Here is a 57,671-nt window from a genome sequence, read left to right as displayed (position 1 = left end):
CCTTGAACGAAGCCGTGATGAGTCCGGCCAAGTCGGTGAAACTCGCGCTCGAATGGCTGCTCAGGGGATCGGGACAGCTTTCGGTCGGCGCGACCGAAGCGACGCTGTTTGCGAAATCGAACCCCGCCGAGCCGGTGCCTGACATCCAGTACCAGTGCCTCAATTTTTCGACCGACGGGTTCAAGAACGGCCTGCATCGCTGGCCGGGATTTACCTTTATCTTCAGCGTCTGCCGGCCGAAGAGCCGCGGCGAAATCACGCTGCGCGATGCGGAGGGCCGCACGCCGCCGCGCATCCGCGCCAACTATATGACCGACCCTGATGATATGCGGATCATGCTGGCAGGCTTTCGCATTGCCCGGCAAATCGTCGCGACCGAGCCTTTCCGATCGCTGGTGGTCGAACAGATCAGGCCCGGTCCTGATGTCACCAACGACGAGCAGGCCGCCGATTATATCAGGAACGTCGGCTCGACCGTCTATCACCCCTGCGGCACCTGCCGGATGGGCGAGGATGACGGGGCCGTCGTCGACAGCCAACTGCGCGTTCGCGGCATCGATGGCCTGCGGGTCGTCGACGCGTCCGTCATGCCGGCGATGCCCTCGCCGAACATTCACCCGGCGACGATCATGGTCGCAGAGAAGAGCTCCGATATCATCGGCAAGGCGCTGGCCAACTGACGCTGGCGAGCTGACCGAAGCGAAAACTCGACTGCGATCAATTCGCCTGCGCCGCCGGCACCTTGATTTCCTGCGGCAGGATGATGGCGGCGACGATCACCAAAAGGCACAGTGCGCCGAACGTCTGCAGCATGGTGACAAAGCCGCCCTTTTCATACAGCCACGCCACCAGGCCAACAGAGGCGCCCGCCGCCGTAAAGCCGATGAAGTAGCGCACCGAATAGGCGCGCGAGCGCCATTCATCGGTGGTGTATTTGCCGACCATGGCGTCATTCACCGTGACCTGGCCGAACGCGCCCATCACGATGCCGATCGAGGCGATGATCAGCGGCAGGTTCGACAGCGTCGCCGCAAAATACAGGAACGGCGCCAGCAGGAACGACAGCGGCAGCATCACGGTCTTCAGTGAGTAGTGATCAATCAGCTTGCCGATGGTGTATTGCGTCATCGCGCCGAACACATAGACGCCGGCTGCGATGACGCCGAGCAGCGCCGGGCTCGCGGTCAAGTCGGCCAGCCGCTCCGCGAACAGCTTTGGCAGCGCCACGGTAACGGCGTTGAAGGTGGTCGAGATCGCGATCACGACGATCAGCAGCGCCAGGATCACCCGCCACATATCCTCTTTGGCGATGCGCGCCTGCGCTGCCGCCTGCCTGGAGCCGGTTCGATCCTCGTGCACGACCAGCATGGCGAAGGCCACGCCGATCAGCATGGTGACGACTCCCGGCACGATGAAGGCCCAGCGCCAGCCGAGATATTGCCCGATCACGCCGGTGACCAGCGCCGACGACGCCACGCCGAGATTGCCCCAGACGCCGTTCAGGCCCATCTCGCGGCCGAGCTTGTCGGCATAGGACACGATCATGGCGGTGCCGACGGGGTGATAGATCGAGGCGAACAGGCCGATTGCGAGCAGCACCGCCCCGAGCTCCAGCGGGGTCCGCACGAAGCCGACCGCGATCATCGAAGCGCCGATGCCGGCAAAGAAGATCACCATCATATGGCGGCGGCTCCAGCGGTCGCCGAGCCAGCCTGTTATCAGCGAGCCCGCGCCGAAGGCGACGAAGCCCGGGGTGGCGTAAGGCAATAGCTCCGAATAGGCCATGCCGAATGCCGGCCCCATGATGATGACCGCGGCGGCGAAGATCAGCATCGCGTAATGGTCGATGAAATGGGCGGCGTTGACGAAGCTGATCACCCGGCTGGGGCTGTTCATGGTCTGGTCCAGTCCTTGGCGCTTGTTGTGCGTTTCTTGGCGGGCGGGTCCCGGTCAGAGGCCTGGGCCCGAATCCCGCAACTTTCCAAAATAGGTTATAGGGAGTTGTCCTGACGGGATGTCGCCAATGAATATCGCCGAAAAGCCAATCGCCGCCATTATCGGGCGCCGCATCTCGACCGGCGACGGCATCCATTTGATCGCCAACAACTACAAAAAGGGCTTCCGGATCGACACCCATATGCACCGCGAGGCGCAGCTGGTTTACGCCGCCCGGGGCACCATGCAGGTCACCACCCCGAAGGGCCGCTGGCTGGTGCCGCCCGACCGCGCGGTCTGGGTGCCGGCGCGGCTGGCGCATGCCATCGACGTGCTCGCCGACATCGAAATGCGCACCCTGTATTTCGACCTCGACTGGCTGGCTCGCGAGGAGCGCAGCGAGAGCCTCAGGTCAGAATTCGTGGTGCGGGTGTCGCCGCTGTTGCATCAGGCAATTCTGGCGCTGTTCGACGAGCACACCACGGCCGAGCGCACCGGCCTGCTGGTCAAACTCGCAATGCTGGAGCTGCACCAGGCGGAAGATTCCGCGACCTTCATCCCGCTGCCGCACGAGCCGCGCTGCCGGCGCGCCGCCGACATCGTGCTGTCGGATCCGACCGGCGCCCACGAGATCGAAACGCTGGCGCGCGAGGTCGGCACCTCGGCGCGGACGCTGTCGCGGCTGTTCTCGGCCGAGACGCAACTCAGCTTCAAGAGCTGGTGCCAGCGCGCCCGCGTCGCAGCCGCGATCGAAAAGCTCTCCACCGACGCCAACGTCTCGGTCAAGCAGCTGGCTTCCGACCTCGGCTATGCCAGCGTACCGGCGTTTTCCCACGCCTTCCGGCAGGTCACCGGCAAGACGCCGACCGAATTTGCGGAAAAGGGTTAAACGGGACTTGTCATACGCGGGCTTGACCCGCGTATCCATCATTCTTGAAGAAAGCCTCCTTCCAGGGAGATGGATGGCCGGGTCATAGGCGAGCGGAAGCGACGCCGTCCTTCGGACGGCTATGCCCGGCCATGACATACTGGGAGACATGACATATTTCCGTACGATCCATGCGCTTGAATAAGATCGGCCGCGCCCTAGATTCGATATAAGGTTCGGCATCACCTCCGGAATCGACTTAGCCCATGGCCAACGCCTTCTTCTCCGACCTGCTTTCGACGATTTCCGAACGCGGCCGCACGCTGCTTCGGCGCGGCGCGTCTTCAGATACCAAGGAAGACGCCTCCGAACTGCTTGAACTGTGCGAGGCGCTATTGTCGGGCCGCGGCGAGGCTTCGGGCACCGCGATGGCCCGCGAAGTGCTCGATCGCTACCATGACCTCGACACGGCCGGCCGGCTTTCGTTCTTTGCCGCCCTCGCCCGCGACTACGGTCCCGACCGCGAACGGCTGTCGCGCGCGATCGAGAGCTGGCGCGCGCAGCCGAGCGACGCCGACGCCAGCGATCTTCATTTTGCATCCGAGCCGCGGCGCCAGGAATTGGTGCGCCGGCTCAACCGCGCGCCGGGCGGCACCAGCGATCTGGTGGCGATGCGCGCCGATCTGCTTTCGCTCATGAAGGGCAACAAGGATCTGGCAGCGCTGGACCGCGACGTGGTGCATCTGCTGTCTTCTTGGTTCAACAGGGGATTTCTCGTGCTGCGCAGGATTGACTGGTCGACGCCAGCGAACATTCTGGAACAGATCATCCGCTATGAAGCAGTGCATGAAATCCACGACTGGAACGATCTGCGCCGCCGCATCGACCCGGTCGACCGCCGCTGCTACGCCTTCTTCCATCCGCAGCTGACCGACGAGCCACTGATCTTCGTCGAAGTCGCGCTGACCGAGACGATCCCGACTGCGATCGCGCCGCTGCTCGCCGCGGAACGCCAGCCGGTGGCGATCGACCGTGCCCGCACCGCCGTGTTCTATTCGATTTCGAACACCCAGAAGGGGCTTGGCGGCATCTCGTTCGGCAGCTTCCTGATCAAGCAGGTGGTCGAAGAATTGCGGCGCGAATTGCCGAAGCTCGACACTTTCGTGACGCTATCGCCGGTGCCGGGCTTCATGCAATGGCTGAAGGAAGCCGACGACGTTCCCTTGTCCGACGAGGAACGAACGCTGCTGGAAAAGCTCAACCAGCCCGACTGGTTCGAGAACGCGGAGACCACCTCGCAACTGCGCGCGGTGCTGGAGCCGCTGGCGGCGCATTATTTCCTCAAAGCCCGCACCTCAAAAGGCCGGCTGATCGATTCGGTGGCGCGCTTCCATATCGGCAACGGCGCGCGGCTGGAGCGGATCGACTGGCTCGGCGATCTCTCGCCGAAGGGCGTTCGCGAGTCCGCCGGCATCATGGTCAATTACCTCTACCGGCTCGACGACATCGAAAAGAACCACGAGGCCTACGCCAACCAGGGCGAGATCGCCGCCTCCAGCGCGGTGAAGAAACTGCTCAAGACTGAAGGCCGGCGGCTGCTGGACATGCGGCTGTCGTAAGACCGGCGAGCCATCACCCTTCCGTCATTGCGAGCGAAGCGACTTGTCCGCCGTAGCTCGACGAACGAAGGCGGAAGCAATCGATCGCCGCCACAAAGCAAGAATGGATTGCTTCGTCGCTATCGCTCCCTTGCGCAAACGCTTCGCGTTTGTCGCAGGCAATGACGTTGAGGCAGGCGGGCGCTCACCCAAAGATTTGCTTCTGCCCCGCTCAGATCTTGTATTCGTAGAGCAATCGGGCGCGGATGGTGCCTTCCAGAGCCCGGATGTCCGCCAGCACGCGCTGGCCATCGGCCGCGGAGGCGTCGGCGTCGAGCACCACATAGCCGACGTCATGATCGGTCTCGTAATATTGCGCGGCGATGTTGACGGCGTGGCGCGCGAGCACTTCGTTCAGGCGGCCGAGCATGCCCGGCAGATTGCGCTGCACCTGAATGAACCTTGTGCCCGAAGGCCGCGGCGGCAGTTGGACCTGCGGGAAATTGACGGCGCCCATGGTCGAGCCGGAATCGCTGTAATCGACCAGCTTGCGCGCCACTTCGGCACCGATGCGCTCCTGCGCCTCTTCGGTCGAACCGCCGATGTGCGGCGTCAGGATGACATTCTCCAGCCCCTGCAGCGGCGAGACGAAACGGTCCGCATTCGAGCGCGGCTCGACCGGGAAAACGTCCACCGCGGCGCCACGGAGCCTGCCTTCGCGCAGCGCGTCGGCGAGCGCGTCGAGGTCGACGACGGTGCCGCGGCTGTTGTTGATGAAATACGCGCCAGGCTTGATCGCCGCAATCTCCTCGCGCCCGATCATGCCATGCGTGGCTGACGTTTCCGGCACATGCAATGACACAACGTCGCTCTGCGTCAGGAGCTCATGCAGGCTCGCGACCGGCTCGGTGTTGCCGTGGCGAAGCCGGTCCGTGTGATCGTAGAAGATGACCTTCATGCCGAGCGCTTCGGCGAGATTGGAGAGCTGCGAGCCGATATTGCCGTAGCCGATGATGCCGAGCGTCTTGCCCCTCACCTCATAGCTGTCGTTGGCGGACTTGTCCCAGCGTCCCTGATGGGCCGCGTTGGAGCGCGCCACGATCCGGCGCAGCAGGATGACGATCTCGCCGATCACCAGTTCCGCCACGCTTCGCGTGTTGGAAAACGGGGCATTGAACACGGGAATCCCGACCCGGCGCGCGGCGTCGACATCCACCTGGTTGGTGCCGACGCTGAAGCACCCGATCGCGATCAGCCGGTCCGCGGCCTCCAGAACATCCGGGGTGATCTGCGTGCGGGAGCGGATGCCGAGCAGATGTACGCCCTTGATGGCTTCCTTGAGCGCATCGCCCTCCAGCGCCTTGGACAGGCGGGTCATGCTGGAATAGCCGGCAGACTCGATCAGCTGCACGGCGCTGTCGTTGACGCCTTCAAGCAGCAAGACCCGGATCTTGTCTTTTGCGAGCGAGAGTTGGGGGAGTTTGCTGGTCAAGATCGCGGCGTCCTTCAGCGATAGAGATGGATGATTGACCTATGCCATCATTGCGAGCGAAGCGAAGCAATCCATTCTTTCTTTTTGTGGCGCGATGGATTGCTTCGCTTCGCTCGCAATGACGAATGAGACAGGATCGCGTCAGGACGACGCCTTATCCCGAAAATACGGCTCGACCGGGCCATGAACCTTGATCGTCAAGGGATTACCGAAGCGGTCCTTGGCATTCCCCGCGGTAACGCGGATCCAGCCTTCGCTGATGCAATATTCCTCGACATTGGTCTTCTCGGCGCCTTTGAAGCGGATGCCGACGTCGCGCGACAGCAGTTCTTCGTTGTAATAAGGGCTGCTCGGATTGGTCGACAGGCGGTCGGGGAACGCGTCGGTTTCGGTTTTCTCGTTCATAGCAGTGCCTCGATTTCTCTTCTCAGTGCTTCGGGTGTCACGGTCGGGGCATGGCGTCCCACCACCTTGCCCGAACGGTCGACCACGAATTTGGTGAAATTCCATTTGATCGACGAGCCCAGCAGGCCCGATCGTTCGTTCTTCAGGTATTCATACAGCGGGTGCGCCTTGCTGCCGTTGACGTCGATCTTGGCGAACATCGGAAACGTCACCTGAAATCTGGTTTCGCAGAACGCCTCGATTTGTTTGGCGTCGCCCGGCTCCTGCGCGCCGAACTGGTTGCAGGGAAAACCGAGCACCGCAAAGCCGCGCGGCGAAAGCTCGCGATGCAAAGCTTCCAGCCCCTTGTATTGCGGCGTGAATCCGCAGGCGCTGGCGGTGTTGACGATCAGCAGCACCTGCCCCTCGAACCGCTTGAGCGGAACCTCTTCGCCGGCCAGCGACTGCGCCGTGAAATCAAAAATGCCTGACATCGAATTCCTTCGCTTTATCTCGCGGGATCGATCGCCGCCGACGGCGTTCCGCCGGCCTCGATCGCCTCGCCCGCGGCAAGGCAGAGATCCTCCCGGTAACGGCCGGAGACCAGCTGAACGCCGACCGGAATCCGTCCCACCAGTCCCGTCGAGACCGTTAGCCCGGGCAGGCCCATGAAGGGAATGGCAATCTGCGGCAATTGGGCGTGCCACACCCTCGCAAAAGACGCCTCGTCCTTGCGGTCGAGATGGTCGGGGAACGGCAATTCGCCGGATACCGGCATCAGCAGCACCGGGTATTGCTCGAAGAACTCCAGCCATTCACGGGTCAGCGTCGCACGCCGGGTCAGCGCCTTCGAGAACGCCGCGGCATCGAACGGAAACACTTTTGTCCGGTTGCCGCGCAGACAGGCCAGCGCGCCGGGATCGCCCTCACGCTCGGCGGTCTCCAGCTGCGCCTCATAGCTGTCGCCGAGCCAGAGCTTGGTCTGCAGATTGGCGGGCTCGCGCAGCGGCGGCGTATTGGCGATTTCCTCGACGATCCAGCCCGCGCGCTCCAGCCGCTTGCCGGCGTCAGCGACCGCGGCTCTCACCTCCGGTACGGGATCGAGGCCATCAGGATTGAGGCACATCGCGACGCGCTTTTGCACCGGCGGGCCTTCCAGCGGCGCCGGCACCCACCAGGGATCGCGATAATCCCGGGCCGACATCGCCGCCAGGGCAATCCGGATATCGCCGATGGTCCGCGCCAAGGGTCCGGATACCGCGCTGATCTGGGGACCGATGGTGCGCTCCGGGAGTGCGGCATTGAACGCCGGAATCCGGCCCATCGTCGGCCGCAGGCCATGGACGCCGCAGGCATAGGCCGGGTAGCGGATCGAGCCCGCGATATCGGTGCCATGCGCGATATGCCCGATGCCGGCCGCGACCGCAGCACCCGCGCCGCCCGAGGAGCCGCCCGGCGTGATGCCGGGATCGCGGGGGTTTTTAGTGTCGCCATGCACGAGATTGGTGGTGAACCAGCGATAGGAAAACGCCGGGCAGTTGGTGCGCCCCAAAATGACGGCGCCGGCCTTGTAGAGATTATCGATCACGGGGCTGTTGTCCGCCGCGATGGCCTCGCGCTGCAGCTTCAGGCCGTTGGTGGTGGCAAAGCCCTTCTGGTCGATATTGACCTTCACGGTAATGGGTACGCCGCCGAGGGGGCCTACATCTTCGCCCCGCCCAATCGCGGCATCGATCGCCGCGGCCTGCGCCAGCACTTCGGCCGGCTTGTGGTCGACCACGGCATTGATCTGGGGATTGACCGCGTCCAGCCGCGCCAATGCTGATGTGGCCGCCTCCGTTGCCGAGACCTTTTTTGTCTTGATCAGCGAGGCCAGCTCCGCGGCCGACAGGCGCCAGATTTCTTGCATGGGAAACTCCGTTTGACCGCCTTGTAGCGCCGCGCGAACGGCAACGCCAGCCGGGGCCGTGAACGAAGGTTTAGCGCAAATGGGCTATGAAATGAGCAAGATCGGCGATCTGCTCGGGCGTGATCGGGCCCATCACGTCGGCCATGCTGCCGTCATAGCCGTGGCGGCTATTGTCCTTGTATTCGCCAAGCGTCTTGGCGAGATAATCCTCGCGCTGGTTGGCGATCCGCGGCACGTTTTCCTTGCCGGAATAATCCGGGTTGTGACAGCTGTTGCAGCGGTGCTGCTGCCCCAGCACCTGGCCGCGCTGCATCCGCGCGGGATCGCCGGCCTCAGCTGGTGGTGCGGGTTTGGGTATCTTGGCAATGAAATCGGAGAAGGTGCGCAGATCGTCGTCGGTCAGCGCCTTCGCCATCTCGTTCATCGGCTCGAAGCTGCGCAGCTTCTCGCGAAACATGAACAGCTGGATCAGCGTGTAAGGCGCCTGCTGCGCGCCGAGCGAGGGCGTGTTTTCGGTCAGGGATTGTCCGCGCTCGCCGTGACAGGCCAGACACGGCGCGATGCGATCCTGGAAGGTTTCTGCGCTTGCGGTTGAGGCGATAAAGGCAAACGCCAGCGCCGTTATTATTTTACGCATTGAGCTTCCAAGATTTCCGTCATTGCCTGCGACAAACGCAAAGCGTTTGCGCAAGGACGCGAAGCGGCGAAGCAATCCATACTTGCCTTGTCGCAGCATGGATTGCTTCGCTTCGCTCGCAATGACGGACCTCAATCACTTAGCGCCGGCCACCTTCTGCTTGCCGTAGGTGATGCGATAGACGGCGCCGTTGTAGTCGTCGGAGACCAGCAGCGAGCCGTCCTTCAGCTGCAGCACATCGACCGGGCGGCCGATATACTTGTTGTCCTCGACGAACCCGGTGAGGAACGGCTCCACGGATTTGACTGACCCGTCCTTGTTCAGCCTGGCGATGAGGACGTCACCGCCAACCTTCTTGGTCCGGTTCCACGAACCATGGCGGGCGATGAAGATCGCGTTCTTGTAGGACTTCGGGAACATGTTGCCGGTGTAAAACCGCATGCCCAGCGCTGCGGAATGCGGGCCCAGCAGGCCGACCGGCGCGGTGTAGTCGCTGCAGGATTTCCCCCAGCCGAATTCGGGATCGACGATGTTGCCCTGCAGGCAGTAGGGCGCGCCGAAATGTTCGCCGACCTTGGTGATGCGATTGAGTTCGTCCTCGGGCACGTCCTCCGACATCCAGTCGCGGCCGTTGTCGGTGAAATAGAGCTGCTTGGTTTCCGGGTGCCAGTCGAATCCCACTGTCTGGCGCACGCCGCGCGCGAGCACTTCGGCGCCGGAGCCGTCGAGATTCATGCGCCTGATCTGGCCGTGGGCATCGGAATGCAGCACGTTGTTGCCGGGCTGCCCGACCGGAACGTACAGCTTGTTGTCGGGGCCGATGCCGATAAACTTCCAGCCATGGGCTTCGTCCTTCGGCAGATTGTCGTAGATCACGGTCGGCTTCGGCGGATTGTCGATGGCGTCTTCGATCTTGTCGATTTTGGAGATCTTCGACAGCTCGGCGATGTAGAGCGTGCCGTTCTTGAACGCGAGGCCGTTCGGACGATAGAGGCCGGAGGCGATCACCTTCACCGAGCGTTTGCCGTCCTTGTTGACGACCGCATAGACCTTGTCGATCAGGCGGGTGCCGGCAAACACCGTGCCCTTGTCGCCTTCGATCAGCGAGCGCGCGTTGGCCATCCCGGCAGCGTAGACTTCGATGTTGAAGCCGGCCGGCACCTTCAGCTTGGCGGTCGGCAATTTGTCGGGTGCGGCGGGGATCGGCGGCGGTGCGATCGGTGCGAGCTTGGCGGCGGCTTCATTGTCGGCAGGCCGGCCGATCAAGGGCGAGCCCGGCGGAAGCGGGGCTGCGGCTGCCGGCGCCGCACCTGCCGCAGGCGGCGTGGCGGGCTGCTGCGCTGCAGCGGACAACGTCAATGCACCGAAAAAAGCACCGGCCAGCAACAGGCTGCGCGGCGCCGACGAATAGCTCATCATGGCATTCTCCCTGGCGGAAGCCTTATCCTCGCGCGGACAAGCATGTCAGCGCCGGTGGCTTTCCCGGGCGGCACTCTCTAATATTTGTCCGTACATTTGCAATCGGAAAACATCGGTGGCGATTGGTCACTCACCGTCATTCCGGGGCGATGCGCAGCATCGAACCCGGAATCTCGAGATTCCCTGGTGCGCAATTGCGCACCTGAGGTTCGCGCTATCGCGCGCCCCGGAATGACGGTGGCTGAATCAATGCCGGGTGATGGAGCGATCCGGCGTGTCGAGAATGGCCTCCGTGAACGGAAACTCGAGCACGATCTCGCCCTCGTCGTCGGTGACCTCGATGGTCGCGTTCAGCAGCGCGCCGTCAGTGCCTTCGGTCTTGAGCAGTTCCCGGATCATGGCGCGCGCCATTTCCCAGGCGCGGTCGGGATCCCGCAGCACTTCGCCATCGGGATCGGAAATCAGCTCATCGCCGATACGGGTGTTGAAAAAATAGCGTGGCATCGGCGGTAACCTACTCCATGGTTGCCCCGCAGCCGGAGGCCAGCCCATTTTTCACAAGTTCTTTATCTGAAGCCGGCAGCGCTCCGTCGAACGGAAAATCAGCATTCGCGGCGCTGCGATCAACCCGGAAACGCTTGATCCCACGCCATTTTGACCGCGGGCCTCCGCACAAAAACGTGAATTATCTCGCGATGCAACATGAAACCACGCAGGGCATACGGCAAAAAGATTTCACTGGCGAACTTTCTGATCCGCAGTACCTTATCTCCGAGGGCGGAGTTCGTCTGGTATCAAAAGGAGCGCTTAATGGCCTGGAAAGCACCGAAAATCGTCGAAGTGCCGGTCGGCATGGAAATCAACATGTATGCGTGCGCCGCCAGGAAGTAACCGGCAGCGATCGCAAAGGCTTTAGCGAGGTGGATCTTTGGGCTTGACACGTTCCCGAACGCGGAACTGTGTCTTTGGCCCGGATCCACCTCGTAGCGTTTTGACCTCACCGTTTGTGCCCAAGTTTTGAATTTGCCAGGAGACGGATCATGCTTCGCGTCGTCGTCCTGGGCGCCGCGGCGGGTGGCGGCGTTCCGCAGTGGAACTGCGGATGTCCGGTGTGCCGGACGGCCCGCAACGAACATCCCGAACTCCAGAGCACGCAGGCCTCGATCGCGGTCAGCGGCGACGGCGAGCACTGGTTCCTGATCAACGCCTCGCCCGATCTGCGCCAGCAATTGACCGCGACGCCGCAGCTTCATCCCAAGGCAGGCCAGCTCCGTCACAGTCCGATTGCGGGCGTCATCCTGACCAATGGCGAGATCGACGCGGTCGCAGGCCTGTTGTCGATGCGCGAGGGATCGCCCTTCACCCTGTATGCGCATGAGCGGGTGCTTGCGATCCTCAAATCCAACAGCATCTTTAATGTGCTGAGCGAAAAGAACGTGAAACGCCATCCGATCGCGGTCGACCAGGCGTTCGAACCTGCATTGCCCGATGGTTCGCCATCCGGCATCGAAATCCTCCCCTTCGAGGTTCCCGGCAAGGGCGCGTGGTATCTCGAAGGCAAGGCGCATCCGGCCGGCGGCAGTGGTGTGGGCGATACGCTCGGGCTTCGGATCCTGGACAAAGCCAGCGGCAAATATCTCTATTTCCTTGCCGCCTGCGCGCGGGTGACCGACGATCTGAAGTCGCGGCTGAACGGCGCCGCACTGGTGTTCTTTGACGGCACGGTGTGGCGCGACGACGAATTGGTTGCCGCGGGCCTCGGCAACAAGACCGGACAAAGCATGGGACACATCTCGATGTCAGGCGAGGACGGCGCGATCGCAAGCCTCAAAGGCCTCGACATCGGGCGCAAGATGTTTTTGCATATCAACAACTCCAACCCCGCCTTGCTGCACGGCTCGGACGAGCGCAAAACCGCCGAGCAGGCCGGCTGGCACATCCCCGCCGATGGAATGGAGATCACACTGTGAGCGTCGTGCCCGTCACCAGAATGACCGCGCTATCGATCGGCAAAGGCATTTCGCTCAATAACGCCGAGGAACTGGAGGCGACGCTGCGCCACATCGGCGCGACGCGCTATCACAACCTGCATCCGTTCCACCGGCTGCTGCATGGCGGCAAGCTCAACAAGGGCCAGGTGCAGGCCTGGGCGCTGAACCGCTATTTTTACCAGAGCACGATCCCGCTCAAGGATGCGATGGTGATCTCGCGGTTCCGCGACCGTGCGACCCGCGTCGAATGGCGGCACCGGATCGAGGACCACGACGGCGATTTGGGCAGCGAAGGCGGCATCGAGCGCTGGCTCAAGCTGACCGAGGGCCTCGGGCTCGACAGCGCCTATGTGGAATCGACCGAAGGCATCCTGCCCGCGACGCGCTTTGCGGTGGAGGCCTACGTGCATTTCTGCCGCGACAAGACGCCGCTCGAGGCGATCGCCTCCTCGCTGACGGAACTGTTCGCGCCGAACCTGCATGAAGAGCGCATTTCGGGCATGCTGCAGCACTATGATTTCGTCAATCCCGACATCATGAGCTATTTCAGCCGCCGCCTGCAGCAGGCGCCGCGCGACGCCGGATTCGCGCTCGACTACGTCAAGGCGCACGCCAGGACGCCGGCGGAACGCGAGGCGGTCTGCAACGCCCTGATCTTCAAGACCAATGTGCTATGGGTTCAGCTCGATGCGCTGTATCATGCCTATGTCGACGGCCACATACCGCCCGGCGCGTTCGTACCCCAAGAGGGCTGAAGCCGAAACGAATAACCAGGAATTAGCGATCGATGGCAGTAAGCCGCAACATCAGTGTCAGCGAGGCGAGCCGGCCGAAATTGCCGCGGCACGCCAGGCTGAAATTCGATGAGACGCGGCAGGTCTGGGTAATCCTGGCACCGGAGCGCGTGCTGGCGCCGGACGAGATCGCGGTCGAAGTGCTGCAGCTTTGCGACGGTGTTCGCAGCGTCTCTGATATGATCGATCAGCTGACCGCGAAATACGCCGCGCCCCGCGAGGCAATTGCAACCGACGTCATCGCGATGCTGCAGAACCTCGCCGACAAGGGCTTTCTGACCGAAGCGCGCGAGAAGACGTCATGAGCGACATTCTCACCGACGGCAAAGCGGCAACCGCGCCCCATGACGGGCTCTCGGTGCTGGAGCAGCGGCGCTCGACAGCGGAGACCTTCGGCATTCCGCTCGCAGTGCTGGCCGAGCTGACGCACCGCTGCCCGCTGCAATGCCCCTATTGTTCCAATCCGCTCGAACTCGACCGCGGTGGCACCGAGCTCACCACCGAGGAATGGAAGAAGGTTTTGACCGAGCTCGCCGAAATCGGCGTGCTGCAGATCCATTTCTCCGGCGGCGAGCCGACCGCGCGCAAGGATCTGGTCGAACTGGTCCAGCACGCCAGCGATGTCGGGCTCTACAGCAATCTCATTACTTCCGCCGTGTTGCTGACAAAACAGAAGCTGTCTGCTCTGGCCGATGCCGGGCTGTGCCACGTGCAGATCAGTTTTCAGGGCAACGAGCCCATGGTGGCCGATCGGGTCGCCGGGCTGAAAAACGCTCACGACAAGAAGATCGAAGCTGCGAAGTGGACGCGCGAACTCGACCTGCCGCTGACGGTCAACGCCGTCATGCACCGCCAGAACCTGCATCAGTTGTCCGACATCATCCAGATGGCGGTCGATCTCGACGCCGACCGGCTCGAGGTCGCCAATGTGCAGTATTACGGCTGGGCGCTGAAGAACCGCGCTGCCTTGATGCCGACCGTGGCGCAAATCGAGGAGACCAGCCGCATCGTCGAGGAAGCCGAAGTGCGGCTGAAGGGCATTCTCGCGATCGACTACGTCGTGCCGGATTATTACGCGCTGCGGCCGAAGAAATGCATGGGTGGCTGGGGCCGGCAATTCTTCAACATCTCGCCCGCGGGCAAGATCCTGCCGTGTCATGCCGCCGAGAGCATCACCGGGCTCGAATTCCTTTCGGTGCGCTCCAATCACTCGATCGCCTGGATCTGGCAGAATTCCGAAGCCTTCAACCGCTATCGCGGCACCGGCTGGATGCCCGAGCCCTGCAAGAGCTGCGAGTTCCGCGAAGTCGATTTCGGCGGTTGCCGCTGCCAGGCCTTTGCGCTGACCGGCGATGCCGGCAATACCGATCCGGCCTGCACGCTGTCGCCGATGCATGAGCAGATCTTCAAGCAGGCCGAGCAGGAAGCGGCCTCCGACAATAACCGTTTCCTCTATCGCAATTTCGCCGGCGGCACGCTGGAGACGGAAGACGAGCATGGCGCCTGACGCCGACGCCGGAAAAGCCGCCAAACGCGCCGATCCGTTTGCACCGTTGACCTCGGAGCAGCTCGATGTCGGCAATGGGCACGACATCTATGTCGAGAGCGTCGGCCGCATCGGCGGCATCCCGTCAGTCTACCTGCATGGCGGGCCCGGCAGCGGTTGCCAGCCCGATCACCGCCGGCTGTTCGATCCTGAAAGATTCCATGCCGTGCTGTTCGACCAGCGCGGCGCCGGCCGCAGCCGCCCCAAGGGCCGGCGTGACGACAATACCCTGCCGCATCTGATTGCGGACATGGAGAAAATCCGCGAGAAATTCGGCTTCGAGCGCTGGATGATCGTCGGCGGCTCCTGGGGCGCGACGCTGGCGCTGGCGTATGCGCAAGCGTATCCCGACCGTGTCACCGGCATCGTGCTGCGCGCCACCTTCCTCGGCACCCGCAAGGAGATCGAGAATGGCTTCCTCGAGGTGCTGCCGCGCTTCTTTCCAGCGCTGCATGCGGATTTCCTCGACGTGTTGCCGCCAGCGGAGCGGATGCAACCGATCGACGCTTATTTCCGCCGCATCCTTGATCCCGATACCGCCGTGCATGGCCCGGCCGCACGGGCATGGGGCGAGACCGAACGCATCCTCTCCGAGCACGCGCCGGGCCGCGCCCGGCTCGATCCGGTCAACTCGTCGCGCGCCCTGCCCGCCACGCCGTTCATGGAAGCGCATTATTTCGCCAATGACTGCTTTATGAGGCCGAACCAGCTGATTGAAGAGGTCGGCAGGCTCGCTGACATTCCCGGCATCATCGTGCAGGGCCGTTATGATTTGCTGTGCCCACCGGCGACCTCGCATGCGCTTGCCGCGGTGTGGCGCGAGGCCGAGGTTCGCCTGGTCGAAGGCGCCGGCCACACGCTGTACGATCCCGGCGTCCGCGACGCCGTGATGAAAGCGGTCGCGGACATGGCTTCCAGGATTACCAGATAGGGATTTTCGAAATGCCGATAGCCGGAAAAGGCATGCTGCTGACGTCGATGAACATCGATGCCGCCGACGAGGCTGAATTCAACCGCTGGTACGACCGCGAACATCTCGAGGAACGCGTCGCGATGCCCGGCTTCCTCGAAGCGCGGCGCTATGTCGCGCACGACGGCGACCCGAAATATCTCAGCCTTTATTCCACCGAAACCATCGAGGTGCTGGACAGCCCGACCTACCGCACCGCGCTCGCCAACCAGACCACCTGGTCGAAGGCCAACATTGCCCGCTTCAAGAACATGATCCGGGGCGTTTCGCGTATCACCATCAGCCGCGGCACCGGCCGCGGCGCCGCGCTCGGCATCATCCGGCTGCGCCCTTCGGCCGGCGGCGAGGATAAATTACGTGCCGCACTGCGGGATCAACTCGATCCCGCAAAACTCGACGGCATCATCTCCATGCACCTGCTGGAGAACAACCCGACGCTGTCCAAACCCATCACTGATGACCCCGCAGCGCCCAATCCCGGCGCCGGCGACTGGTTCGTGCTGATCGACGCCACCGATGTCAGCGCGGTCCCAGCGGCCACAGCGCGCTTCAACGACAACGCCGCGATCAAGCCGCTGGTGGTTACAAGCGGTGTTTACCGGCTGATGTGGGACCTCGCGAAGAGCGATCTGCCCCGCGCGTAACATTGGCGACAATGCGGTGCGTTCATGCTGCACCGCCGCATAATATCAGCGAGTATTAACGTTCACGCGTGCCTGCATTGAAAGCTGGCGATCGCGCAAATTTGCCTTTGTGACTCATCTGGAATGGCTCTAAGCTCCGATAAGATAAGCCTATGATCCAATTCAAAAACCACAAGAACGCCTACTGAGCGTTCAGGCAACAAGGCCGCGTTCGGATTGCTACGCGGAAAAGGTAGGAATGAAACCGACTGACATCTCGGCGCCGGACTACTTTCACAAAGTGGTTGATTGCCAATGGGCCTGCCCCGCTCACACGCCAGTTCCCGAATACATCCGTTTGATTGCCGAGGGGCGTTATAGCGACGCCTACATGATCAACTGGAAATCGAATGTGTTTCCCGGAATTCTGGGACGCACCTGCGATCGCCCATGCGAGCCGGCCTGCCGCCGCGGCCGCGTCGAGGAAACACCGGTTGCGATCTGCCGGCTGAAGCGCGTCGCCGCCGATTTCAAGGACGACGTCAAGCACCGCATGCCGAAGGTATCGGCGAAGAACGGCAAGCGCATCGCGCTGGTCGGCGGCGGTCCCGCTTCGCTTGCGGTGGCGCGCGATCTTGCGCCGCTCGGCTATCACTGCACCGTGTTCGATGCCGATCCCAAGGCGGGCGGCATGATGCGCAGCCAGATTCCAAAGTTCCGGTTGCCGGATTCGGTGATCGACGAGGAAACCGATTACATCCTCAACCTCGGCATCGAGTTCAAGGGCGGTCATCGCATCGACAGCCTGAAGACGTTGATGGCTGAAAATTATGATGCGATCTTCGTCGGCTCCGGCGCGCCGCGCGGCCGCGAGCTCGACATCCCCGGCCGCAAGGAGGCCGCCGCCAATATCCATATCGGCATCGAATGGCTGGCTTCGGTTTCGTTCGGCCATGTCGAGAAGATCGGCCGCCGCGTGATCGTGCTCGGCGGCGGCAACACCGCGATGGATTGCTGCCGCACCGCGCGCCGCCTCGGCGGCGAAGACGTCAGGGTGATCGTGCGTTCCGGCTTCGAGGAAATGAAGGCGAGCCCCTGGGAAAAGGAAGACGCCATCCACGAGGACATTCCGATCCTCAATTTCATGGTGCCGGTGGCATTCAAGCACGTAGCCGGCAAGCTCATCGGCGTCACCTTCCAGAAGGTGAAGGCGGAATACGACGCCAAGGGCCGGCGCAACCTTGTGCCCGCGGGCGAACCGAACCAGACCATTCCCTGTGACGACGTGCTGGTCGCGGTCGGACAGGAAAACGCCTTCCCCTGGATCGAGCGCGACTGCGGCATTGAGTTCGACAAGTGGAACATGCCGCAGGTCGATGCCAAGACTTTCGCTTCGACCAACCCGAAAGTGTTCTTCGGCGGCGACGCGGCGTTCGGTCCCAAGAACATCATCTGGGCGGTGGCGCACGGCCATGACGCCGCGCTGTCGATCCACAAAATGTGCTCCGGCGAAGACATCACCGAGCGCCCGCTTCCCGAAGTGAACGTCTCGTCGCAGAAGATGGGCATCCACGAGTGGAGCTACGACAACGACATCTCCGCCGACAAGCGTTACAAGGTGCCGCACCGCGACAAGGTGATCGCCCTCAAGGACATCCGCGCCGAGGTCGAGCTCGGCTACGACGTCAAGCTGGCGCTCGGCGAGGCGCAGCGCTGCCTGAACTGCGACATTCAGACGATTTTCAGCGCGCCCGCCTGCATCGAATGCGACGCCTGCGTCGACATCTGCCCGATGGACTGCATCACCTTCACGGAGAACGGCGAGGAAGAGGATCTGCGAGACCGGCTGAAAGCGCCCTCGCCGCATCACGACCAGGCGCTCTATGTCGCCGACGGGCTCAAGACCGGGCGCGTCATGGTGAAGGACGAAGACGTCTGCCTGCATTGCGGGCTCTGCGCCGAGCGTTGTCCGACCGGCGCCTGGGACATGCAGAAGTACCTCATCGATATGACTCACGCGGGATCAACATGTCAGTCCAAAGCCCGATCAGCAGCGTAAACGACTTCGTCGTCCGTTTCGCCAACGTCAACGGCTCGGGTTCGGCCAGCGCCAACGAGCTGTTCGCGCGCTCGATCCTGCGTCACGGCGTGCCGGTGAGCCCGCGCAACATCTTTCCCTCCAACATCCAGGGACTCCCGACCTGGTACGAGGTCCGGGTGACCGAGGAAGGCCATCTCGGCGCCCGCGGCGGCGTCGACATGATGGTGGCGATGAACCCGCAGACCTGGGACAAGGACGTCGCCTCGATCGAGCCTGGCGGCTATCTGTTCTACGATTCCACCAAGCCGATGCCGACGTCGAAATTCCGTGCCGACATCAACGTCATCGGCGTGCCGCTGACCGCGATCACCAACTCGACCTATACCGATCCGCGTCAGCGCCAGCTGTTCAAGAACATCATCTATCTCGGCGCGATGTGCGCCCTGCTCGACATGGACCCGAAGATCGTCGAGCAATTGATCGCCGAACAGTACAAGGGCAAGGAAAAGCTGTTGTCCTCCAACGTCCACGCGCTGCATCTCGGCCGCGACTGGGCGCTGCAAAACCTGAAATGCCCGATCGGGCTGCAGGTGAAGAAGGCCGACAAGGTCGGCGACCGCATCTTCATGGAAGGCAACAGCGCAGCCGCGCTCGGCGCCGTCTATGGCGGCGCCACCGTCTGCGCCTGGTATCCGATCACGCCGTCGTCGTCGGTGGCGGAGGCCTTCACCAGCCACTGCAAGAAGCTGCGGCACGACCCCGAAACCGGCAAGGCCAAATACGCCATCGTGCAGGGCGAGGACGAGCTTGCATCGATCGGCATGGTGATCGGCGCCTCCTGGAACGGCGCGCGCGCCTTCACCGCGACTTCCGGGCCCGGCGTCTCGCTGATGACGGAGTTCATCGGGCTTTCCTATTTTGCCGAAATTCCCGGCGTGATCATGAACATCCAGCGCGCCGGCCCCTCGACCGGCATGCCGACGCGCACCCAGCAATGCGACATCATCGCCTGCGCCTATGCTTCGCACGGCGACACCAAGCATATCCTGTTGTTCCCGGAAGACCCGGCGGAAGCGTTCGAGTTCGCAGCGCAATCATTCGATCTCGCCGAGCGGTTGCAGACCATGATCTTCCTGATGCTCGACCTCGACATCGGCATGAACCACCGGCTCTGCCGTCCCCTGAAGTGGGACGACGCCCGGCAATATGACCGCGGCAAGGTGATGACCGCAGAGATGCTCGACGAGCCCGGCCGCGATTTCGGCCGCTATCTCGACGTCGACGGCGACGGCATTCCCTACCGCACCTATCCCGGCACGCATCCGACCAAAGGCTCGTTCTTCACCCGCGGCACCTCGCGCGACCGCTATGCCCGCTATTCGGAAGAAGGCGCTGTTTACGCCGACAATATGCAGCGGCTGGTGCGCAAGTTCGAGACCGCGCAGGATATGGTGCCGCGGCCGCTGCAGGCCAACGCCGCCAAGCCGACCAAATACGGCGTGATCTATTTCGGCTCGACTGCGCCGGCGATGGACGAGGCGATCGGCCTGCTGGAGGCGCGCGGGCACCAGCTCGACCGCATGCGCATCCGCGCCTTCCCGTTCCATTCCAGCGTCGCCAGCTTCATTGCCGACCATGACTTCGTGTACGTGGTCGAGCAGAACCGCGACGCCCAGCTGCGCCAGTTGATCGTCAACGAGAACGGCATCGATCCCGTCCGGCTGGTGCCGATCCTGCACTTTGACGGCACCCCGATCACCGCGCGCTTCATCGCCAGCGCCATCGGCGACCATCAGGACCAACTGAAAGTGACTCCTCTCCGCAAGGCCGTGTCATGATCTATGTGTTGATCTCTCCGGCGTCATGCCCGGCCTTGTGCCGGCCATCCACGTCTTCCTTTTTCCCGGCCAAGACGTGGATGGCCGGGACAAGCCCGGCCATGACGAGCCGGGAGCTGCAGGTGTTGTCATGACCTACATTGCAAAACCGAAATTCCACCATCCCGGCCTGCCGAAGAACGATCTCGGCTACACCCACCGGGACTACGAGGGCAAGATTTCGACGCTGTGCGCCGGCTGCGGTCACGACTCGATCACCGCCTCGATCATCGAGGCCTGCTACGAGCTGTCGATCGAGCCGCATCGCGTCGCCAAGATCTCCGGCATCGGCTGTTCCTCGAAAACGCCGGACTATTTCCTCGGCAATTCACACGGCTTCAACTCGGTGCACGGTCGCATGCCGTCGGTCCTGACCGGCGCCAACCTCGCCAACCGCGACCTGATCTATCTCGGCGTCTCCGGCGACGGCGATTCCGCCTCGATCGGCTTCGGCCAGTTCGCCCATTCGATCCGGCGCGGCGTCAACATGACCTATATCGTCGAGAACAACGGCGTCTATGGCCTGACCAAGGGCCAGTTCTCGGCCACCGCCGACCGCGGCTCGAAATCCAAGAAGGGTGTGATGAACACCGACAACGCCATCGATCTGGTGGCGATCGCGCTGCAGCTCGGCGCCAGCTTCGTGGCGCGCAGCTTCTCCGGCGACAAGACCCAGCTGGTGCCGCTGATCGCGGCCGCCATCCGTCACAAGGGCGCGTCATTCATCGACGTGATCAGCCCCTGCATCGCCTTCAACAACCACGCCGGCTCGACCAAGAGTTTTGACTACGTCCGCGAACATAATGACGCGGTCAACCGCCTCGACGTCATCACCAGCCGTGACCCCATCACCGTCGATTATGCCCCGGGCTCGGTGCAGGTGGTGGATCAGCACGACGGCACCAGGCTGGCGCTGCGCAAGATCGACGCCGATTACGACGCCAATGACCGGCTGGCGGCGATGACCTTCCTGCAGAAGCACGCCGCCAAGGGCCAGGTGGTGACCGGCTTGCTCTATGTCGATCCCGACGCCGAAGACATGCACACCCATCTCGACACCGTCGAGACGCCGCTCAATACGCTGGAAGCCAAGGAATTGTGCCCCGGCTCGTCAGCGCTGGATAAGATCAACGCCAGCCTGCGGTAGGGCATGCAGTCGTCAGGTCGCAACGTCGATGCATCCCGCGATATGAGCTTTAGCCTCGGAAGCAGGCATTGGTTGGCGTGCCTGCTTGCGTACAAGCAGTCATCGCGACCGGGCTGCTGACAACAAGCCCGACCGGATTCGCTATCCACGGAATCCGACGGGCGTGCTATGATTGCTCGACCACGCGTCGATACACTTGTCCCCGTAATTTTTTTATCATTCATAATTGAGAAATATGATGAGGCACAAACCTGCCGCGATTGCCGCGGCCCTGGCGGCGGCGATCTTTTGGACCGTCGGCAATGCAAGCGCAGCCCCCAAAAGCAAGCCGAACCAGATCAAGTACGAATATGTGTCGCCAAAGGACCCGGCACACCTGCCGATCTACGACAAAATGAAGCAGGGTCGCGCACTCGAACACCTGCAGGAACTGCTTAGTCCACTCCGCCTTTCCTACCCGCTGACGCTGAAGGTCGCGGGTTGCGACGGCGCCGCAAACGCCTGGTACGGCGATGAAGTCATCACCGTGTGTTACGAAATGCTGGCGGACATCCTGAAGAGCGCGCCGCCGCAAGACCTTCCCGGCGGATTATCCCGGGCGGACACGGTGCTGGGCCCAATTCTCGCGGTGTTCTTGCACGAGACCGCGCATGCGGTTTTCAACATGCTGCAAATACCGGTGCTCGGCCGGGAGGAAGACGCCGCCGATCAGTTCGCCGCCTACGTGATGCTCCGACTGGGCAAGGATGAGGCCCGCAGAATGATCCTGGGCTCCGCCTATCACCATGCGATCCAGATGCCGGGACCGCAGGTCACCGTTCCGATCCGGGCGCTTTCAGGTGAGCATTCGACGCCGGCGCAGCGGACGTTCAACATTTTGTGCATCGCCTATGGTGCGGACAAGAAACTGTTCGCCGACATCGTCGAAAAGGAATTCCTCCCCAAGGACCGAGCCGAAGTCTGCGCGCGGGAGTATGATGATCTCAACTTTGCCATGACAAAGCTGATCGGTCCGCACATTGACAAGCGTCTGGCCGGGAGATTTCACGAAGTCTGGGCGCGAACCGTCAGTACCCGTCGCGCATTCCTTGCGCGCCAGTAGGATTTTCGACGTCTGAGCACAGCGGCCGGCCAGGGAATTGTGCCCCGGCTCGTCAGCGCTGGAAAAGATCAACGCCGGCCTGCGGCAGAGCGGGACGTACGAAGCAAGGGGCTGCCGAGTGCAGCCGACCTTATTGTGCGCGTCTCAATGTGGTTGCACCGGTAGCAACGGAAAACCTTGATGAGTGGTTTGGCCCCGATAGCGGGCAGCTTGCCTAACAGCCGCATTTCAGCATGGCACTTTTCGCATACTCGGATTTCCCGTATTTGCTGGCCCATCTCGATATGATGTGTACGAAACCCGTCGGAACAATGGAGTTTTGCTCCGTAAGACTACGGCAAACAAAAGCCGCCCCTTCCGAGAGGGCGGCGATTAATGGAGTCTTAGGCTGGTCGTGCCGATGATCGACCGCTTGTGAACGCTCTAGGAAGAGGTTCCGCCGTGCTCAAGGACGGCACTTATGCGGCATGGTTCAAGACCCCGGTAAGCCAGGGCACTGGCATCGTCCATGTTGCAGACGGCAGGATCTGGGGGCGCGACGGCGTCATGACCTACGAGGGCTCATGCGAAGTCGACGGAGACCGATTCACCGCGGTCGTCATCACAAGAAAACACACCGACGGGCTGCCAACTGTATTTGGCGATGATCAAGAACTCGAGCTTAAGCTGCAGGGAACATGCACCGGCAAGATAGCGACCTACATCGGAACGGCCGAACAGTTCCCAGGCCTGCTCCTGGAGGGAACGCTGATTTACAACGAGCAGGCGCGCCCCCCGGAGGCGAGCGAGCCCATACCAACATTCGATCCGCACAAGCTGCCGAAATTGCCGACGCGCGGGCGCTGATCGCTCGGATCGCGGGAACGCCGGAGTAGCTACGCCACCGCGGCCAGCCCGCGCGGGTTGGCGACATATTCCTTCAGCACCTTGCCTGTCGCGTCGACCTCGACCAGCGAGACGTTGTAGGTCCAGAGGTCGGCGAGGTGCTGCAGCACGCGCTTGGCATCGGTGTCGTTGAGCTGCGCGCCGTGCAGCACGGTATGGCGCAGCATCAAATGACGATCGCCGGCGAGATCGACATCGACGACTTCGATGTTGGCATCGATGAATCCGACGTCGTACTGCCGCGACAGCACGCGGCGCACGCGCCGATAGCCGCGCTCGTCGTGGATCGCATCGACCTTGATGCCGGCGGTCTCGGCGGGATCGTCATGCAAATGGAACATGCGGAAGTGCCGCATCAGCCGCGGTGAGAGGAACTGGCTGATGAAGCTCTCGTCGCGATAGTTGGCCCAGACATCGCGGAGCACGCCCATCGTGTCGCCCTTCCCGGCGATATCCGGGAACCATTCTCGATCCTCGTCCTCGGGATTGGTCACGATGCGCTCGATGTCCTGCATCATCGCAAAGCCAAGCGCGTAGGGGTTGAAGCCCGAGAAATACTTGCTGTCGAAATCGGGCTGGAACACGACGTTGGTGTGCGACGACAGGAACTCGAGGAAATTGCCGTCGGAGAGCTGCCCCTGCAGGTGCAGCCGGTTCATGATACGGTAATGAACATAGGTCGCGGTGCCCTCGTTCATGACCTTGGTCTGGCTCTGCGGGTAAAAATACTGTGCGATGTGCCGCACGATGCGCAGCAGCTCGCGCTGCCAGGGCGCCAGGCGCGGCGCGGTCTTTTCCAGGAAATACAGGATGTTTTCCTGCGGCAGGCCGAGCAGCGCGCGGCGGCGATCGGCGCTCAGCGTTGCCACGCTCTTGACCGGTCCGGTCGGAATGGTCCGCCACAAATCATTGAACACGCTTTCTTCGTGCTGGCGGCGGTACTGGGCCCGTTTCTCCTCGACGCGCAGGTCGGGCAGCTTCTTGCCGGGATAGCGGTTGATGCCATGCGACATCAGCGCGTGCGCCGCGTCGAGCGTCTGTTCGACCGCCAACCGGCCGTGACGCTCCTCGCACTGCGCGACGTAGGTCTTGGCGAATTCGAGATAATCGAGAATGCCGTCGGCGTCGGTCCATTGCTTGAACAGATAATTGTTCTTGAAGAAATGATTGTGGCCGAAGGCGGCGTGCGCGATCACCAGCGTCTGCATGGTCGCGGTGTTCTCCTCCATCAGATAGGAGATGCACGGCGAGGAGTTGATGACGATCTCATAGGCCAGACCCATCAAGCCCTTGCGGTAGGAAGCCTGCTGATAGGCGAAGTGCTTGCCGAACGACCAATGCTTGTAGAACAAGGGCATGCCGACCGAGCAATAGGCGTCCAGCATCTGCTCGGCCGTGATCACCTCGATCTGGTTCGGATAGACATTGAGCCCGAGTTCGGACTCCGCGATCTCCTCGCAGGCGTCATGGATCCGCTGCAGCGTCGGGAAATCCCAATCAGCACCCTGAAACAGCCGATCGCCTGTCATGGTGCCCTCTCCTGTCTTACGCGGCGCTGGAAGAGATCGTGAAACACCGGGAAGATTTCGCTGCGCTCGCAGACCTTGCGCATCGACAACGGCGCACCGGCGAGGCGCAGGCGCTCATACAGCGTCCAAAGCGACGAATCCGGCATCTCGAAGGTCAGGCCGGCATCCTGGCCGACCTCGAGATAGGCAAAGAACTGGCTGACGGGGAGAATCTTCTCGGTCAGCAGCCGGCCCGCCACCTCGCCGTCGGACGTGGAATTGTCGCCATCGGAAGCCTGTGCAGCGTAGATATTCCAGTCCGCCGGGCGGAACCGCGAACGCACGATCTCGTGCATTTCCTGCAACGCACTCGACACCAGCGTGCCGCCCGATGCCGGGCCATGGAAGAATGTATCCTCGTCGACCTCTTCGGCGCGGTCGGTATGGCGGATAAAGACGATCTCGACATGGCGATAGCGCCGCTTCAGGAAGACATAGAGCAGCGTGTAGAAGCGCTTGGCGAGGTCCTTCATGTGCTCGGTCATCGAGCCCGAGACGTCCATCAGGCAGAACATCACGGCCTGGGCAATCGGCTTCGGCGTGGTCTCGAACCGCCGGTATCGGATGTCGATCGGGTCGATGAACGGGATCCGCTTGGCCTTGGCTTTCAGGGCTTCAATCTCGGCCAGCAGTTCGGCGCGGCGCGCCTCGTCGCCGCAAATCAGCAGCTCGGCTTCAAGGGCCGCAATCTCTTCCGGCTTCGGCCGCCGCAATGCCACCCGCCGCGCCATCGCGCGGCTCACGGTACGGGGAATGGAAATATTCGCCGGCGAACCTGACGTCGCATAACCGGCCCGGCGGATTCCTTCGCTCTCCACCTCGGCAAGCTTGCGCTTGGCGAGATCAGGCAATTCGAGATCGTCCAGGAACAGGTCGACGAATTCCTCGCGGCTGAGAACGAAGCGGAAAGCGTCTTCGCTGTCGCCCTCCCCCGCGCCACCGGCCTTGCCGCCCGAGCCGCCCGAGCGCGGCAGGATGTCGCCTTCGATGAACTTCTTGTTTCCAGGAAGTATCATGTCGCGGGTACCGCCCTCACGGCGGAACCGCGGCTCGTCCATACCGTCCAGGGGGATGCTGACCTCGCCGCCTTCCAGGACATCCTTGATGTCCCGGTCGTGCGAGGTCTTCTTGACCGCCTGCTGAACCAGCGCCTTCGCCCGGCGCAGGAACCGCTGACGGTTCTCGAGACTCTTGCTGCCCGGATTCAGCCGCCGGTCAACGATGTGAATAGCAACCACTTCGCATCCGCCTCAGCCGGCTTGCTTCACGCGCATGTACCATTCGACGAGCCGGCGGACCTGGCGTTCGGTGTAACCGCGGTCCACCATCCGCGCGACGAAATCGTCGTGCTTCTTCTCGGTTTCGCCGTCCTTTTTCGAGCCGAACGAAATGACGGGCAGCAGATCTTCCACTTGCGAGAATATCCGCTTTTCGATCACCTCGCGAACCTTTTCATAGCTGGTCCAGCCCGGATTCTTGCCGCTGTTCTGGGCGCGCGACCGCAGCGAGAACTTCACGACCTCGTTACGGAAGTCCTTCGGGTTGGCGATACCCGCAGGCTTCTCGATCTTGGTCAGCTCCTGATTGAGCAACTCACGATCGAGCAATTGTCCGGTGTCGGGATCCTTGAAGTCCTGATCTTCGATCCAGGCGTCGGCGTAATCCACGTAACGGTCGAACAGGTTCTGGCCATAATCCGAATAGGATTCGAGATAGGCTTTCTGAATCTCGTTTCCGATGAACTCGGCATATCGCGGCACCAGTTCGGCCTTGATGAATTCGAGGTAACGCTTTTCGGTCTCATCAGGGAGCTGCTCGCGACGGATCGACTGTTCCAGCGCATACATCAGGTGAACGGCATCCGCGCCGACCTCCGACGTATCGTGATTGTAGGTTGCGGCGAGCACCTTGAACGCGAAGCGGGTCGAGACGCCGTCCATGCCTTCGTCGACGCCGGCGGCATCCTTGTATTCCTGGACGCTGCGGGCCTTGGGATCGGACTCTTTCAGGCTTTCGCCGTCATAAACCCGCATCTTTGCAAACACGGTGGAGTTTTCGTGACGGCGCAGCCGCGACATCACCGAGAAGCGCGCCAGCGTCTCCAGCGTCGACGGCGCGCAGGGCGCGGCGGCGAGTTCGGAGCCCTGGATCAGCTTCTCGTAGATCTTCTGTTCCTCGGTAACGCGCAGGCAATACGGCACCTTGATGACGCAGATGCGGTCGATGAAGGCTTCGTTGTTCTTGTTGGTCTTGAAGCTCTGCCATTCGGATTCGTTGGAGTGCGCAAGAATGACGCCGGTAAAGGGGATCGCACCGATATTCTCGGTTCCGATATAGTTGCCTTCCTGCGTCGCCGTCAGCAGCGGATGCAGCATCTTGATCGGCGCCTTGAACATCTCGACGAATTCGAGGATGCCCTGGTTGGCGCGGTTCAAGCCGCCGGAATAGCTGTAGGCGTCGGGGTCGTTCTGGGCAAAGGTCTCCAGCTTGCGGATATCGACCTTGCCGACCAGCGAGGAGATGTCCTGGTTGTTTTCATCACCGGGCTCGGTCTTGGCGACCGCGATCTGCCGCAGCCGCGACGGCTGGATCTTGGCGACACGGAATTGCGAGATGTCGCCGCCGAACGATTCGAGCCGCTTGTAGCACCACGGGCTCATCAGCCCGGTGAGGCGGCGGCGCGGAATGCCGTATTTTTCCTCGAGCATCGGCCCGAGTGTTTCCGGATCAAACAGGCTGAGCGGGCTTTCGAAGACGGGACTGAGCTCGTCGCCGGCCTTCAAGACATAAATGGGGTGAACTTCCATCAACGCCTTCAGGCGTTCGGCGAGCGATGACTTGCCGCCGCCGACGGGGCCGAGCAGATAGAGGATCTGCTTGCGCTCTTCGAGGCCTTGAGCGGCATGCCGGAAGAACCCGACGATGCGCTCGATCGTTTCTTCCATGCCATAGAAGCCGGCAAAGGCCGGATAGGTGCGCATGGTGCGGTTCAAAAAAATACGGCCAAGGCGTTGATCCCTGGCCGTGTCGATCATCTGAGGTGCGCCGATTGCCGCTAGCAACCGTTCGGCCGCATTCGCATATTTAAGCGGATCGCTTCGACACGATTCCAGATAATCCGCCATCGACATGTCGCTCTGACTTCTGGATTCGAAGGAGCGGGCGAAGGCGTTGAACAGAGAATCGTTGTACATAGATTCATCTCCTCATGGTTCAGCTATAACGTAGGATGCGCTGGCCAAGTTCCAAGCCCCCGGCAAGCCTCCTGCGTATCCAATCGCGAATCACCAACAGCAGATGTGATATCTGACACGCGAGTGACTCCATCACGCAATGCAATAGTCATGCTAAACGACTCGCCAGCTCAAGAATGTGCTGGAATCCACTGAATCTGTAACCGGAGTGCAACATGCGGCATCCGGAGAAGTACTGGTTTTTCAGGTAGATGAACGAACCTGCAGAATTCGCGCGGTTGAACACGCGCCGCCGCAATGCCTGTCGATTCATTAATGCACGCCGCGCGCGGCGCCCGTTCAGCGCGTTGGACCATAACGGACGATCTGAGATCCAGATCACTCCAGGCTGCGTCATCCTCGGTAGATCATCTCTCTGTTCGGTGTCGTTCGACGAATCCGAACGCGCGAATTCCGTTTCCAGGGCTTATGCCGCTCACCACGACGCGTGACGTTTGCGCTCTCGTCGGCATGAATGCCGTCTAGGCGGCGTTCATCGCGACTGTAATCAAGTCCCGAGCGCGACGGACCGATACAAGAGGCTCGCGCGCTAGTACTTTTGGATTAGTCCGGCGCAACCAAATAGCGGATCCTGAGTGCGGCGCAAAAACGAAACCCGCGCTGCGTCCAATTGGGTCAGGGGTGCTCCAGGTCATGGCCCGAATTGGACACCGGCCGGGATTTATTGTGCAAGGCACAATGCGGGCAAATCATGGGGCGCGAATGGGCGCGTCGCCCAATATTTAGGCAAGCGGCTGCCCGCAGCAAGGTTTTCCCGCCAACTCCCTGAAATTGAACGCAGCCGCTGCCACCTGCGACCAATCAACAGATCGAAGCCGCACCTTGCCTTGGCGGCGCCCGGAGCCGCACCGCTTCCGTGCGGGCGATCGGTGTGTCAGGCATTTAGAGACGATCATGAAGCGTATCTTCCTGTGTACCCTCACGCTGGCCGCGATGGCCTCGCTTGCCGGCCCCGGCCATGCCCAGGACGGTATCGACAAGGCAAAAGCTGCGGCCTTCGACAACAGGATGTTCGCCGGCCCCCTCGGTCAAAAGACCTATGCCTGCTTCGTGCGCCGCTATGACGCCAACCACCTGGCGCAGCATCCCAAGCAAAAAGTCAGCGCGATGAAGCTGCTGGTCACCGCCGAAAATCCGCCGGAAGAGAAGATCACCAATTATTCCTTCCGCATCGGCGTCAAATATCGGCATCGGCCGGGCAATTTCGACTCCAGCGGCTATTGCAACCATGTCGTCGCCGAGGACAAAGGCAACGAGATCCGCTTCGGCTGCGGCATCGATTGCGACGGCGGCGGCATCGATGTCGCAATGAAGGACGACAAATCCGCCATCATCCGGCTGGAGCGGATCAGGATCTGGGAGCGCAGCAAGCCCGACGACGATGCCAGCAATGATCTGGTAGCCGGCGCCGACGACAAGATTTTCCGGGTCGATCGCGCCGATCTGCGCGAATGTGCCGAGCTGGTGACCGACCGCAAGGAACTCGCGGCGCTCAGGCATAAGTGACAGCTTTAAGGCAATCGAGTTGGAGGACGCCATGCATCGACGCAGCATCTTGTGGGCCGCGGCGTCCGCTTTCGGCGCCGCCTTTGCCGCCTCGCGCGCCAGCGCGGCGACCGAGGCGCCGCCGACGAAAAAACTGAAAGTGGTCTATCACCTCAACGACCTCGACAAGGTCAGTTCTGTCGTCGGCAACATCCAGAACCATCTCGACGGCGTCGGCGGGCCCGACAACGTCACCATCGCTCTGGTCGTTCACGGCCAGGCGCTGCGCGCGTTCCACGCGTCCGCGGCCAATCCCGATCTGACACGGCATATCGGCCAGTTCGCCAAGGCCGGAATTGAACTCGCCGTCTGCGGCAACACCATGAAATCCCAGAAAGTCGGCCTCGCCGATCTGCTGCCGGGCTTCATTTCCGCCGACCAGGGCGGCGTGGTGCGCATCGCCGAGTTGCAATCGCAGGGCTATCTCTATTTGCGACCCTGATCGCAATCTGCGATCGTGATCGCGGCGTCCGCTTTCCCGTCACAAAATTGTGCTGGATTTCGCCGACTCCCCGGGCGCTCATCCTGGGGATCGAACGGCTGCAGGCGGCGTTATCCCACCGGATACACCCGTTCCGACCGGCAGCCACTCCATCCACTTGCCATCCACTTGCCATCCACGTGTTGACATTCCCGCCTCGCACCCGAAAGCTGCCGGGGAACCCGAAAACCGACGACCGGACAGAACAGGCATCATGAATCCCGTCAAAGCACTCGAAAACCACGGTCAGGCCGTCTGGCTGGATTTCCTCGCCCGCGGCTTCGTCGCCAAAGGCGATCTGAAGAATTTGATCGACACCGACGGCGTCAAAGGCGTGACCTCGAACCCCGCGATCTTCGAGAAGGCCATCGGCAGTTCGGACGAATATGACGGCGCGATCGGCCAGGCGCTGAAAAAGGGCGACCGCCCGGTCGCCGACCTGTTCGAACATGTCGCCATTGAAGACATCCAGAACGCCGCTGACGTGTTGCGGCCTGTCTACGACCAGCTGAAGGGCGAGGACGGTTTCGTCAGCCTCGAGGTCTCGCCCTATCTGGCGATGGACACCAAAGGCACCATCGCCGAGGCCGAGCGGCTGTGGAAGGACGTCAAGCGCAAGAATTTGATGGTGAAGGTGCCGGCGACGCCGGAAGGCCTGCCTGCGATCGAACATCTGATCGGCGAAGGCATCAGCATCAACATCACGCTATTGTTCTCGCAAGAGGTCTATCGCCAGGTGGCGGAAGCCTATCTCGACGGGCTGGAGAAACTCGTCGCTGGGGGTGGCGATCCCTCGGGTGTGGCCAGTGTCGCCAGCTTCTTCGTCAGCCGGATCGACAGCGCCGTCGACAAGCAGCTCGACGACAAGATCGCAAAGGCCAACGACCCCAGCGAAAAGGAACGCCTGAGCGCGCTCAAGGGCAAGATCGCGATCGCGAACGCCAAGATGGCCTATCAGGACTACAAGGGGCTGTTTTCGGGCGCACGCTGGGACAAGCTCAAGGCCAAAGGCGCAAAGCCGCAGCGGCTGTTGTGGGCTTCGACCGGCACCAAGAACAAGGACTATAGCGACGTGCTCTATGTCGAGGAACTGATCGGCCCCAACACCATCAACACGGTGCCGCCGGCGACGCTCGACGCGTTCCGCGATCACGGCACGTCGCGCGACAGCCTCGAGGAAAATATCGAGGACGCGCGCCGCGTGCTGGAAGAGCTGGAAAAATCCGGCATCTCGCTCGATGCGATCACCACCGAACTGGTCAAGGACGGCGTCAAGCAATTCGCCGACGCCGCCGACAAGCTCTACGGCGCCGTCGCGCACAAGCGCGCGGCTTCGCTTGGCGGCGGAATCGACAAGCAGCACCTCGTGCTCGGCGACGGCATCAAGAAGGCCGTGGAGAAGGGCACCGAGGACTGGCGGGCGTCAGCAAAAATCCGACGGCTCTGGCACAAGGACAAATCGGTCTGGAGCAATGACGACGAGAATAAGTGGCTGGGCTGGTTGAACAGCCCGGCTGCCGCCGATGTCGCCGATTACGAGGATTTTGCCAGGCGCGTGAAGGGGCAGAACTTTTCGGACGCTGTGGTGCTCGGCATGGGCGGATCGAGCCTTGGTCCGGAAGTGCTGGCGGAAACCTTCCCGAAGAAATCGGGCTTCCCGAAACTGCACGTGCTCGACTCCACCGACCCCGCGCAGGTGCGCGCGATGGAGAAGAAGGTCGACCTGGCAAAAACCCTGTTCATCGTCTCCAGCAAATCCGGCGGCACCACCGAGCCGAATGCGATGAAGGATTATTTCTTCGATCGCGTTTCCAGGACCATCGGCGCTGACAAGGCGGGCCATCGCTTCATCGCGGTGACCGACCCCGGCTCGTCGCTGGAGAAGGTCGCGACCAAGCAGGGTTTCGCGCGCATTTTCTACGGCGATCCATCGATCGGCGGACGTTACTCGGTGCTGTCTCCGTTCGGGCTGGTGCCGGCGGCGGCCGCCGGCATCGATGTCAAAAGCCTGATCAAGCACACGCTGGCGATGGTGCGCTCCTGCGGCGCCGACGTGCCGCCGCACGAAAACCCCGGCGTACAGCTTGGACTTGCGCTCGGGTTAGCCGGGCTCGAAGGCCGCGACAAGGTGACGATATCCTCGTCGAAGAAGATCGCCGATTTCGGCGCCTGGGCCGAGCAATTGATCGCGGAGTCCACCGGCAAGGACGGCAAGGGCCTGATCCCGATCGACGGCGAACCGCTCGCCGATCCCGCGATCTACGGCGACGACCGCTTCTTCATCGATATCCGAACCGAGGGCGAAGCCGATTCGGCGCACGACGACAAGCTTGCCGCCCTCGAGGCCGCCGGACATCCGGTGGTGCGCATCGTCATGAAATCGATCGACCATATCGGCCAGGAGTTCTTCCGTTTCGAGATGGCCACGGCCGTCGCCGGCTCCATCCTCGGCATCAACCCGTTCAACCAGCCTGATGTCGAGGCGGCCAAGATCAAGACGCGCGAACTGACCGCGGCGTTCGAGAAAACCGGCGCACTGCCGGCCGAGCAGCCGGTGGTCGCGACAGCCGAGGCCGACATCTACACCGACGAAGCCAATGCGGACGCGCTGCGCAAGGCCGGCGCCAATGGCACTTTGGAATCCTGGATCAAGGCACATCTCTCGCGTCCGGGCAGCGGCGACTATTTTGCGCTGCTGGCCTATATCGCGCGCGACGGTGGCTCGATCGACACGCTGCAGAAGATGCGGCTGGCGGTGCGTGACGTCAGGCATGTGGCGACCTGCGCCGAATTCGGACCGCGCTTCCTGCATTCGACCGGCCAGGCCTATAAGGGCGGGCCCGACAGCGGCGTGTTCCTGCAGATCACCGCCGACGACGCCAAGGACCTGGCCGTGCCCGGCCAGAAGGCGAGTTTTGGCGTCGTCAAGGCGGCCCAGGCGCGCGGCGATTTCGACGTCCTGACTGAACGCGGCCGGCGCGCATTGCGGGTTCATCTCAAGGGCGACCTCAAGCCGGCGCTTGCCGCGCTGGATGCCGCGATATCAGAAGCGCTCAATTAGGGAAGTATTGGCATGCAGCTTGGCATGATCGGCCTCGGCCGGATGGGCGGCAACATCGTGCGGCGGCTGATGAGGAACGGCCACACATCAGTGGTCTACGACAAGGACGCCAAGGCCGTTGCGGCGCTGGCGGCCGAAGGCGCTGCCGGCGCCGACACCCTCGAAGCTTTCGTGGCGAAACTGGAGAAGCCGCGTACCGCCTGGGTGATGCTGCCGGCCGGCAAGATCACCGAGGCCACCATCGAAGCACTCGCAAAACTGATGGAGCCCGGTGACGTCATCATCGACGGCGGCAACACGTTCTGGCAGGACGACGTCCGCCGCGGCAAGACGCTGAAAGAGCGCGGGCTGCATTATGTCGACGTCGGCACCAGCGGCGGCGTCTGGGGCATCGAGCGCGGCTATTGCATGATGATCGGCGGCGACAAGGCCGTGGTCGACCGGCTCGATCCGATCTTCAAGACGCTGGCGCCGGGGATCGGCGACATTCCGCGCACCGGCGGCCGCGACGGCCGCGATCCCCGCATCGAGCAGGGCTATATCCATGCCGGCCCCAGCGGCGCCGGGCATTTCGTCAAGATGATCCATAACGGCATCGAGTACGGCCTGATGCAGGCCTATGCCGAGGGTTTTGATATCCTGAAGAACGCCAATATCGAGGCGCTGCCGGCGGAGCATCGGTTTGATCTCGACATCGCCGATATCGCCGAGGTGTGGCGGCGCGGCAGCGTGATTCCTTCCTGGCTGCTCGATCTCACCGCCTCCGCGCTCGCCGAGAACCAGACGCTGGATAATTATTCCGGCTTTGTCGAAGATTCCGGCGAAGGCCGCTGGACCGTCAATGCCGCGATCGACGAGGCGGTGCCTGCCGAAGTGCTGACGGCAGCGCTCTATGCACGCTTCCGCTCGCGCAAGGACCATACATTCGCGGAGAAGATCCTTTCCGCGATGCGCGCCGGCTTCGGCGGCCACAAGGAGCCGCCGAAGAAGCCGGGCTCGAAGGCTTAACGCCCATGGCGGTCGGTAAATTGGCGCAAAAGAAACCCGATCCCTGCTCCTTCGTCATCTTTGGCGTCACCGGCGATCTCGCGCATCGGCTGGTGATCCCGGCCCTCTACAATCTGGCGGCAGCCGATCTGCTGCCGGAAAAATTCTGCGTCGTCGGCATTGCCCGCAAGGGCATGACCAGCGACCAGTTGCGCGACAGCCTGATGAAGGGCCTGCATCAATTCGCCACGCGCCAGGTGGACGATGAGATCGCGATGCGCCTGCTCGCATGCGTCACCTCGATCGAGGCTGACCCGCGGGATCCCGCCTCATTCGACGCCATGAGCGAGCAGCTCGACAAATTGGAAGCCGCGCGAAACACCCAGGGCAATCGCCTGTTCTATCTCGCGACGCCGCCGAGCGCCTTCCTGCCGATCAGCCGCGAACTCGGCCGCACCGGCATGCTGGTCGAGAACGGCACATGGCGGCGGCTGGTGGTCGAAAAGCCGTTCGGTACCGATCTGGCGTCGGCGAGAGAGCTCAACAGCGAACTCCTGAAGCTAGTCGAAGAGCATCAGATCTACCGGATCGATCATTATCTCGGCAAGGAGACCGTCCAGAACATCCTGGTGCTGCGTTTCGCCAACGGCATGTTCGAGCCGATCTGGAACCGCAATCATATCGACCACATCCAGATTACGGTCGATGAAAAGCTCGGCGTCGGCCATCGCGGCAGCTTCTATGACGCCACCGGCGCGTTGCGCGACATGGTGCCGAACCATCTGTTTCAACTGCTGTCGTTGGTCGCGATGGAGCCGCCATCGAAATTCGATGCGCATTCGGTTCGCTCGGAGAAGGCCGACGTGCTGGCCGCGATCCAGACCCAGAGCGAGCCGGAGGCGCTGCACAATTCGGTGCGCGGGCAATACCGCGCCGGCATGGTCGGCGACACCGAGATCGAGGACTATCGCAGGACCGCCGACATCAAACCCGCCAGCACCACGGAAACCTATGCCGCGCTGAAACTGACCATCGACAATTGGCGCTGGGCCGGCGTTCCCTTTTATCTGCGCACCGGCAAGGCGCTCGGCATCAAGCGCACCGAGATCGCCATCAAGTTCAAGCAGGCGCCGTTCGCGATGTTCCGCGACACGCCGGTGGACCGGCTCTCGCAGAATTACCTGATCATCTCGACCGAACCGACCGAAGGCATCGCACTGCAGTTCAACACCAAGGTGCCGGGCCCGACCATCAATATCGACGGCGTCGAGATGAAGTTTCGCTACAAGGATTATTTCAAGGCCGAGCCATCGACCGGCTATGAGACCCTGATCTACGACTGTATGATCGGCGACAACATCCTGTTTCAGCGCGCCGACAGCGTCGAGGCGGGCTGGCGGGCGGTGCAGCCATTTCTCGACGCCTGGAAGAACGCCGGTGGCAAGGGGCTCAAGGTCTATGAGCCCGGCAGCGAGGGCCCGGAGGAAGCCAACGACCTGCTGGAGCGGGACGGCCGCAGCTGGCGCAAGCTCAGTTAGAGATGATGTCGAACGACAATCGCCATGTAACGTCAGTTGCCGATCCAGCGGCGATGGCCGAGGCCGCCGCCGAGCGCGTCATCGCGCGGATATCGGAAAACCCCGGCCGCGTCGCGATCTGCCTGACCGGCGGATCGAGCCCGAAACAGCTCTATCAATTGCTCGGCACTGACCCCTGGCGAAGCCGGATTCCGTGGCAACGCGTGCACTGGTTCATCGGCGACGAGCGTTTCGTGCCCGCGGATGATCCCCTCAACAACATGCGCGTGGCACGGAAAGCCTTTCTGGACCGATGCGCGCCGGCATCCAACATCCATCCAATCCCGACGAGTACGGCCGATCCCACCGATCCCGATCGCGGTGCGGCGCTTTACGAGGGCGAACTGAAAGCGTTCTATGGCGCAGATGACCTCGATCCTGACCGGCCGCTGTTCGATCTCGTGCTGATGGGCGTCGGGCCCGACGGCCATACCGCGTCGCTGTTTCCCGGCGATCCCTTGCTCGACGAGACCCGGCGTTGGGTGGTCGGCGTACCCAAAGCCAATGTCGAACCGTTCGTCCCGCGCATCACGCTCACGCTGCCGACGCTGGCTTGCTGCCGCGAAATGCTGTTCGAGATCGCAGGCGCCGACAAACGCGCGATCTTGACGCGCGTGTTCGCAGGCGAGAACCTGCCGGCGAACCGCGCGCGATCCAGCGGCGAGACGATCTGGCTGGTGGATCAGGCGGCATTGCCGGAGAATTTTCGTGCGTGATGCGGCAAGCCCCTGCGCGCTGGTGGTGATGGGCGTCTCCGGCTCGGGCAAGAGCACCATCGCGGACCGGCTGGCCGCGCGGCTGGGCTGGCGCTACGAGGATGCGGACAAATTTCACCCGCCCGCCAATGTCGCGAAGATGAGCGCGGGCCAGCCGCTGACGGATGAAGACCGCTGGCCCTGGCTGCAGGCGGTTGCCGACGAGATCGACCGCCTCTCGGCGGCCGGACAACGCGCTGTTGTCGCCTGTTCGGCGCTCAAGCGCAGCTATCGCGACATTCTCGTGCATGGACGCGGTGATATCCGCATCGTCTTCCTGAACGGGACGCAGGACCTGATCGCGGACCGGTTAGCTGCCCGCAAGGGGCATTTCATGCCGCCGGGGCTGCTCGCCAGCCAGTTCAAGACGCTGGAGCCGCCGCAGCCAGGCGAACGTCCCATTACGGTGTCGATTGCCGCGCCGATTGAGACCATCGTCGACGACATTATCCGTCAATTGAAAGTGCCCACATGAGCCGCATTGCGCTTGTCGTTTCCGATGTCGATGGCACGCTGTTGACCAAGGACAAGATCCTCACCGACGACGCAAAGAACGCCGTGCGGGCGCTGCACGCCGCAGGCATCGGCTTCACCATCGTCTCCAGCCGCCCGACCATCGGCATGGGCTTTCTGATCGAACCGCTTGCGATCACGCTTCCGGTCGGCGCCTTCAACGGCAGTTCGATCGTCAATGCGAAGTTGCAGCCGATTGAACAGCATCTGATCGCGCCCGCGGTGGCGCAACGCAGCCTCGATGTGCTCAATGAATTCGGCGTCGATATCTGGCTGTTCAGCAACGAGCGCTGGTATACCCGCAATCCCGACGGCGAATACGTTCCGCACGAGAAGCGGGCGATCAAGGCCGATCCGACCATCATCGCGGATTTCACGCCGCATTTGTCCGAAGCCTGCAAGATCGTCGGCGCCAGTTCCGACGCGGCGCTGCTCGCGCGCTGCGAAGCCGCGATGCAGCAGGCGGTGGGCGCGGAGGCCACCGCGGTTCGATCGCAAACCTATTACCTCGACGTCACCCCCGCGGGCCACGACAAGGGCACGTTCGTCGAGAACATCGCCAAACGGCTCGGCGTTGCGACCGACGCCGTCGCCACCATCGGCGACATGCAGAACGACCTGCCGATGTTTGCCAGAAGCGGCATGTCGTTCGCGATGGGCAACGCGGCCGATGACATCAAGCAGCACGCGACGCATGTGACCGATACGAACGAACGTGACGGCTTTGCGCGCGCGATGGAGACGGTTTTGAAGCTCGGCTAGATCGAACCGAGGCTATTTCGACCGCTGCATCGCCGGCTTCTCGGTGGTTTGCTTCGCCGCACTGAGGTTATGCGCGGTATTGATCAGCGCGATATGCGTCAACGCCTGCGGGAAGTTACCGGTCTGGCGGTTTGCGCCGGTGTCGAACTCCTCGGCCAACAGGCCGACATCATTGGCAATCGCGACCACGCGCTCGAACAACGCCCGCGCCTTGTCGAGTTCTCCCGTCAGCACATAGGCATCGGCGAGCCAGAGGCTGCAGGCCAGGAATGCGCCTTCCGCCGGCTGCTGCTCGACTTCACGGGGGTCATGCCGCAACACGAAGCCGTCCCGCATCAGGTATCTCTCGATTGCGACCAGCGTGCCGCGCACGCGGGGATCCGTTGGTTCCAGGAACCCGACCGAGGGCAACAACAGGATGCTGGCATCCAGCATTTTCGAACCGTAGGATTCGACGAACGCGTTCAGCTCGCGATCAAAACCTTTTTCGCAGACGTCGCGATGGATGGTGTCGCGCAGCGTCCGCCACTTTTCCAGTGGCGCCTTGAAGCCGAATTTTTCGACGCTCTTGATGCCACGGTCGAAGGCGACCCAGGTCATCACCTTGGACGAGACATAGTGCTTGCCGTCGCCGCGGCGCTCCCAGATGCCGTGATCCGGCTGATCCCATTGTTTGGCGAGATGCTCCAGCACCGTGCATTCCAGCGCCCAGCTTCCTTCATAGAGTTCGAGCTTGGCCATTCGCCACTGATGGAAGGCGTCGATCAGCTCGCCATAAACGTCGAGTTGCAGCTGCGCATGCGCGGCGTTGCCGACCCGGACCGGCTGCGCGCCCTCATAGCCCGGGAGCCAGCCCGCCTCCCATTCCAGCAGCCGCCGCTCCCCCATGATGCCGTACATGATCTGCATGTTGGCCGGCGATCCCGCCACCGCCCGCAGCAGCCAATTGTGCCAGGCGAGGGCTTCCTCGGTATAGCCCGAGTTCATCAGCGCCAGCAGCGTAAAGGTGGCATCGCGCAGCCAGCAGAAGCGATAGTCCCAGTTGCGTGCGCCGCCGAGCTTTTCCGGCAGCGAGGTGGTGGGCGCTGCGACAATGCCGCCGGTCGGCGCATAGGTCAGCGCTTTGAGCGTGATCAGCGAGCGCATCACGAGATCGCGATGTTCGCCTTCGTAGCTGCAGCGGGCGCTCCATTCGCTCCAGAACGCCTCGGTTTCCTGCAAAGCGACCGCGGGATCGATCGGCGCGGGCACCGCCACATGCGAGGGCCCGTAGGTGAGGACAAAGGGCACGGTATCGCCCTCGCCTACCTCAAACTCCGCCACGGTGGTCAGATCCTCGCCGCGGGTCTCGACCGGTGTTCGCAGCACGGTCATGTCAGGCCCGCAGATCGCGAGCAGACCCGAGCCGTCTTCGGTTTTCCTGACCCAGGGAATATCGATGCCAAAGCCAAAGCGGATCACCAGTTGCATCCGCAGCTTGACCCGGCCGCTGACCCCGCGCACCAGCCGCACCACATCGGAAGCATTGCCGCGCGGCGGCATGAAATCGATCAGCTCGACCACGCCATTGGCGGTTTCAAACCGCGTCTCCAGGATCAGCGTGTTGCCCCGGTAGCGGCGTGACGTCTTGGTGATCTCTTCTGCGGGCGCGATCAGCCAGCGGCCATGCTTATGGGTGCCGAGCAGCGCGGCAAAGCAGGCGTCGGAATCGAACGCCGGCCAGCACAGCCAGTCGATCGAGCCGTCACGACCGACCAGCGCCGCGGTCTCGCAATCGCCGATCAATCCGTAGTCTTCTATCCTGCACGACAAGGCTTGCTACCACCTGGATCGGACCTATCCGCGCGACCGCTCGCGTGTCGCGGCCTTCAGCGCGGCAACGTCGATCGTGGATGCGATCTGCTCGAGCGGCACCGGCAGCCGGCGGCGCCAGTTCGGGTGTTCGTCGACCGTGCCGGGAATATTGGGCTGGTCCACCAGACCCAAAAAATCCTCCAGCGCGATCGCGAGCAGCCGTGACGGGGTGCGCGCGAGGAAATTTGTCACGGAATAGAGATCGTTTTTGTCGATGCCGTTACCGCGCAGCAAGTCGTCCAGCATCGCCAGCGCGTGCCAGCGCGCATCATCGCTTTCGCCGGGGTCGATACCGAGCGCGCGTTTGGTCTTGAGGTCGCCAAACGATCGCCAGCCGGCATAGGTCGAGAGATCGTGGGTGTTGAAGGTGACAAGTGCGTTGGCGAGGTAATGATCGAGGCTTTTGAACGGACCGTGGTCCTCGCGCTCGAACATCATCACCAGATAGGACCAGATGCCCCAGCTGGCGATCTGGTCGCGGAATCCCTCCGGCACCGTGCCGAGGTCCTCGCCGATCACGACGCAGCGGCTGGCGACACTCTCGTGCGCGGTCGCCGCCAGCAGCGCCTCGAACGGCATCGGCACATAGACACCGTCGGCGGCGCTGAAGCCTTGCGGCACCAGATAAAGCCGCTTCAAACCCAGCACGTGGTCGAGCCGGATCGCGCCGGCGTGCCGCATCGAGGCGCGCAGCATTTCGCGATAGGGCTCGAAGGATTTTTGCTCCAGCCCGGTCGCGTTGAATCCGGCAAGACCCCAGCTTTGGCCCGCGGTGTTGAGCGGGTCAGGCGGCGCGCCGACGCCGAGGTGCCTGGAGATCGCAACCTGCTCGTTCCAGGCGTCGAAACCATCGGACTGAACGCCGACGGCAACGTCGAGATAAAGCCCGACCTTCATGCCGAGGAGGTGAGCACGATCCTTCGCGGCAGCCAATTGCCGGTCAGCGGTCCATTGCACGAATTCGACGAAGCCGATTTCGGCCGCGTCGGCGCCATGGTGCAATTCGGCGCACATCGCATCGTCCGGCTGCCGCCACGGCTCCGGCCATTCCCACCAGGGCTTGTTGAATCTGTGCCGGAGGACTTCGAAGCAGGCGAACCGCGACAGCAGGGCGGCGCGCTCGGCCCGGAATATTTCCAGGTCCTGCCGGCGACTTTCTGTCGCACCGGCCGTAAACTGGTCAAACGCCGCCCGTAGCGCCCGCCACTTTAGACTGGCAATGCCGACATAATCGATCATTTCGCCGGTCTTGACGCCCGGTAGCGCGCCTCTCATCTCATCGTCGATGCGGAATTCAGGGATCTTCTCGACGTCAATATAGAGCGCGTTGAGAAACAGCCGGCTGTTCGGCGAATAGGGGCTGCAATCGCCGGGCCGGTCGTCGAACAGGGCATGCAGCGGATTGAGGCCGACGCCATCGGCGCCGAGATGATGTGCGAGCTCAATAAGGCTTTGGAGGTCCGTAAAATCGCCCATCCCCCAGTTGCGCTCGGACCTGACGCTGTAGAGCTGAACCGCCAGCAGCCAGACACGATCGAAATCCCCGCCAAAGGCCCTTGGCGGCGCCGATATCAGCGGTACGTCCTCTGTAACCACCCCCGCATCGGTCAATTGCAGCCGATGGATGCCCAACGGCAGCCGTTCGGGCCATGCAATGCCCCGTTCGTTTGCCTCGCCCTCCGCTACAACCTCCGCCCCCGCAACGATTTTCCATCGCACCGGAAGTTTTGCGGTAACCGCGAGTTCGGTGTGGGCAACCTGCCCTGACCGGACCACGACCGGGGCGCCAATCAACGGGCCCGGAGCCTGCGGCGGCAAGGCATCGAGGATAATTTTGAGGGCGGCCGCGTCCGTCACACGGCGGTGACCCTGACCGTCCACGAATTCGGTCTGGATTCCCTGGCTGTTAGCTTGAGCGAAAAGATCCATTCGGCACGCGGTTTGCACGCAAACGTCTCAGAGGCGTCGCGAAATTGTCCAAATACAGGAAGGGGATAGACGGTGTCTAACGCTCAGCCCCTTAATCGGTTCCAGGGAACCAAAGTCGGCCGAGCGGCTTTTTACTTATGTCCGGAACGTCTCCTTTCTCGCAAGTGAAACGGGGGCGTCGTTTCCATGGCTATGGCATCACCGTGAACAAAAAAGTCCAAACCGGCGAAAGCTCCAAGGCCGGCGTCTCCTTCCGATTCGATACCGCCGATCCGCTGAATGACGGCGGCAGCTTTGCGATCGATGCAAGCGAGGTGCCAGCCGTCGAGTCTAGCGACGATGAGCTTTGGTACAAGGATGCCATCATCTATCAGCTCCACGTCAAGGCCTTTGCCGACAGCAACAATGACGGCATCGGCGATTTCGCAGGACTGACGGAGAAGCTGGGTTACCTGCAGGACCTCGGCGTCACCACGCTGTGGCTGTTGCCGTTCTACCCCTCACCCGGGCGTGATGACGGCTACGACATCGCCGACTATGGCGACATCAATCCCGATTTCGGGACGATGAAGGATTTCAGGCGCTTCATCCAGGAGGCCAAGCGGCGCGGCCTGCGCGTCATCACCGAGCTCGTCGTCAATCACACCTCCGACCAGCACGACTGGTTCAAGCGCGCCCGGCGCAGCGGCCCGGATTCGAGCGCGCGCAACTGGTATGTCTGGAGCGATACCGACCAGAAATACCAGGGCACGCGGATCATCTTCACCGATACCGAGAAGTCGAACTGGACCTGGGACCCGGAAGCCGGCCAGTTCTACTGGCATCGCTTCTTCGCGCATCAGCCGGATCTCAATTTCGACAATCCGCGCGTGGTCAGCGCGCTGGTGAAGGTGATGAAGCGCTGGCTCGATACCGGCGTCGACGGCTTCCGTCTCGATGCCATTCCCTATCTGTGCGAGCGCGACGGCACCAACAACGAGAACCTGCCCGAGACCCACGCCATCATCAAGCGGCTGCGCATCGAGCTCGACGCCTATGCCAAAGGCAAGGTGTTGCTGGCGGAGGCCAACCAATGGCCCGAGGACGTACAGGAATATTTCGGCCGCAGCGATGAATGCCACATGGCCTATCACTTCCCGCTGATGCCGCGCATCTACATGGCGATCGCCCAGGAAGACCGCTTTCCGATCACCGACATCCTGCGGCAGACGCCTGACATTCCGAGCAATTGCCAATGGGCGCTGTTCCTGCGCAACCATGACGAGCTGACGCTGGAAATGGTCACCGACGTCGAGCGCGATTACCTGTGGTCGACCTACGCCAACGACCCCCGCGCCCGCATCAATGTCGGCATCCGCCGGCGCCTGGCGCCGCTGATGGACAATGACCGGCGCAAGATCGAGCTGATGAACTCGCTGCTGCTGTCGTTCCCGGGCACGCCGATCATCTATTACGGCGACGAAATCGGCATGGGCGACAACATCTATCTCGGCGACCGCAACGGCGTGCGCACGCCGATGCAATGGACGCCGGACCGCAACGGCGGGTTCTCGCGCGCCGATCCGGCGCGGCTTTATGCGCCCACCATCATGGATCCCGTCTACGGCTATGAATCCGTCAACGTCGAGGCGCAGTCGCGCAGCCTGTCGTCGCTGCTCAGCGCCACCAAACGGCTGATCGCGGTCCGCAAATCGACGCTGGCTTTCGGCCGCGGCACCATGACGTTCATCCGCCCGGAAAACCGCTCGGTGCTGTGCTATGTGCGCCAGTACGAGGACGAGGCCATTCTCTGCGTCGCCAATCTGTCGCGCTCCGCACAGGCCACCGAACTCGATCTCTCCCCGTGGAAGGACCGGATTCCCCTGGAGATGCTCGGCCGCACGCGTTTCCCCGCGATCGGCGAACTGCCCTACATGATCACGCTGGCGCCGTACGGCTTCTACTGGTTCGAGTTGCAGGAACGCGACAAGTCCGAGCCGGTGGTGCAGCGGGCGGTGCCCGAATTCGAGACGCTGGTGGTGCCGCTGGGCGCGACCTGGGTGTCGCTGGCGCGCACCCGCGGCGTGTTCGAGCGCGACGTCCTGCCCGGGCATCTGGCGCGAACGCGCTGGTACCCGGAGCGATCGGCCAAGGCCATTCAGCCGACGCTGATTTCGGCGATCCCGTTCTGCGATATCGGTGACAACCGGCCGTGGCTCGCCTTCTTCAAGTCGACGCAACGCGGCGTCACTACGCGCTACGTGCTGCCGTTGCAGATCGAATGGGTGCGGTTCGACCGCGAGCGCTATAACCCGCGCGCCTTGGCGGCCGTGCGTCAGGGCGCCCGCGAAGGAACGTTGCTCGACGTCGCCAACGATCAGATTTTCATCGCGATCTTGCTGCGAAACCTCAAGGAGTCGCTGATCGTCGACGAAAGCGAGCAGGGTCTGAAGCTGGAATTCCGGCCGACCAGCCGTTTCTCCGACAAGGCGATCAAGCAGCCCGAACACATCCGCACGATCGAGACCGAGCGGGTCGACAGTACCGCGCAGGTGGATGACGATTATGTCGTCAAGATCTACCGCACGCTGCAGGCCGGCATCAGTCCCGAGATCGAGATGGGCCGCTTTCTGACCGAGATCGCCGGCTTTGCCAACACGCCGGCGCTGCTCGGCAGCGTCGAACTGATTGATGGCGACGAACGAAACGCTATCGGCGTCCTGCATGCTTTCGTCGCCAACCAGGGCGACGCCTGGGCCGTGACCGCGGCCTATCTCGACCGCTTCGTCGACGAGCAGCGCCTGCTGGCGGCAAGCGAGCGTGTCAGGGAAAGCGAGGATCAGGTCTCTTTTCTGCGCTACATGTCGCAAGCCGGCCGGCGCGTCGCCGAGATGCATGTCGCACTGGCCAGCAACAATGAGCTCCCCGACTTCGTGCCGGAGCCCATCAAGCACGAGGATGTCCAGCGCTGGTTCGGCGACACCCTGGCCCGCGTCGAGCGCGTCTTCGACACGCTGAAGCAGCGACGCGATACGCTGAAAGAGGCGGATCGTCCGCTGGTCGATCAGCTATTGGCCCAGCAATCCGGCCTGCCTGATCGGCTGAAGGCGCTGTTGCCGCAAGAAAACGCCGGGCTCAATATCCGCCATCACGGCGACTTCCATCTTGGCCGGCTGCTGATCGTCAAGGACGACATCTTCATCGTCGATTTCGACGGCGATCCGCGGCGCTCCATCGCCGAGCGTCGGCGCAAGGCGCCCGCGGCGCGCGACGTCGCCAGCATGATCCGTTCGATCGATTATTCGACGACTGCAGCCCTTGAGCGGGCGCTCAAGGTAGCCCACGATGAAAACGGCAGGCTCGGGGCTGCGCTCGCCGAGTGGCGCAATCGGGCGACCGCCGCGTTCCTGGGCGCCTATCGCGAAGCGATGGTTAACAAGCGCCTTTGGCCAGCCGACCCTGAAGCTGCCGATTCGATGCTCAACTTCTTCCTGCTGGAGAAGGCATGCTACGAGATCGAATATGAACTATCCTACCGGCCGGATTGGCTACGAACGGCCTTGACCGGAATGCTCCGTATTTTGCCGCAACAGTCGCTTGAGGCCTTATGACCAAGCTACCCGCCGAGGCCTATGCGATCATCCAGGGCAATCACACCGACCCCTTCCATTATCTCGGCCTCCATACCGAGGGCGACCGCAAGATCGTGCGTGCGTTCCTGCCGGAAGCCTCCAATGTCGAGGCAATCGGTGAACATGGTGAACGGGCGCCGCTGGCGCGGATCCATGATGCCGGGCTATTTGCCGGCGCGCTGCCGAACGGCTCTACGCGCTATCAATTGCGCGCCCAGTTCGGCGACAAACTGGTCGAACTCGACGACCCCTACCGCTTTCCGCCCGTCCTGAGCGACTTCGACCTTTATCTGCTCGGCGAAGGCACCCATCAGCGCATCTACGACAAGCTCGGCGCCCATCCGATGACGCTGGAAGGCGTCGAGGGCGTGGCCTTCGTCGTGCTGGCGCCGAACGCCCGCGGCGTCAGCGTGGTCGGCGATTTCAATTACTGGAATCCGCGCCGGCACCCGATGCGGGTGCGCGGCGTCGGCTATTGGGAGCTGTTCATTCCCCACGCCAGCGTCGGCGACCACTACAAGTTCGACATCATCGAACCCAACGGACAACATTTGCCGTTGAAGTCCGATCCGGTCGCCTTTGCCGCCGAAGTGCGTCCCAAGACCGCCTCGATCGTTTTCGACCAGGCGAATCTGCCGCGTCCGCGCCCGGCACCGACGGGAATGAATGCGTTGAACGCGCCGATGTCGATTTACGAGGTTCATCTCGGCTCATGGCGGCGCAAGGGCAGCAACGAATGGCTGACCTACCGCGAGCTCGCCGAGCAGCTTCCGGCCTATGTCAGGAATCTCGGATTTACCCATGTCGAACTTCTTCCCATCAGCGAACATCCGTTCGACGGCTCGTGGGGCTATCAGCCGACCGGCATGTTCGCACCGACCAGCCGGTTCGGCACGCCGGAGGATTTTGCCGCGCTGGTCGATGCCTTCCATCGCGAGGGCATTGCCGTGCTGCTCGACTGGGTGCCCGGACACTTCCCCGACGATCCCCACGGCCTCGGCCATTTCGACGGCACCGCATTGTACGAACACGCCAACCCCTTGCAGGGCCGCCATCTCGACTGGGGCACGCTGATCTACAATTACGGCCGCACTGAAGTGGTGAATTTCCTGGTGTCGAACGCGCTGTTCTGGCTGGAACGCTACGCCATCGACGGGCTGCGCGTCGATGCGGTCGCCTCGATGCTCTATCTCGACTACTCCAGGCCCGCCGGCGAATGGATTCCGAACCAGCATGGCGGGCGGGAAAATCTCGAAGCCATCGGCTTTCTGCGCCGCTTCAACACCGAAGTGTTCGGACGCTTCCCGGACGCCACCACCGCGGCGGAAGAATCCACCGCATGGCCGCAAGTCTCCCGCCCGGTCGAATATGGCGGGCTCGGCTTCGGCTACAAGTGGAATATGGGCTGGATGCACGACACGCTGAAATACATCGGCAAGGATCCGATCCACCGCAAATTTCATCACGGCGACATCCTGTTCGGCCTGCAATATGCGTTCTCGGAAAACTTCATCCTGCCGCTGTCGCATGACGAAGTCGTGCACGGCAAACGCTCGATCCTGGGACGGATGCCCGGCGACGACTGGCAGCGTTTTGCGAATTTGCGCGCCTATTACAGCTTCATGTTCGGCCATCCCGGCAAGAAGCTGATGTTCATGGGTTGCGAATTCGGCCAGGAGCGCGAGTGGGATCACGATCACTCGCTGGATTGGCACCTGCTGCAACAACCAAGGCATGCCGGCATCCACAGCCTGGTCCGCGACCTCAACCACCTCTATCGCACGTTGCCGGCGCTGCACGAGCTGGATTGCAGCCAGCCGGGCTTCGAATGGGTCATCACCCATGATTCCGGCGGCAACGTCTTTGCCTGGGTCCGCAAGGGCCTTGATGCGCGAGCGCGCTGCCTCGTGGTCGTGAACTTCTCGCCCAACGTCTACTACGATTACCGCGTACGTGTGCCGTTTGCCGGCAAATGGAAAGAAGTGTTCAATTCGGACTCCGCGCATTATGGCGGCAGCAATGTCGGCAATATCGGCGAGGTCCGGACGCTGGAGGGCAACATCCCCGAACTCAACCTGACCATTCCGCCGCTGGCCGCGATCTTTCTCGTACCGGATAGCTGACGCATGCGCCTGACCGCGGGAACGCCCTCACGTCTTGGCGCAAGCTGGGACGGAAGAGGCACCAATTTTGCGCTGTTCTCGGCCAACGCAGAGAAGGTCGAACTCTGCCTGTTCGATGGCCAGGGCCGCCGCGAACTCGAGCGCATCGAATTGCCCGAGCGTACCGAGGATGTCTGGCACGGCTATCTCAACGACGTCTCGCCCGGGCAGCTCTACGGCTATCGGGTCCACGGGCCCTACCATCCCGAGCACGGGCACCGCTTCAACGCCAACAAGCTGCTGCTCGATCCCTATGCAAGGCGGCTGGCCGGCCGGCTGGTCTGGAGTGACGCGCATTTCGGCTATCGGGCCGGCAGTTCGCGCGAGGATCTCTCCTTCGACCGGCGCGACAACGCCCGCGGCATGCCCAAGGCGGTCGTGGTCGACGAGACCTTCAATTGGGGCCGCCGCGAGATGCGCCCCAACATTTCCTGGGAAGACACCATCATCTACGAGGCCCACGTCAAGGGCCTGACGCAGAAGCGCGACGACGTGCCGCCGGGCCTGCGCGGCACCTATAGCGGGCTCGCCTCGCCTGCGATGATCGATCATCTCAAGCGCCTTGGCGTCACCACCATCGAATTGCTTCCGCTCCACGGGCTGATCGACGACCGCGTGCTGGTCGAAAAGAAGCTGGTGAACTACTGGGGCTACAACACACTGGCGTTCTTCGCGCCCGAAGGGCGCTACGCGCAGGACAATCCGCTCGATGCGTTCCGCACCACGGTGGCGCGGCTGCACGATGCCGGCATCGAGGTGATGCTCGACGTCGTCTACAATCACACCGCCGAAGGCAATCATCTCGGCCCGACGCTGTCGTTTCGCGGCATCGACAATGCGTCCTATTACTGGCTCAAGCCGGACAATCGGCGCTTCTATGACGACTTCACCGGCTGCGGCAGCTCGGTCAATCTGACCCATCCGCGCGTGCTGCAAATGGTGATGGATTCACTGCGCTATTGGGTCGAGGTCTGTCACGTCGACGGCTTCCGCTTCGATCTCGCCACCACACTGGCGCGCGGGCCGAACGGTTACGACCGCAACGCCGCCTTCCTTACCGCCGTGCGACAGGATCCGGTGCTGGCAACCGTCAAACTGGTCGCCGAACCCTGGGATCTCGGTTTGGGCGGCTATCAGGTCGGCGCGTTCCCGTCACAATGGTCGGAATGGAACGACCGATACCGCAGCGCGATGCGGCGCTACTGGAGCGGCGAAGGCAGCCTGATCGGCGAAATATCGAGCCGCATGACCGCCTCCTCCGACCTGTTTCACCATGACAATCGCGCCCCGCGCGCCGGCATCAATCACATCACCGTTCATGACGGCTTCACGCTGGCGGATCTGTTCAGTTACAACGAGAAGCACAACGAGGCCAATGGCGAAGACAACCGCGACGGCTCTAGTCACAACGACAGCAACAATTGCGGGCATGAAGGCCCGACCGATGACGCTGCGATCATTGCGTTACGCCGCCAGCTCCGCAAGAACCAGCTGGCGTGCCTGATGCTCGCGCAGGGCACGCCGCTGATGTTGGCCGGCGATGAAGTCGGCAACTCGCAAAGCGGCAACAACAACGCTTATTGCCAGGACAACGAGATCGGCTGGGTTGGTTGGGAAAACCTCGGCAAGGAAGGCGAGGACCTCACCGATTTCATCGGCCATTTGACCGGCCTGCGCCGGCGGTTCGGCCAGATCCGTTGCCAGCGCTGGCTCGATGGCCGTCGCGCCGACGGCTCCTACGGTGTGTTGTGGCTGACGCCGGCCGCCGAGGAAATGAAGGAATCCGACTGGAAGTTTCCGGAAGGACGATTCCTCGCCTATGTGCTCGGACCGATGGAACAAGGACAAGCCCCGATCTTTATCGTTCTGAACGCCGCCCCCGAAGAGATCGCATTCAAATTGCCCAAGATGAGCAAATACAAGAGCTGGCAGCGGGTGCTGAATACCACCGAAATCGCACAAGCGACGGCCGACTTCGCTGCGGGCGCCGACCTGAAAGCACCGCCGCGCTCGGTGCTCGCCTTTGCGGGCTCAGCATGAATGACCGACAATTTGGCCCCAAGCTGACGAAAGACGGCACGCGCTTTCGCCTGTGGGCGCCGGCGGCCAAACGCGTCGATCTGCTGCTGCAACAACCCCATGCAATGCAGCGCGGCGACGATGGATGGTTTTCCACCAATATCCCGGGCGCGAAATCGGGCGCCCGCTACAAATTCCGCATCGATGACGAAATCGATGTCCCCGACCCCGCCGCCGATTTCCAGCCCGAAGACGTCTTCGGTCCGAGCGAGGTGATCGACCACGCCGCCTTTCGGTGGCGCGCGACGGAGTGGCGCGGGCGGCCCTGGCAGGAAGCCGTCATCATCGAGGCTCATGTCGGAACCTTCACGCAGGACGGCAGCTACCGCGCCATGATCGGGAGGCTCGATCATCTCGTGCAGACCGGCATCACCGCGCTGGAATTGCTGCCGCTGGCGGACTTCGCCGGCAGCCGCAACTGGGGGTATGACGGCGTGCTGTGGTATGCGCCCGACAGCGCCTATGGCCGGCCTGAGGATCTCAACGCGCTGATCGACGAGGCGCATCTGCGCGGCCTGATGGTGTTTCTCGACGTGGTCTATAACCATTTCGGCCCCGAGGGAAATTATCTCGGCCGTTACGCGCCGGGGTTCTTTACGGAAGCCCACACCCCGTGGGGCAGCGCGATCGATTACCACGTGCCGCAAGCGCGCGCCTTCGCGATCGAGAATGCGCTGCATTGGCTGCGCGACTACCGCTTCGACGGATTACGGCTGGATGCGGTGAACAGCATCGTCGAGCCGGGTGGGCTCTCGGTGCTGCACGATCTCAGCATGGCTGTAGGCCAGTTCGCCGCGGCAACCGGGCGTCACATTCATCTGGTGCTGGAAAACGGCGACAACCGCGCCAGCATCCTGGACGCTGCGCAGGACCCGCCGCGCGGCAAATACCGCGCGCAGTGGAACGATGATTATCATCACGCCTGGCGCGTGCTGATGACCCGCGAGAAGCAGGGTTATTATTGCGACTATCAGCGTTCGCCGCTGGACGACATCGCCAGATCGCTATCCTCAGGGTTTGTCTACCAGGGCGAAGTGTCGGAATTTCGCGGCGGCGCGCGCGGCGAACCGAGCGGAAAACTCGCGCCGACGGCTTTCATCAATTTCCTGCAGAACCACGACCAGATCGGCAACCGCGCCTTTGGCGACCGGCTCGAAGCGGTGGCGGATCCCAAAGCGATCGAAGCCGCCCTCGCCGTCATGCTGTTGGCCCCGGCGATCCCGATGCTGTTCATGGGGGAGGAATGGGGCTCGAAAACTCCCTTCCCGTTCTTCTGTGATTTCAAGGGCGGACTGGCGGACGCGGTCCGCAAGGGCCGCCGCAGCGAATACGCCTGGGCCTACGCCGAATATGGCGACGAGGTCCCCGACGCGTTGGCGCTATCCACGTTCCAATCGGCTGTCCTCGACTGGAATGAACGCGCCGAGCCGGCGGCACAACGACGGCAGTCAACCGTGCAGCAGATGCTGGCGATCCGCCGGCGGGAGATCGTGCCTCGCCTCGCAGGCGCGGCGTTCGGCGAAGCAAAGGCCGCCAGCAATGGCCTGCTGACGGCCAGTTGGCGCATGGGCGATGGCGCCACGCTTCATCTGCTCGCCAACCTGTCGGACCTGGAGATCGCCAATACTTCAGGCGAATTCAAGGGAACCCTGATCTGGGGCAGCGAGTTGGGAGAGCGCGTCCCGCCATGGTCGGTGCACTGGCGCATCGGATAGAAAAATGCCCCCGGCGATCCCGATCGCGACCTACCGCCTGCAGCTTTCGGCGGATTTCGATTTCGATGCGGCCGCTTCCGTCGTCCCGTATCTTGCGGCCCTTGGGATCACGCATCTCTACGCTTCGCCCTTCATGACGGCTCGCAAGGGCAGCACGCATGGTTACGACATCACCGATCACACCCGGTTCAATCCCGAGCTCGGCGGCGAAGCCGGCTTCGAACGGTTGAGCGCGGCGCTGCGGAAATACAATCTCGGACTGATCCTCGACTTCGTGCCCAACCATGTCGGGGTGCATTTCGCCGATAATCCATGGTGGCTGGACGTGCTGGAATGGGGTCAGACCTCGCCGCACGCGGTATCCTTCGATATCGACTGGGAGCTGTTGCCGTATCGCGCCCGTGGCGGCGTGCTGCTGCCGATCATCGGTTCATCCTACGGTCAGGCGCTGGAAAGCGGCGAGATCGAACTGCGCTATGATGCCAACGAAGGCAGCTTCTCGGCATGGTATTTCGAGCATCGGCTGCCGATCGCACCCGAGCGCTACAGCGAAATCCTGCGAACCGTCGTCAGAGAAGCAGGCGCCGAAGACAGTCCAGCCGGCAAGGACATCCTCGCCCTCGCCGCGCGCTACCACGGACTCCGCCGCCCCAACCGGAAGGAAGCCCCGGCGTTCAAGGCGGGGTTGCGGGCGATCGCTGGAAGCACCGAGGCCATCACGCACGGGATCGACGCCTATCGCGCCGGACCGGATCGTCCCGCGCAGACGCTGGCGCTGCATCACCTTCTCGAACGCCAGCATTACAAGCTCGGTCACTGGCGGCTTGCCTCCAGCGACATCAACTACCGCCGCTTCTTCGACGTCAATTCGCTCGCGGGATTGCGCGTCGAGGACGCCGGCACCTTCGAGGCCATCCATCAACTCGTCAGACGGCTGATCACGGAAGGAAAGCTGCAGGGCCTGCGGCTCGACCACATCGACGGCCTGCGCGATCCCGTCCAATACTTTCAGCGCCTGCGCCGGCTGATCCGTGGGGCGCAGGGCGCCAAACCATTTTACATGGTGATCGAGAAGATTCTCGGGGAAGGCGAACAGCTGCCTTCCTTCACCGGGGTTCACGGCACCACCGGCTACGAGTGGATGAACACGATCACGCAAGCGCTGGTCGACGGCAATGGCCTCGAACCGCTCAGCGAAATCTTTCGCCAGATCAGCAGCCAGTCGCCCAAACTCGAGCCGATCCTGAAGGAGGCCAAGCGCCGGGTGCTGGAAACCCTGCTGACCAGCGAATTCACGGTGCTGACGCGCCTCTTGGCGCGCATCGCCAGCGGACACTACTCGACACGGGATTATTCCGCCGACAGCCTGCGGCAGGCGCTGGAACTCTACGTGCTGCATTTCCCGGTCTACCGGACCTATTTGACCTCGTCGGGTCCGAACGCCCATGACCGTGCGCTGATCTCGCAAACCCTCCAGAAGGCACGCGCCGACTGGTTCGCGGCCGATGACGGCATTTTCGAATTCCTGCGCGACACCCTGACCATGGACCTGCTCAAGCCCGGCCGGCCGCCACACAGCGCGCCGCGCGTGCGCCGGTTTGCGCTGAAGGTGCAGCAATTCACCGGGCCGATGATGGCGAAATCGCTCGAGGACACCACGTTCTATCGCTACCACCGCCTGCTCGCACTCAACGAGGTCGGCGGCGACCCATCTGCCAGGGCGCTCGCTGTCGATGATTTTCATCAGGTCATGCAGACGCGGGCCCGGGAATGGCCGCATGGCATGACCGCAACTGCAACGCATGACACCAAGCGGGGCGAGGACGCCCGCGCCCGGATCATGGCGTTGTCCGAGATCCATGGCGAGTGGACCAGCGCCGTGGCGCGCTGGAAGATTCTCAACGCGCCTCATCTGGTCATCGACGGCGAGATGCGGGCGCCGTCGGCGACATTCGAATACATGCTCTATCAGGCCCTGCTGGGTGGCTGGCAGCCGGACGACGAGCCGTTCCTGGAACGGATGCAGGCCTACGCCCTGAAGGCGGCGCGCGAGGGCAAGGAGGAGACCAGCTGGCTGAATCCGCACGAGGCCTATGAGGCGGGACTGAAGACCTTCATCGCGCGCATTCTGGACCGCTCCATTTCCGCCGAGTTTTTGGACGCGCTTGATGCACTGGCGCGGCGCGTATCGCTATTAGGCGCCTTGAACTCACTGAGCCAGATCACGCTGAAGGCAACGATGCCGGGCGTACCCGATTTCTATCAGGGTACCGAGCTTTGGGATTTCTCGCTGGTCGATCCCGATAACCGGCGGCCAGTCGACTTTGCCAAACGTGCCCACCTGCTCGCTTCACTGCAGACACCGGACTGGAACCAGTTGGTGCAGGATTGGCCGAGCGGCAAGTTGAAACTGGCCTGGACGCGGCAACTCCTCAAATTACGCACTGAGCTCGCCGATGTCTTCACGAACGGCGATTATCAGTCACTGGATATCAGCGGACCGCATCGCGACCACTTTATCGCCTTTGCCCGCCGTCGTGGCCGCGAGGCCGCAATCGTCGTCGTCACGAAATCGTCCGCCGCGTTCTCCGAGAGTGGCCGGGCGTGGCCCCGTGCGGAAAGCCATGATGCCACCCTCGATGTCAGCGGCTATTCGGCGGAAGGCTTTGCCGACGCCGATGCCTCACAATTGCGGTTGTCCGACCTGTTGGCGCACCTCCCCGTGGCCGTGCTGAAGGCCAGATATCACGGCGCGGCGCAGCGTGCCCCAAAGCGCAAGCGCTTGATGCCAACGGGCTAGTTCTTCTTGGTCAGCAACAGATTGCCGCGGCTCCGGATCGCGGCCTGGGCCACTTCGGCGAAGCGCTGCAGCAGCCATGGCAACACGACCTCCACCTTCACATGATCGTCGGCGACATCGACATGCCCGGCAGCCGCCTGCCCGAGCGCGCGGACGCGAAAGACCATGCGGTTGTCTTCCCATCGCTCCTCATCGACGCTCAGCACCGGCACGCTCGACGCCGCGCGCGATAAACCTGTTTTGAGGCGGCGCATGGCTTCTTCGCGGCCGAGGCTGTGCGGAATGGAAACGACGAGCGGTGCGGACATCGCCAAAATCCTCAGGTCTGGTCTTGCTGATGTAATTCCGTTCCGCGCGAAAGGAAGAGGCAAGCTCGATATGTGCGCTGCAAAAGACGGAACTTTCACAGTTGCCATTTGTTTTTCCGGTTGAGGGCAAGGCAAACAGGCGCCCAATGCCGGGCTGAGGAGAACTACATGTCACTCGGAACAATCATCCTGATTATTCTTATCATCGCCCTTCTCGGCGGCTTCAGCGGCATCGGCGGCGGACCGTTCTACGGCACCGGCTATTACGGTGGCGGCGGCCTCGGCCTGGTGATCGTGATACTGCTGATATTGTTGTTGCTCGGGAAGCTGTAGACAATTTGGAGATCGTAGGGTGGGCAAAGGCGCGCTTGCGCCGTGCCCACCTTCTCGCCCGCAAAGGAAGATGGTGGGCTCGCTCCGCTTAGCCCACCCTACTTCCCCGCCAGCTTCTTCATCGCCGCCCTGATCGACGCCGCCGCCTCATCGTAGCCCTGCCACGCTTTGGTTTTGGCCAGCAACGCCGGCACCGTGCGCACGGTGTATTTCTTTGGATCGAGATCGCCGCGCACCTGCGCCCAGGTCAGCGGCATTGAAACCGTGGCGCCTTCGCGCGCGCGCGGCGACAGCACGGCGACCGCGGTCGACATCCGGTCGTTGCGCAGATAGTCGAGGAAGATCTTTCCCTGGCGCTGCTTCTTCGACATGTTGAGCAGATAGCGCTCGGGATCGTCGTTCGCCATCCACTGGCAAACGCCCTGCGCGAACGCCTTCGCTTCCTTCCACGTCACCCTGTCTTTGGCGCCGTGGAGCAGCGGCGTCACCACGTGCAGTCCCTTGCCGCCGGTGGTCTTGCAGAAGCTCTCGAGGCCCACGGCGGTCAGCCGCTGCCGCATCTCCTTGGCGGCCTCGATCACGTCGGCAAATTCGACATTGGGCGCGGGGTCGAGATCGAACACCAGCCGGCCCGGCACGTCGGGCGCGTCGGGCGCGCAATTCCAGGGATGCAGCTCCAGCCCGCCGCTCTGCGCGACGGCGGCCAGGCCCTCGACGCGATCGATCTGCAGGTACGGCTTGCGGTCGCCTGAGACCTTGACGAGCTCGAGCAGTTCCGACTTGCCCGGCATGCCATGACGCTGAAAGAACGTCTCTCCCTTGATGCCATCGGGCGCGCGAACCACCGAGCACGGCCGCCCCTTGAGATGGCCGATCATCCATTCGCCGACCGCCTCGAAATAGCGCGCAAGATCGAGCTTGGTCACGCCCTTGCCGTCCCCACCGTCGGGCCACAGCGCCTTGTCGGGTTTTGAGATGACGACACCCATCACCTCAGCGGATTTGCTGGCCGACGACTTGCCGGACCTGATCAAAGGTTTTGTCACCTTGGTCATGACAGGCCCCTCCGCTTCAACCTCATTCGCCGGCTTGTCCTGCCGCAGCCCCTTGAACGCCGCCTGCCTGATGTTGCCGCCGTCGGTCCACCCCGCGAACTCGATCTCGGCGACGAGTTCAGGCTTCAGCCAATGCACGTCGCGGGTCTTCTTCGGAGCGTCCTTGCCACCAAACGGGCTGTTGCTTGAACTCGCCGCCTTCAGCGCCGGCATGATGCGCCGGACCGTGTCCTGCCCAAAGCCGGTGCCCACGAGGCCGACAAAGGCGAGATGACCGTCGCGATAGATGCCGGCCATCAGCGAGCGGAATTTGCCGTTGGTGGTCTTCCAGCCGCCCAGCACGACCTCCTGTCCGGCCCTGGTCTTGGATTTGGTCCAGCTTTCGGACCGCCCGGATCGATACGGTGCATCCAGCTTCTTGGAGATGATGCCTTCAAGCGCCAATTTGTTGGCGGCCTCAAGGATGGAATCGCCGCTTTCCTCGAAATGCTCGACATACTGAATCAGGCGGCCCTTGCGCTTCCTGGCTTCCAGAAGCTGCTTCAGACGCGCCTTGCGCTCGCGGAGCGGCAGTGAACGCAGGTCTGCGCCGCCAGCAAACAACAGGTCGAATGCGAAGAAGATCAGCGCGCCGGTTTTGCCGTCGGAGATCGCGGCCTGCAGTGTCGAGAAATGCGGCACGCCATGGTGATCCAGCGCAGCGATTTCGCCGTCGATCAGCACATCCGGCAGCGATGTCGCCTCTTTGGCGATGACGCCGAACTTTTCGGTCCAGTCCAGCGCTTTACGGGTTTTCAGGACGGCGTCGCCATCCTCGACCCGCAACTGCATCCGGTAGCCGTCGAATTTGATCTCGTGGCACCAGCCGTCCGAGTTGGGCGGGCTTTCGACGGCGGCGCAAAGCTGCGGCGCGACGAAATCCGGCATCGCATCAACCTTCTTCGCCTTGGCGGCGACGGCGCGCGCCTTCGTTGGAGGCGCGGGTCGCGATATCGATGTCTTGATCGATGTTTTTCCCTGCGCCCGCGCTTCCGCCGCATCGCCGCGGTTGGAATGCCACACCGCATCGGCTTTGGTCTTGCCGCCCTTCGCCAGCATGAACGGCTTTGGCGCCCTTCCCTTGCCGTTCGCAATCTGATCCATCGAGCGGCCCGACGCGACCGATCTATCCTCGTCGAGGATGTCGTTGGCGTCCCCTTCCTTGACGAATTCGTCGCGATGCTTGATCAGCAACCAGTTGGTACGCTTGCCGCCATAGCGGTCGCCCTTCATCCGCACCAGCACCCAGCTGCCATTCAGCTTCTCGCCGCGCAGGTTGAATTTCAGGTCACCCTTCTTGAACCCGCGCTCGGGGTCGTCGGATTCCCAATAGCCGCGGTCCCAGAGCTGCACGGTACCGCCGCCATACTGGTCATCGGGAATGGTGCCTTCGAAATCGCCGTAATCGAGCGGATGGTCCTCGACCTCGACCGCGAGCCGCTTGTCGTGCGGATCGAGCGAGGGACCGCGCGTCACTGCCCACGATTTGAAGACGCCGTCGAACTCCAGCCGGAGATCGTAATGCAGCCGGGTCGCGTCATGCTTCTGGATCACGAACCGCCGCTGCTGCGACGGCGCCACCTTGACGTCGCCGGAGGGCTCGGCGGTCTTTTCGAAATCGCGCTTTTTGCGGTAGGTGGTCAGGTTTCGTAGCGACACGGTCAAGCCTCACATCCGTCCGGCGCCCTGCTGCGCGGCAGCAACAGAAAGCAAAACCCATACTAACCGTTGAAGTTCCGAAACCAAACCCCACCAGGCGTGGCCTTAGCTCCATCAGCGCGTCGTCCCGGCGAACGCCGGGACCCATACTCCGCGGCAATCATTGTTGAAGAAGGTCTCTAACGCCAGCGCTCTCATTGATGGGCCGCGGCGTATGGGTCCCGGCTCAAGGCCGGGACGACGGCGGTGTTTGTTGTTGCGCCGTTATCCAAAACACGCTCTCGCGATCTCGCGACGCATTGCGCCCGAGCTTTGCCAGAAATTTCCTTGCCCTCCAATGAGAGGGCGCAGGGAAGACCGGGTGCGCGCTGCACCCGCGGTCTCGCGTGCGGTTTGCACAAAACAA

General features: G+C 62.5%; 45 protein-coding genes (1 of these 45 running past the window's edge). 29 read left to right on the top strand and 16 right to left on the bottom strand.

Annotation, left to right across the window (positions count from 1 at the left end):
- Positions 1-680, top strand: the 3' portion of a protein-coding gene (locus JQ567_RS13785; protein ID WP_212439321.1) for a GMC family oxidoreductase. It extends 940 nt beyond the left edge of the window; the window shows 680 of its 1,620 coding nt (coding positions 941-1,620); the start codon falls outside the window, past its left edge; it ends in the stop codon at positions 678-680.
- 37 nt (positions 681-717) lie between these two features.
- Here the strand turns inward: JQ567_RS13785 and JQ567_RS13780 are convergent, their stop codons facing one another.
- Positions 718-1,896 (bottom strand): MFS transporter, encoded by a 1,179-nt coding sequence (locus tag JQ567_RS13780; protein WP_212439320.1) that lies wholly within the window; start codon positions 1,894-1,896, stop codon positions 718-720.
- Between the two features lie 127 nt (positions 1,897-2,023).
- On the opposite strand from JQ567_RS13780, the gene JQ567_RS13775 reads away from it, so the two are divergent.
- On the top strand, positions 2,024-2,824 hold the full coding sequence (locus JQ567_RS13775; RefSeq protein ID WP_249165457.1) for a helix-turn-helix transcriptional regulator: 801 nt from the start codon (positions 2,024-2,026) through the stop codon (positions 2,822-2,824).
- Between the two features lie 245 nt (positions 2,825-3,069).
- Entirely contained in the window at positions 3,070-4,422 is a 1,353-nt protein-coding gene (locus JQ567_RS13770) for a malonyl-CoA decarboxylase (RefSeq protein ID WP_212439318.1), read from the top strand.
- A gap of 211 nt (positions 4,423-4,633) precedes the next feature.
- On the opposite strand, the gene serA is transcribed toward JQ567_RS13770, so the two are convergent.
- The 7 genes from serA to JQ567_RS13735 form a co-directional block, all read right to left on the bottom strand.
- Positions 4,634-5,893 carry a phosphoglycerate dehydrogenase gene (gene serA, locus JQ567_RS13765; protein WP_212439317.1) on the bottom strand — a complete coding sequence of 420 codons (1,260 nt, stop codon included), beginning with the start codon at positions 5,891-5,893 and terminating at the stop codon, positions 4,634-4,636.
- 141 nt (positions 5,894-6,034) lie between these two features.
- Positions 6,035-6,298 (bottom strand): DUF3297 family protein, encoded by a 264-nt coding sequence (locus JQ567_RS13760; RefSeq protein ID WP_212411352.1) that lies wholly within the window; start codon positions 6,296-6,298, stop codon positions 6,035-6,037.
- Positions 6,295-6,771, bottom strand: coding sequence for a glutathione peroxidase (locus JQ567_RS13755; RefSeq protein ID WP_212439315.1), 477 nt, complete (start codon positions 6,769-6,771; stop codon positions 6,295-6,297). The genes JQ567_RS13760 and JQ567_RS13755 overlap by 4 nt, the downstream gene beginning before the upstream one ends.
- 14 nt (positions 6,772-6,785) lie before the next feature.
- On the bottom strand, positions 6,786-8,186 hold the full coding sequence (locus JQ567_RS13750; protein ID WP_212439314.1) for an amidase family protein: 1,401 nt from the start codon (positions 8,184-8,186) through the stop codon (positions 6,786-6,788).
- Positions 8,187-8,256: 70 nt separating this feature from the next.
- Complete coding sequence (locus tag JQ567_RS13745) at positions 8,257-8,823, bottom strand: c-type cytochrome (RefSeq protein ID WP_212439313.1); 567 nt, start codon at positions 8,821-8,823, stop codon at positions 8,257-8,259.
- A 135-nt stretch (positions 8,824-8,958) separates the two neighbouring features.
- The gene (locus tag JQ567_RS13740; protein WP_212439312.1) at positions 8,959-10,242 is read right to left on the bottom strand and encodes a sorbosone dehydrogenase family protein; all 1,284 of its coding nucleotides are present in this window, start codon (positions 10,240-10,242) and stop codon (positions 8,959-8,961) included.
- A gap of 246 nt (positions 10,243-10,488) precedes the next feature.
- Positions 10,489-10,746, bottom strand: coding sequence for a DUF6894 family protein (locus tag JQ567_RS13735; protein WP_192740088.1), 258 nt, complete (start codon positions 10,744-10,746; stop codon positions 10,489-10,491).
- A 306-nt stretch (positions 10,747-11,052) separates the two neighbouring features.
- Between JQ567_RS13735 and pqqA the strand changes: the two genes are divergently transcribed.
- From pqqA to JQ567_RS13675, 12 genes are all read left to right on the top strand, one after another.
- Positions 11,053-11,133 carry a pyrroloquinoline quinone precursor peptide PqqA gene (pqqA, locus tag JQ567_RS38135; RefSeq protein WP_012029362.1) on the top strand — a complete coding sequence of 27 codons (81 nt, stop codon included), beginning with the start codon at positions 11,053-11,055 and terminating at the stop codon, positions 11,131-11,133.
- Between the two features lie 149 nt (positions 11,134-11,282).
- Positions 11,283-12,212, top strand: coding sequence for a pyrroloquinoline quinone biosynthesis protein PqqB (gene pqqB, locus JQ567_RS13725; protein ID WP_212439311.1), 930 nt, complete (start codon positions 11,283-11,285; stop codon positions 12,210-12,212).
- A 20-nt stretch (positions 12,213-12,232) separates the two neighbouring features.
- A complete protein-coding gene (gene pqqC, locus JQ567_RS13720) occupies positions 12,233-12,988 on the top strand; it encodes a pyrroloquinoline-quinone synthase PqqC (RefSeq protein WP_249165466.1) in 756 nt (251 codons plus the stop codon).
- A gap of 32 nt (positions 12,989-13,020) precedes the next feature.
- Positions 13,021-13,332, top strand: a complete 312-nt coding sequence (gene pqqD, locus JQ567_RS13715) for a pyrroloquinoline quinone biosynthesis peptide chaperone PqqD (RefSeq protein WP_212439309.1) — start codon at positions 13,021-13,023, stop codon at positions 13,330-13,332.
- Complete coding sequence (gene pqqE / locus JQ567_RS13710) at positions 13,329-14,534, top strand: pyrroloquinoline quinone biosynthesis protein PqqE (protein WP_212439308.1); 1,206 nt, start codon at positions 13,329-13,331, stop codon at positions 14,532-14,534. Before pqqD ends, pqqE begins: the two co-directional genes overlap by 4 nt.
- Positions 14,524-15,504, top strand: coding sequence for a prolyl aminopeptidase (gene pip / locus JQ567_RS13705; protein WP_212439307.1), 981 nt, complete (start codon positions 14,524-14,526; stop codon positions 15,502-15,504). Before pqqE ends, pip begins: the two co-directional genes overlap by 11 nt.
- A gap of 11 nt (positions 15,505-15,515) precedes the next feature.
- Positions 15,516-16,187: a DUF4286 family protein gene (locus JQ567_RS13700; protein ID WP_212439306.1), complete on the top strand. Its 672-nt coding sequence runs from the start codon at positions 15,516-15,518 to the stop codon at positions 16,185-16,187.
- A gap of 238 nt (positions 16,188-16,425) precedes the next feature.
- Complete coding sequence (locus JQ567_RS13695; protein WP_212439304.1) at positions 16,426-18,225, top strand: FAD-dependent oxidoreductase; 1,800 nt, start codon at positions 16,426-16,428, stop codon at positions 18,223-18,225.
- Positions 18,195-20,045: a 2-oxoacid:acceptor oxidoreductase subunit alpha gene (locus JQ567_RS13690; protein WP_212439303.1), complete on the top strand. Its 1,851-nt coding sequence runs from the start codon at positions 18,195-18,197 to the stop codon at positions 20,043-20,045. The genes JQ567_RS13695 and JQ567_RS13690 overlap by 31 nt, the downstream gene beginning before the upstream one ends.
- Positions 20,046-20,175: 130 nt before the next feature.
- Positions 20,176-21,231 (top strand): 2-oxoacid:ferredoxin oxidoreductase subunit beta, encoded by a 1,056-nt coding sequence (locus JQ567_RS13685; protein ID WP_212439302.1) that lies wholly within the window; start codon positions 20,176-20,178, stop codon positions 21,229-21,231.
- A 238-nt stretch (positions 21,232-21,469) separates the two neighbouring features.
- Entirely contained in the window at positions 21,470-22,333 is an 864-nt protein-coding gene (locus JQ567_RS13680; RefSeq protein WP_249165456.1) for a DUF4344 domain-containing metallopeptidase, read from the top strand.
- A 441-nt stretch (positions 22,334-22,774) separates the two neighbouring features.
- Complete coding sequence (locus tag JQ567_RS13675; protein WP_212439300.1) at positions 22,775-23,179, top strand: hypothetical protein; 405 nt, start codon at positions 22,775-22,777, stop codon at positions 23,177-23,179.
- 29 nt (positions 23,180-23,208) lie between these two features.
- Here the strand turns inward: JQ567_RS13675 and JQ567_RS13670 are convergent, their stop codons facing one another.
- The 4 genes from JQ567_RS13670 to JQ567_RS13655 all read right to left on the bottom strand — a co-directional run bounded on the left by JQ567_RS13670 (position 23,209) and on the right by JQ567_RS13655 (position 28,377).
- Positions 23,209-24,747, bottom strand: coding sequence for a SpoVR family protein (locus JQ567_RS13670; RefSeq protein WP_212439299.1), 1,539 nt, complete (start codon positions 24,745-24,747; stop codon positions 23,209-23,211).
- Positions 24,744-26,015 (bottom strand): YeaH/YhbH family protein, encoded by a 1,272-nt coding sequence (locus JQ567_RS13665; protein WP_212439450.1) that lies wholly within the window; start codon positions 26,013-26,015, stop codon positions 24,744-24,746. Before JQ567_RS13665 ends, JQ567_RS13670 begins: the two co-directional genes overlap by 4 nt.
- 21 nt (positions 26,016-26,036) lie before the next feature.
- Positions 26,037-27,980, bottom strand: coding sequence for a PrkA family serine protein kinase (locus JQ567_RS13660; RefSeq protein WP_212439298.1), 1,944 nt, complete (start codon positions 27,978-27,980; stop codon positions 26,037-26,039).
- 148 nt (positions 27,981-28,128) lie between these two features.
- Positions 28,129-28,377, bottom strand: coding sequence for a hypothetical protein (locus JQ567_RS13655; RefSeq protein ID WP_212439297.1), 249 nt, complete (start codon positions 28,375-28,377; stop codon positions 28,129-28,131).
- Positions 28,378-28,934: 557 nt separating this feature from the next.
- On the opposite strand from JQ567_RS13655, the gene JQ567_RS13650 reads away from it, so the two are divergent.
- The 8 genes from JQ567_RS13650 to JQ567_RS13615 all read left to right on the top strand — a co-directional run bounded on the left by JQ567_RS13650 (position 28,935) and on the right by JQ567_RS13615 (position 37,721).
- Entirely contained in the window at positions 28,935-29,546 is a 612-nt protein-coding gene (locus tag JQ567_RS13650; RefSeq protein ID WP_212439296.1) for a hypothetical protein, read from the top strand.
- A 31-nt stretch (positions 29,547-29,577) separates the two neighbouring features.
- Positions 29,578-30,027 carry a DsrE family protein gene (locus JQ567_RS13645; RefSeq protein ID WP_212266937.1) on the top strand — a complete coding sequence of 150 codons (450 nt, stop codon included), beginning with the start codon at positions 29,578-29,580 and terminating at the stop codon, positions 30,025-30,027.
- A gap of 253 nt (positions 30,028-30,280) precedes the next feature.
- Positions 30,281-33,127, top strand: coding sequence for a bifunctional transaldolase/phosoglucose isomerase (locus JQ567_RS13640; RefSeq protein WP_212439295.1), 2,847 nt, complete (start codon positions 30,281-30,283; stop codon positions 33,125-33,127).
- Between the two features lie 12 nt (positions 33,128-33,139).
- Positions 33,140-34,135, top strand: coding sequence for a phosphogluconate dehydrogenase (NAD(+)-dependent, decarboxylating) (gnd, locus tag JQ567_RS13635; RefSeq protein ID WP_212439294.1), 996 nt, complete (start codon positions 33,140-33,142; stop codon positions 34,133-34,135).
- 5 nt (positions 34,136-34,140) lie between these two features.
- A complete protein-coding gene (gene zwf, locus JQ567_RS13630; protein WP_212439293.1) occupies positions 34,141-35,652 on the top strand; it encodes a glucose-6-phosphate dehydrogenase in 1,512 nt (503 codons plus the stop codon).
- Positions 35,653-35,654: 2 nt separating this feature from the next.
- Positions 35,655-36,407 carry a 6-phosphogluconolactonase gene (gene pgl, locus JQ567_RS13625; protein ID WP_212439292.1) on the top strand — a complete coding sequence of 251 codons (753 nt, stop codon included), beginning with the start codon at positions 35,655-35,657 and terminating at the stop codon, positions 36,405-36,407.
- Positions 36,408-36,435: 28 nt separating this feature from the next.
- On the top strand, positions 36,436-36,921 hold the full coding sequence (locus JQ567_RS13620) for a gluconokinase (protein ID WP_212439449.1): 486 nt from the start codon (positions 36,436-36,438) through the stop codon (positions 36,919-36,921).
- Positions 36,918-37,721: a Cof-type HAD-IIB family hydrolase gene (locus tag JQ567_RS13615; protein ID WP_212439291.1), complete on the top strand. Its 804-nt coding sequence runs from the start codon at positions 36,918-36,920 to the stop codon at positions 37,719-37,721. Before JQ567_RS13620 ends, JQ567_RS13615 begins: the two co-directional genes overlap by 4 nt.
- A 12-nt stretch (positions 37,722-37,733) precedes the next feature.
- On the opposite strand, the gene JQ567_RS13610 is transcribed toward JQ567_RS13615, so the two are convergent.
- Together JQ567_RS13610 and malQ are read right to left on the bottom strand one after the other, a co-directional pair.
- Complete coding sequence (locus tag JQ567_RS13610) at positions 37,734-39,533, bottom strand: glycoside hydrolase family 15 protein (protein ID WP_212439290.1); 1,800 nt, start codon at positions 39,531-39,533, stop codon at positions 37,734-37,736.
- 24 nt (positions 39,534-39,557) lie between these two features.
- Positions 39,558-41,504, bottom strand: a complete 1,947-nt coding sequence (malQ, locus tag JQ567_RS13605) for a 4-alpha-glucanotransferase (RefSeq protein ID WP_212439289.1) — start codon at positions 41,502-41,504, stop codon at positions 39,558-39,560.
- 299 nt (positions 41,505-41,803) lie between these two features.
- Here malQ and treS point away from each other — a divergent pair, with 299 nt between their 5' ends.
- From treS to treY, 5 genes are read left to right on the top strand one after another with little or no spacing between them, the layout of a single operon-like run.
- Positions 41,804-45,094 carry a maltose alpha-D-glucosyltransferase gene (gene treS / locus JQ567_RS13600; RefSeq protein ID WP_212439448.1) on the top strand — a complete coding sequence of 1,097 codons (3,291 nt, stop codon included), beginning with the start codon at positions 41,804-41,806 and terminating at the stop codon, positions 45,092-45,094.
- Positions 45,091-47,238 carry a 1,4-alpha-glucan branching protein GlgB gene (gene glgB, locus JQ567_RS13595; protein ID WP_212439288.1) on the top strand — a complete coding sequence of 716 codons (2,148 nt, stop codon included), beginning with the start codon at positions 45,091-45,093 and terminating at the stop codon, positions 47,236-47,238. Before treS ends, glgB begins: the two co-directional genes overlap by 4 nt.
- 3 nt (positions 47,239-47,241) lie before the next feature.
- A complete protein-coding gene (gene glgX, locus JQ567_RS13590; protein WP_212439287.1) occupies positions 47,242-49,317 on the top strand; it encodes a glycogen debranching protein GlgX in 2,076 nt (691 codons plus the stop codon).
- The gene (gene treZ, locus JQ567_RS13585; protein WP_212439286.1) at positions 49,314-51,071 is read left to right on the top strand and encodes a malto-oligosyltrehalose trehalohydrolase; all 1,758 of its coding nucleotides are present in this window, start codon (positions 49,314-49,316) and stop codon (positions 51,069-51,071) included. The genes glgX and treZ overlap by 4 nt, the downstream gene beginning before the upstream one ends.
- A gap of 4 nt (positions 51,072-51,075) precedes the next feature.
- The gene (gene treY / locus JQ567_RS13580; protein ID WP_212439285.1) at positions 51,076-53,871 is read left to right on the top strand and encodes a malto-oligosyltrehalose synthase; all 2,796 of its coding nucleotides are present in this window, start codon (positions 51,076-51,078) and stop codon (positions 53,869-53,871) included.
- On the opposite strand, the gene JQ567_RS13575 is transcribed toward treY, so the two are convergent.
- Positions 53,868-54,179, bottom strand: coding sequence for a polyhydroxyalkanoic acid system family protein (locus tag JQ567_RS13575; RefSeq protein ID WP_212411393.1), 312 nt, complete (start codon positions 54,177-54,179; stop codon positions 53,868-53,870). The two genes, treY and JQ567_RS13575, sit on opposite strands and share 4 nt — an antisense overlap.
- Positions 54,180-54,347: 168 nt before the next feature.
- On the opposite strand from JQ567_RS13575, the gene JQ567_RS13570 reads away from it, so the two are divergent.
- Complete coding sequence (locus JQ567_RS13570) at positions 54,348-54,512, top strand: DUF3309 family protein (protein WP_192740124.1); 165 nt, start codon at positions 54,348-54,350, stop codon at positions 54,510-54,512.
- A 98-nt stretch (positions 54,513-54,610) separates the two neighbouring features.
- On the opposite strand, the gene ligD is transcribed toward JQ567_RS13570, so the two are convergent.
- Complete coding sequence (ligD, locus tag JQ567_RS13565) at positions 54,611-57,265, bottom strand: DNA ligase D (RefSeq protein ID WP_212439284.1); 2,655 nt, start codon at positions 57,263-57,265, stop codon at positions 54,611-54,613.
- Positions 57,266-57,671: the final 406 nt, after the last annotated feature.

The organism is Bradyrhizobium sp. AUGA SZCCT0431, from assembly GCF_018131065.1.
Classification (GTDB): domain Bacteria; phylum Pseudomonadota; class Alphaproteobacteria; order Rhizobiales; family Xanthobacteraceae; genus Bradyrhizobium.
The sequence above is the reverse complement of the archived record's forward strand: the minus strand, read 5'-3'. Positions and strand labels throughout refer to the sequence as shown.

Excerpts from the sequence above, each read along its gene's own strand:
- JQ567_RS13780 (WP_212439320.1), bottom strand. The coding sequence starts at position 1,896 with ATGAACAGCCCCAGCCGGGTGATCAGCTTCGTCAACGCCGCCCATTTC.
- JQ567_RS13775 (WP_249165457.1), top strand. The coding sequence starts at position 2,024 with ATGAATATCGCCGAAAAGCCAATCGCCGCCATTATCGGGCGCCGCATC.
- JQ567_RS13770 (WP_212439318.1), top strand. The coding sequence starts at position 3,070 with ATGGCCAACGCCTTCTTCTCCGACCTGCTTTCGACGATTTCCGAACGC.
- JQ567_RS13760 (WP_212411352.1), bottom strand. The coding sequence starts at position 6,298 with ATGAACGAGAAAACCGAAACCGACGCGTTCCCCGACCGCCTGTCGACC.
- JQ567_RS13755 (WP_212439315.1), bottom strand. The coding sequence starts at position 6,771 with ATGTCAGGCATTTTTGATTTCACGGCGCAGTCGCTGGCCGGCGAAGAG.
- JQ567_RS13750 (WP_212439314.1), bottom strand. The coding sequence starts at position 8,186 with ATGCAAGAAATCTGGCGCCTGTCGGCCGCGGAGCTGGCCTCGCTGATC.
- JQ567_RS13745 (WP_212439313.1), bottom strand. The coding sequence starts at position 8,823 with ATGCGTAAAATAATAACGGCGCTGGCGTTTGCCTTTATCGCCTCAACC.
- JQ567_RS13740 (WP_212439312.1), bottom strand. The coding sequence starts at position 10,242 with ATGATGAGCTATTCGTCGGCGCCGCGCAGCCTGTTGCTGGCCGGTGCT.
- JQ567_RS13735 (WP_192740088.1), bottom strand. The coding sequence starts at position 10,746 with ATGCCACGCTATTTTTTCAACACCCGTATCGGCGATGAGCTGATTTCC.
- pqqA (WP_012029362.1), top strand. The coding sequence starts at position 11,053 with ATGGCCTGGAAAGCACCGAAAATCGTCGAAGTGCCGGTCGGCATGGAA.
- pqqB (WP_212439311.1), top strand. The coding sequence starts at position 11,283 with ATGCTTCGCGTCGTCGTCCTGGGCGCCGCGGCGGGTGGCGGCGTTCCG.
- pqqC (WP_249165466.1), top strand. The coding sequence starts at position 12,233 with ATGACCGCGCTATCGATCGGCAAAGGCATTTCGCTCAATAACGCCGAG.
- pqqD (WP_212439309.1), top strand. The coding sequence starts at position 13,021 with ATGGCAGTAAGCCGCAACATCAGTGTCAGCGAGGCGAGCCGGCCGAAA.
- pqqE (WP_212439308.1), top strand. The coding sequence starts at position 13,329 with ATGAGCGACATTCTCACCGACGGCAAAGCGGCAACCGCGCCCCATGAC.
- pip (WP_212439307.1), top strand. The coding sequence starts at position 14,524 with ATGGCGCCTGACGCCGACGCCGGAAAAGCCGCCAAACGCGCCGATCCG.
- JQ567_RS13700 (WP_212439306.1), top strand. The coding sequence starts at position 15,516 with ATGCCGATAGCCGGAAAAGGCATGCTGCTGACGTCGATGAACATCGAT.
- JQ567_RS13695 (WP_212439304.1), top strand. The coding sequence starts at position 16,426 with ATGAAACCGACTGACATCTCGGCGCCGGACTACTTTCACAAAGTGGTT.
- JQ567_RS13690 (WP_212439303.1), top strand. The coding sequence starts at position 18,195 with ATGTCAGTCCAAAGCCCGATCAGCAGCGTAAACGACTTCGTCGTCCGT.
- JQ567_RS13685 (WP_212439302.1), top strand. The coding sequence starts at position 20,176 with ATGACCTACATTGCAAAACCGAAATTCCACCATCCCGGCCTGCCGAAG.
- JQ567_RS13680 (WP_249165456.1), top strand. The coding sequence starts at position 21,470 with ATGAGGCACAAACCTGCCGCGATTGCCGCGGCCCTGGCGGCGGCGATC.
- JQ567_RS13670 (WP_212439299.1), bottom strand. The coding sequence starts at position 24,747 with ATGACAGGCGATCGGCTGTTTCAGGGTGCTGATTGGGATTTCCCGACG.
- JQ567_RS13660 (WP_212439298.1), bottom strand. The coding sequence starts at position 27,980 with ATGTACAACGATTCTCTGTTCAACGCCTTCGCCCGCTCCTTCGAATCC.
- JQ567_RS13655 (WP_212439297.1), bottom strand. The coding sequence starts at position 28,377 with ATGACGCAGCCTGGAGTGATCTGGATCTCAGATCGTCCGTTATGGTCC.
- JQ567_RS13650 (WP_212439296.1), top strand. The coding sequence starts at position 28,935 with ATGAAGCGTATCTTCCTGTGTACCCTCACGCTGGCCGCGATGGCCTCG.
- JQ567_RS13645 (WP_212266937.1), top strand. The coding sequence starts at position 29,578 with ATGCATCGACGCAGCATCTTGTGGGCCGCGGCGTCCGCTTTCGGCGCC.
- JQ567_RS13640 (WP_212439295.1), top strand. The coding sequence starts at position 30,281 with ATGAATCCCGTCAAAGCACTCGAAAACCACGGTCAGGCCGTCTGGCTG.
- gnd (WP_212439294.1), top strand. The coding sequence starts at position 33,140 with ATGCAGCTTGGCATGATCGGCCTCGGCCGGATGGGCGGCAACATCGTG.
- zwf (WP_212439293.1), top strand. The coding sequence starts at position 34,141 with ATGGCGGTCGGTAAATTGGCGCAAAAGAAACCCGATCCCTGCTCCTTC.
- pgl (WP_212439292.1), top strand. The coding sequence starts at position 35,655 with ATGATGTCGAACGACAATCGCCATGTAACGTCAGTTGCCGATCCAGCG.
- JQ567_RS13620 (WP_212439449.1), top strand. The coding sequence starts at position 36,436 with ATGGGCGTCTCCGGCTCGGGCAAGAGCACCATCGCGGACCGGCTGGCC.
- JQ567_RS13615 (WP_212439291.1), top strand. The coding sequence starts at position 36,918 with ATGAGCCGCATTGCGCTTGTCGTTTCCGATGTCGATGGCACGCTGTTG.
- malQ (WP_212439289.1), bottom strand. The coding sequence starts at position 41,504 with ATGGATCTTTTCGCTCAAGCTAACAGCCAGGGAATCCAGACCGAATTC.
- glgB (WP_212439288.1), top strand. The coding sequence starts at position 45,091 with ATGACCAAGCTACCCGCCGAGGCCTATGCGATCATCCAGGGCAATCAC.
- glgX (WP_212439287.1), top strand. The coding sequence starts at position 47,242 with ATGCGCCTGACCGCGGGAACGCCCTCACGTCTTGGCGCAAGCTGGGAC.
- treZ (WP_212439286.1), top strand. The coding sequence starts at position 49,314 with ATGAATGACCGACAATTTGGCCCCAAGCTGACGAAAGACGGCACGCGC.
- treY (WP_212439285.1), top strand. The coding sequence starts at position 51,076 with ATGCCCCCGGCGATCCCGATCGCGACCTACCGCCTGCAGCTTTCGGCG.
- JQ567_RS13575 (WP_212411393.1), bottom strand. The coding sequence starts at position 54,179 with ATGTCCGCACCGCTCGTCGTTTCCATTCCGCACAGCCTCGGCCGCGAA.
- JQ567_RS13570 (WP_192740124.1), top strand. The coding sequence starts at position 54,348 with ATGTCACTCGGAACAATCATCCTGATTATTCTTATCATCGCCCTTCTC.